This window comes from Microcoleus sp. PH2017_08_TRC_O_A (assembly GCF_020738665.1).
In the GTDB taxonomy this organism is placed as follows: domain Bacteria; phylum Cyanobacteriota; class Cyanobacteriia; order Cyanobacteriales; family Microcoleaceae; genus Microcoleus.
The window spans coordinates 1-57671 of the sequence record NZ_JAEQCE010000050.1; the positions used below are offsets into that span (position 1 = coordinate 1).

Consider the following 57671-nt stretch of genomic DNA (forward strand, 5'->3'; position numbering starts at 1 on the left):
GTGGCACCACTCCGATTCCATCCCGAACTCGGTTGTTAAACGCTGCGGTGGCGAAGATATTTGGCGGGTCACTGCCTGAGAAAATAGCTCGATGCCTGGTTTATTTTACATAACTCCAGATCCTTTCTGAATACCAGATTGGGGCTTGTGTTTTTTTGTAGTGTTAAGGGGCCGTGCGCATTCGGAAAGAGAGAGAATGAAGGTCACTATCACAGACAAAAACCAATTATCCGGACATAATATCAGAGTTTATTTGAGCAATTTCTCTGGCGAGCGATCGCACTGTTGGGAATCCCTTCCTCCTCCAAAAAGAGTGAATGGTTTGGGTATTGATATTCAACTGTCGCGCGATCTCGCTTAGTTTTTCTGGCGACTGGTGCAAAAACATTTTTTTAGCAATAATTTGACAGTTGCAGTCGGGACGATTTTTAGGATAACACTTTCGCAGTTTAGCTTCGGGATCTCGATTAATGTATTGCGCGATCTTTCGTGCTAAACTTTTGTTTTCCTCAGCTTCAAGCGGTTCGATATAAGCGTCAATACTGCCCAAACATGGGTGGTAAAATTGGCTGCGTTCTCTAACATCTAGGGAAACCATATTTTTGGGTTTTGCAGCGTATAAATCTCTAATTCGATACCGGAGATTACCGTTAATCCAAGTCACGAAACTGTCTCGAATCGGAGAACTGCGGGGATGAAAATTGTGAAGGTTATTGTCTAACCATTCCCAAGTTTTATTTACCGCTTCTAAATAATAGGGATGAGAACTTTTTGACAATTTTGGCAAGCGTTGCACTTTCAGCAACAATCGCTCCATTGATTTTCGACGCTGCAAACTATCGCGAGGTTGCGAGCAAATAGTTAAAATGAGTTGACATAGTTGTTCATCTTGGGGAGTGCGATCGGAATATTGTTCTAGTGCTGCTGTCAATTTACTTATGCGCTCCATCACAGTCCTCCTAGTAAACGAACCTCTATTTAAGGTTGTCAAAAATCAGGGCTAAGTTGCCAAGGATTTAAGATGATTTCATACAAGCGATCGCTTGTATGAAATCTTGGGCGATCGCTCTTTTACCTTCGATATTAATGGTGAGAAGAAATCAAGAAACTCAACATCAGACAAATTTGAAATCAACTCTTCCCGTTCGGGCAGTTAAGCTCAAGTCTGTTACCCCCTGAACAATACCAATCCTATCTGCGTTTTTCAAGGAAATTATGGTATCAGAACCCTGACGGATTAACTGATAGTCGTTAGCGCTTCCTTTGAGTTGGATGTAGTCATCTCGAGTTGAATAATCTGTAATAATTGCATTACCGTCACCTTGATAGAAAACTCCTTGTCGTGCATTGCCAAGTACAAAAGTATCTGCACCAGCTCCACCCGTTAAAGTGTCAAATTCGCGACTGACATAACTGGCATAGCCGTCAAGGTAATCATTTCCATTGCCGCCAATGAGGGAATCATTGCCCGCTTCGCCGTACAGGCTATCATTGCCACCCAAACCGATTAAAGTATCGTTGCCGGCTCCTCCACTAATGCGATCGTCCCCTTCTGTGCCCCTTTTTGTGTTTACAGGAACACCGCCACCATTTTTCGACTCCGAGTAGGCTTGAAGTGGACTCATTGTATTGGTTAGAACAAAATTCCGACTTCCTTTTGTTTGATAGGGAATTCCACCAATAATACTGGAATCAAAAGGTGCAGTTTGAACCTCTATGTGGAGATGAGTGTTCCGACCTTGGTTTTTGACTGTACCGACGATCGGATCTCCAATATTCACAGAATCTCCAGGTCTCTTGCTGGTTTGGATGTGACCATATATCCAGCGCTTTCCATCATTACCTTCTACAGTCACAAATTGCCCAGTTGCACCATAAGATACAACATTAATGATTTTTCCCGGAACTACCGCTGAGACATTTATGTTCGCACCAACTGCATAATCAATCCCAGCGTGGGAGACATTATTACCATTGTAGGGATTGCCATTAGCACCGCTGTATTCGTAGGCATAACCAGCACTCATTGGGGCGGAGAATCCAACCAGTTTTTGAGACAATTCCCTAGAGAGTTGTTTCACTTCTGGTGAGGCTTCTTTGATATTGGTAAGCTTACCACCTGTACTGGAATTATCGTCAAATTGCCAGCCATCTCCACTTTGTAAATCCCACTGTTGGTCGGTTGTCGGTAAAGGCACAATCGTTACTCCTGTTTTCATCGATTGACTTGACATTTACTATGTTGTTTCAAAACCAATAATTTTTCAGTCTGGTAAAGTGGGTTGTTTCACAGCTCAATTTTGTCGATAAAAGTCGCTTTTGGCTGAGTTGGTCGGCAAGAGTTGGAAAAAGTAGGGCGATCGGAAAATGGGTTATACTGAAGTATGATTTTTGCATAACTCCCAAATATGAACGTTGACACTGCGTTAGAACTTGCAGAGGCGTCTTTTCATGCTCGGACGGGGAGATCCCCAACCGATCTGCAAAAAAACATATTTCGTAAGGTATTAGAAGATAAGACTTACGAGCAAATTTCCAGTGAATGTAACTGCAACCTGAGTTATGCTAAGGAGTTAGGTTCCGAATTCTGGCAACTGCTGTCATCTGCACTGGGGAAAGAGGTTAGGAAAAAAAGCTTTAAGAATATACTTGCAGAAGACGATCGCTCCTCACCAACTCTTCCGCTGCCCGAAAAATTGCCAGAATCAGCGATCGCCCGTTCTCGACAAGATTGGGGGGAAGCCCCTGATGTCTCTGTTTTCTACGGACGTACAGAAGAATTGACCGCACTGAAGCAGTGGATTGTAACAGACCGCTGTCGGCTGGTGGCACTGTTGGGCATGGGGGGAATTGGCAAAACGTCTCTGTCTGTCAAACTGGCACAAAAAATTCAAAATGATTTTGATTTTATTATCTGGCGAAGTCTCGATCGCACTCCACCCATACATACCGTCCTCAAAGACATCATCCGATTTATCTGTAGCCAAGAGGAAACAAATTTACCAGAAACACCCTCTGATGCCATCTCGCGAGCGATCGAGTGTTTAAACGCGCACCGATGTTTGGTAATAATTGATGGAGTCGAGACAATTATGGAAACAGGTTTGTTGGCTGGCAGATATCGAGACGGATATCAGGATTACGGTAGATTTTTCAAAAAAGTAGGTGAATTGAACCATAAAAGCTGCTTGGTATTGACAACTTCAGAAAAATCTATCGACATTTCATTATTAGAAAATCGAACTCGCCTTGTTCGCTCTCATAAAGTGAGTGGCTTGAAAAATGAACCCGCACAGCAAATTCTTCTCGAACGAGGGTTAGTAAAAGAAAAAGAATGGAATGATTTTATTGAAAGGTACGAAGGAAATCCTTTAGCACTATGGATGATTTCAGCAACAATTATCACTTTATTTGCTGGTAAAACTTCTGATTTTCTCAGAACAGGTACGATTTTTATAGGAGGTCAAATAGAGGTAGTTTTATCCCAGATGTTTGAACGTGTAACTGATTTAGAAATAAAAGTAATGTGTCAATTAGCTATACTTAACAAATCTGTTGACTTTAATCAATTGCGATCGGAGATTTCGTCAGATATATCTAGCTCAACATTAATGAATGCTTTGGAGTCATTAAGTTGGCGATCGCTGATCGAAACCGAAATCGGTCAAGACTTGTTTAGGCTACAGCCTGTAATTAGGAAATATGTTATTAATCATTATTGTATGTAACAAATAACAATTTTTAGGTCGTACTCTGAAATCCTTGATTTTCCCGAAAGCCTATAGTGTGCTTTGTTAGCGTTCCCCTCGTTCTCGATCGCCCTGAAACCCTGATTCTACGGTTGGCGATCGAAAACTGTCCGAAGAGTTGAAATAAAGCATATTTTATTTGCCATGCTTCAGCCTGGATTGATACTTCAAAATCGCTATCGTATTGTGCAAGAGTTAGATTTGGATACTCGCGGAGGATTTGGCAAAATCTTTGATATTGTTGAGGATCAAGGGATGCCAAAAATTCTCAAAGTTCTGCATTTTGAGAATTGTTCAAACTTGCAGGAAAAACAAATAGCAGTATCCCTGTTTGAGCGAGAGGCTCATGTCTTAATACGACTAGATCATCCAGGAATTCCTAAAGTAGAACCCGACGGATATTTTCTCTATCAAGAAGGAGGAAACACGCTTTACTGTCTAGTGATGGATAAAATTTACGGTCATAATTTGCAGCAGTGGCTAAAGCAGATAGATTATCAACCCATCAGCCAACAACAAGCAATTAATTGGTTAAAGCAACTGGTAAATATTCTAGCTTACTTGCATCAGCAGCATTATTTTCACCGAGATATTAAGCCAGCAAATATCATATTAAAACCTGACGGTCAACTGGTGTTAATCGACTTTGGAGCAGTGCGGATAATCACAAACACTTACCTTTCAAAAATTGCGGACGAGAATGAGGGGGAAGTTACAAAGATATATACCAAAGGCTACGCTCCGTTCGAGCAAATAAAAGGCAAAGCGCTGCCTCAATCCGATTTCTATGCCTTGGGACGCACTTTTGTCTTTCTTTTAACCGGAAAAAATCCAACTGACCTTGAAGACGAGCTATATCAAGAGGTGATTTGGCGAGATCAAGCACCACAAATTTCGGGATTGCTGGCAGATTTAATTGATGAGCTGATGGCTTTCTATCCGAAGAATAGACCGAAAAATCCCGAAGCAATTTTACAGGCTATAGCTAAGATTGAATGCCCTAGTGAAGAAGGGTTGTCGGCAGTTCCTCCGACTGAGTTACAGGGAATTAGCCCGCTGAATACTGAAAGAAAGTGGCTGAAGTCATTTGCTAAAACTAAGAAAGCATTAGTCGGAATTGGAATAACAGCATTTGCCTGCGTCAGTGTATTAATTTTACCTAAATTTGTTCCTTTACAAGGTCAACCTCCTGCACCTTTAAAAAATCTTTCTCTAATCAACACCTTGAAAGGAGGTTCGGAAGTATTTGATGCAGTCACCTCAGTTGCTTTTAGCCCTGACGGACAGACCCTTGTCAGAGGTAGTTACGATGAACCGATCGAACTTTACAATTGGCGTACAGGGAAAGTCATTAAAAAACTATCTAGAGCTTCATCAAAGCTTTGGTCGGTTGCAATCAGTCCGGATGGAAAATTGCTAGCTACGGGGCCGCTACTGGAGGAGGATGCGAAAAATGAGAAGGACACAACAATTAAGTTGTGGAATCTAGATACTGGGATGCTTTTGGGCGCTCTCAAAGGTCATTCTAGCGATGTTAGATCGATTGCTTTTAGCCCGGATGGTCTGACCATCGCTAGCAGCAGCCATGACAAAACAATCAAACTGTGGCGTGTTAACACAGGAGAGCTGCTTTATACTTTTTACGGACACACTAACAACGTTACTTCGGTCGCTTTTAATCCTGATGGCAAAACCCTTGCTAGCGGCAGTGACGATCTGACTATTAAGTTGTGGAGTCTGAATAGTAGGAAATTAATTCGCACTCTTAAAGGACATTCAGCGCAAGTTTTGTCTGTCGCTTTTAGTCCTGACGGTCAAACCCTTGTTAGCAGTAGTGGCTGGAACGAAGTTAGCCGTATTGCTGAAAATAGTATTAAACTGTGGAATCCGAAAACAGGGGAATTGCAGCGCACTCTTACTGGACATCTAAGTTGGGTTTGGTGTCTGGCTATCAGCCCGGATGGGAAAACTCTGGCAAGCGGCAGTTATGATAGCTCCATTAGACTTTGGAACCTGCATACTGGCGAATTATTGCAAACTCTCACCGGACATTCAAATTCGGTTTATTCTGTTGCTTTTAGCCCCGATGGGCAGACTCTTGCCAGTGGCAGTCCAGATAGTTCTGTTAGGATTTGGAGTATTCCCCGTTAATAAAGCTTAGGAATGAGAATTAAATAACTTACAATTTTTATTGTTCTTGTGGGATGGGCCAGAAGAGCCCGTCCAGAAAAGACGGGTTCTTCTGGCCCATCCCACAAATATGTGTAAGTTATTAAATTTTCGTTCCTTAGTAGCAGCAAGCAAGTTTGTTGGTGAATCGATCTACCAATTAAGTTCTACAAACAGAGGATTGGACTGAAAAAAGACTATTCTTTTATGCCCAATCCTCAACTATCTAAAAACAGCAGTCACTCGATAGCTGCTAATTATCCTATCTACGACCACCGCGAGTAGGACGGCTACAGCTACTACAACCTCTGCTAGTGCAACCACAGGCAATTAGCTGCTGCGATCGCTCTTGTGCCTGCGACTGTGACAACTCTCTGTTTGTTTGGGCGCTTGCTGCTGCTAAAGAAGGTGCGACATCTACGGCAATTATCGCTCCTGAGAGAACCAGCAAACCAAAACTCAAAAATCCAAAACGCATTGATTAACTCCCTTTTTCACTTGATTAACTTAACCTATTCATATGATGTCAGGGAAGCCCAAATTTTTCAGTATAGAAAAGTCGGCACTTTTGTAGCCCCCTTGAGTTGGAAAAAGTCGGGTTTAGCAGGCTGGGGGTTGGAAAGAAGTCTGTGGAAGAAGACGGGGCAGAAGAAGGCATCGCTTACTAACTGTTCGTAGCATGGGTTTTTTAAAGTGAAATTATGCTTGGCTTCGATCATTCATAAGACGGTACTTTGACAGATTTTTCGGTTCTCTTGTAACGCGATCGCCCGCCATACGATCCAAAGCGGGGAGAATGACCACAACAAAATTCACTTTTTTCTTTGTGGAACAAGCATCTTGCCTGTTTTTATGTGAGAATTTTCCAACCAGCAACAGCAAGCTCAACGCTAGCCGGCGCCAGACGATCGACCTAAAACAAGTGTCCCGCTTCCAAGTACAATCATCAGTTGTGATAGATTGGGTTTCTGGCAGGCTAATGTGAGAAATCGGCTCTAACCCACCTGTGGTTGTGGAACAGGCGTCCGACCTGTGGTTGGCGGAGTCAATCTCAAATCTCAAATCTCAAACCTAAAATCGACATGACTTTGACAAATGATTGAAGTAGAACACTTAAGCAAAACTTACGGTTCGACCGCAGCGATCGCGGACGTGTCTTTTTCGGTCGAAGCAGGAGAAATACTCGGGTTTTTGGGGCCCAACGGCGCCGGCAAAACCACAACCATGCGGATTTTGTCGGGATATTTGCCGGCATCCAGCGGTACCGCCCGGATCGCTGGCCTCGACGTTCACGAAAATTCGATGGCTGTCAGACAGCGGATCGGCTATCTTCCGGAAAACCCGCCGCTTTATCCAGAAATGAGCGTGGAAGGGTTTCTATTTTTTGTGGCGCGGATCAAGCAAGTCCCTGCAGGCGATCGCGCCCGACGTGTCACATCCGCGATCGAACGCTGCGGCCTGGTTGATAAACGCAAAGTTTTAATCCGCAAACTTTCTAAAGGATTTCGGCAACGAGTTGGTATTGCACAGGCGATCGTCCACGATCCCCCCGTCATTATCCTGGACGAACCAACCGTCGGCCTCGACCCGCGACAAATCATCGAAGTCCGCAACTTAATCAAAAGTCTTGCAGGCGAACACACTATTATCCTTTCTACCCACATTCTGCCGGAAGTCAGCATGACTTGCAGCCGCGTCACCATCATCAATCGCGGTCAAATCGTCGCCGCTGGTACTCCCGAACGTTTGATGGGAGAGTTGGCCACCGGGGAAGGTTACGAAGTCGAAGTCGAAGGTGAGGCGGATTTGCTCAACAGTCTGCTGTTGCCTTCTTTGGAAAATGTGCGGGGAGTTCGATCGATCGAATTGATTCCCAGCCAGCAATTTTTAGCCAGTCGCTACCGCCTGCGGGCAGAATGCGAATCGGAGGTGGAACCAGGACGAGAAATCGCCGCAGCTATTATCGCCTCAGGATTCGGACTCTGCGAAATGCGCCGCAATCGCGCTACTTTGGAAGATGTGTTTTTACGGCTGACAGCGGCCCAAAAGAAACCGGAAGAAAGTCTGGTTCACAGCGAACCCGAGGTCGATCGCAATCTACAAGCAGCGACAGAAATTCAAGACTCGATCGCCGACTCTCATCAATCGGAATCAGCACCGATTGTGGAAAATCTAGTTTCAGATAGGCAAGAATCTGTCTATGATGCTCATCCAGTATCCGACGAACCAGTTTTAGAAACACTAGAATCTCTCTATGATGCTCATCCAGTATCGGACGAACCAGTTTTAGAAACACTAGAGTCAGATAGGCAAGAGTCGCTCTATGATGCTGAATCAGTATCAGAACCAGTTGTAGAAACTGTAGAGTCGATCGCACATTCTGATTCAGGATCAGAACCAGTTGTAGAAACAGTGGAGTCGATCGCACATTCTGATTCAGGATCAGAACCAGTTGTAGAAACAGTGGAGTCGATCGCACATTCTGATTCAGGATCAGAACCAGTTGTAGAAACTGTAGAGTCGATCGCACATTCTGAATCAGTATCAGAACCAGTTGTAGAAGGAGTCGATCGCACATTCTCAACCAGAACCGATTGTAGACAATCGGGAAGTGGCCCAAATCCCAGAGTCGATCGCACCTTCTCATTCAGGATCAGAACCAGTTGTAGAAACAGTGGAGTCGATCGCACATTCTCAACCAGAACCGATTGTAGACAATCGGGAAGTGGCCCAAATCCCAGAGTCGATCGAGCTTGCTGAGCCAGCATCAGAACCAGAAGCGGAAACAGTAGAGTCGCTTTATGATTCTCACTCAGCATCCGAAACACTTGCAGAAACATCAGAGACAATCAATGATATAGAACCAGAAATGCAACCTGTTGCAGAATTTCTGCAAATTGTCGAAAGACAAGAGTCGAGCGAGCTTTCTCAACCAAAATCCGAACCTGTTGCAGAAATCGTAGAGTTGAGCGAACCTGTTGCAGAACCTGTTGCAGAAATCGTAGAGTCGATCGAACCAAAATCCGAACCTGTGGCCCAAATCGTAGAGTCGATCGAGCTTTCTCAACTGGAACCTGTTGCAGAAATCGTAGAGTCGATCGAACCTGTTGCAGAACCTGTTGCAGAAATCGTAGAGTTGAGCGAACCAAAATCCGAACCTGTGGCCCAAATCGTAGAATCGAGGGAGCTTCCTCAACCAAAATCCGAACCTGTTGCAGAACCTGTTGCAGAAATCGTAGAGTTGAGCGAACCTGTTGCAGAACCTGTTGCAGAAATCGTAGAGTCGATCGAACCTAAAGCCGAACCTGTTGCAGAAATCCTAGAGTCGAGCCAACCTGTTCGCGAACCTGTGACCCAAATTGCAGAGTCGATCGAGCTTCCTCAACCAAAATCCGAACCTGTTGCAGAACCTGTTGCAGAAATCCTGGAGTCGAGCGAACCTAAAGCCGAACCTGTTGTCAAAAATCGGCAAGTTAAAAAAAGGGCACAACCGAGTAGCGATTCTCAAGGAGAACAACCACCTGTCAACAGAAAGCGAAAAATAGAAAGAAAGCAACAAGAGAGCAACGACAGCGAAACACGACCCGGAGGCGACTCAGAATGAAGCAATTACCAATACCCAATTACCAGAAATAATTGGTTGAAAGCCGGAACACGAGTGACGGAGGAATTAAAATCAGACTATTCATTACTCCAATCCTCATCCTTCTAGGTAGAAGTAGCTTTCAAACTGTCAACTGTCAACTGTCAACTGTCAACTGTTGAACCATTCCCAATTCCTAAATGTTAGTAATGATTAGTAATATCATCGCCATTTACCGCAAGGAACTGCAAAGCTATTTTGCATCACCATTTGCCTATGCTATCGCAGCAGTCTTTTGGCTGATCACCGGCTACTTTTTAATCGCCATTCTCCTCGCCCCCGACGGCCTAATTCCTCAAATCACCCAGCGAGATAGAATGGGAATTACCGAACCTGCGATCGACATAGCCTATGAATTCCTGCAACTTTTTCTGCGAATCATGGGTTCCCTTTCACTGTTCGTATTACCAGCACTCTCCATGGGACTTTACGCAGAAGAACGCAAGCGCGGCACCTTAGAACTTTTAGCCACATCGCCCTTAACCAACTGGGTCGTTGCTACCGGCAAACTCCTCGGCGTTTTAACATTTTATACCACAATGTTGCTGCCACTGCTCTTCTGCGAGGCGATCGCCCTAAGTTCCTCAACCCCACCCGTACCCCCCGGCGTCGTGCTGCTAGGACACGGCGGCCTAATCTTACTAGCAGCCGGAATATTGTCCCTCGGAATGTTTATTTCATCCCTTACAGACAGCACGATTTTATCCGCCATCCTCACCTTCGCTCTAGTCTTATTTCTGTGGGTAATCGATGCAGCCGCCGTCGGTATCGGCGGGCCCTTCGGAGCAGCATTAGGACAGCTTTCACTCCTAACACATTACACTAATCTTGTCAAGGGAGTTTTTGATACTAGCAGTATAATTATCTTTGCCAGTTACATCATTCTAGGAGTATTTCTCACAGCACAGTCGATCGACGCTTTGCGATATCAGCGTTCTTAAAAACAACGGGCATGGGGCATGGGGCATGGGGCATGGGGCATGGGGCATGGGGCATGGGGCATCGGGCATCGGGCATTAATCTGCCTACTGACTTATTCCTTCTTCTTCCCTCTTCCTTCTTCCTTCTTCCCTCTTCCCTCTTCCTTCTTCTCTCTTCCTTCTTCCTTCAACATTCGGTTATATTTTCAGGGTAAATGATTCTACCAAATAAATCAAACAATGAGATTTATCAATCCCAAAATCGACTTTGCGTTCAAAAAGATCTTCGGTTCCAGCGACAGCAAATACATCCTCATTAATTTTTTAAACGCCATCCTTTATGAAGCACAGCCTGTCATTAAAGACTTAGAAATAATCGACTCCCAACCGGGAAATAAAACTTTTGGAGTCCCAGACACACACCTAGATGTCAAAGCCACAATTAACGGTGGCAGAATCGCCCTGATTGAAATCCAACTGCTCAACGTGCCTTCCTTCGAGAAAAGAGTGTTGTACAATGCTGCCAAAGCCTACAGCGGGCAATTAACAGGAGAAGAACGCTATGAAAGACTAAAAACAGTAACTTCCTTGAAAATTGCCGACTTTGAAATGTTTGAAAATCAGCCTGAATTTATGACTAGGTTTGTTTTCAAAGAAAAAGAGCAAAAATTTGATTGTCCAGATACTGAAATAGAATTAGTATTTGTGGAGCTGCCAAAATTCAGTAAAGAATTAGCACAATTAGAAACAGGAGCCGACCAATGGATTTACTTTCTCCAAAATACCAGTATTCTGGAGACAGTCCCCGAAACACTGAGTGCTGTTCCCGAAATTCAGAAAGCTTTTAAAATTGCCAAGAAGGACAATTTTAGTCAAGAAGAATTAAAAGAGTTGCAGAACCAAGAACAGTGGATCCAAGACCAGCAGATTGCGATAGAAGTAGCAAGAGAACAACTGACAAAAACTGCTCAACTCTCATTAATATTGCGTCAACTTGTGCGACGCTTAGGCACAATCCAACCGGAACTAGAAAACTCTATCCGTCAATTAGGATTACAGGAATTAGAAGAATTAGGAGATGCCGTCCTGGATTTCAATAGTCTCTCAGATTTAACAGCCTGGTTGGAGCAGACTAATTCAATATAGAATAACATTCTTGAACCGGAATTTGCTCACACAAACAATATTTAGCTTATGAAAATTACCAAAACAAATTGGAAATACGTTTTTTGGCTGGGCCCTCTCCTCACCGCAGCGGGGGTAACAGCAGCACTTGTATCCGCAGCGTGGGAACCCCTGACAGTCGGTTTAGTTATTGCCGGAATAGTGACGATCGCACTTTGGCTGCTATCCTTGACTTACGAACAAGGCTTTTGGGGGCGACGTTCCACTCAAGCGAGTACCAACGCCCTGATTGCTACCCTCGCTGTCTTTGTGATTCTGGGAGTAATTAACTTCATAGCCTTTCGCTATCCCCTCCGCATCGACTTAACCGAAAGCCAACAATTTACCCTCGCCCCCCAGACTCAACAAATCCTGCGAAACCTGCAACAAACAGTCAAGGTTTGGGTATTTGACCCCATCCAAAATCCGCAAATTAAAGAATTGCTGCAAAGTTACAAACGCGAGGGAGGCGAAAAGTTTCAATACGAGTTTGTTGACCCCCAGGCCCAACCGGGAAAAATCCGGGAGTTTAGTATTACCAGCATCGGAGAAATTTACTTGCAATCCGGTGAAAAAAAACAAGTGCTGCAAAAAGGTGGTACTGCTTTTGGTAGTGACCCGAATCAAGGTCTTTCGGAGATAAAACTTACAAATGGCTTAGAAGAAATTCTCAGCACTCGTACTCCTACAGTTTACTTTTTGCAAGGCAAAGGAGCTCGCCCGCTGAAAGAAGGTCAAGGCGGAATTCAGCAAGCTGAAAAAGCTCTGAAAGATAAATACTATAACTCTCAAACGCTGAATTTGAGCGAACGCAAAGAAGTTCCAGAAGATGCAGATGCTTTAATTGTTCCTGGACAGGATAAACCTTTTTCGGATGTAGAAATTAAAGCACTAAAAGCTTATCTCGATCGCGGTGGCAGTTTATTCTTAATGGTAGACCCGGCAATTAATACGGGATTAGACAAATTTTTGCAAGAATGGGGTGTAAAACTAGACTCCCGTTTGGCCATCGATGCTTCGGGTAGTGGTCAAAGATTCGGCCTGGGCGCGACGGTTCCCACAGTCAGGCGTTACGGGGAACATCCGATTACTCAAAGTTTCGGTAGCGGTATTTCATTTTATCCGTTTGCACGCGCTTTGGAAACTTCGCCTGTAGTAGGGATAGAGGAAAAACCGCTGATTTGGACGAGTCAGGAAAGTTGGGCGGAAAGCGATTTGACGACTAAAAAATTGGAGTTCGATCCGAAGACCGATCGACAAGGCCCGTTATTATTAGGTGTGGCTTTGGTGCGATCGGGTTCTGAGAGCACTCCGTTAAACCCCTCAGCCTCACCAACACCAGTCACGCCTTCACCCCAACCATCGGCGACAACTTCGCCATCGGCGACAACTTCACCATCTCCTACAACTTCGCCATCGCCAACAACATCGCCATCGCCGAAAACATCGCCATCGCCGAAAACATCGCCATCTCCGACCACTTCCCCGACAACATCGCCTTCACCCCAAGCATCGCCGACAACTTCGCCGACAACTTCGCCATCTCCGACCACTTCCCCGACAACATCGCCTTCACCCCAAGCATCGCCGACAACTTCGCCGACAACTTCGTCATCACCCCAAGCATCGCCGACACCATCGCCGAAAACTTCCCCATTACCAACAACTTCTCCATCACCAACAACTTCGCCATCTCCAACAACCTCGCCGACAGCTTCCCCAATCAGCTACTCGGTGATTGTCTCCCAGGAAGCTACCCCTCCAGCAGTACCGACAATTTCGCCAATACCGGCAGCATCTTCCACAGCATCGCCGGAGAGTTCCTCAACACCAACACCCACAACATCTCCCACAGCATCTCCTGAAAGTTCGCCCACGCCAACACCAACAACATCTTCCACACCAACACCAACAACATCTCCCACAGCATCTCCCAGTCCAAGCACAACTCCTTCTGTGCCTTCTACTCCTACAAAAACATCGCGCATGGTAGTAATTGGTACATCTCAATTTGTGACTAACGGTTGGTTTGACCAACAACTCAATAGCGACGTGTTTCTCAATTCAGTGAGTTGGTTGAGCAAACCAGACCAGCAAAGCTTTTCTATCAGCCCGAAAAAAGCTACCAACCGCCGCATTAACATGAATGATGTCCAAGTAGGATTGTTGGTTTTAGCTTGGCTGATTTGGCCTTTACTGGGACTGGGCGTTGGTGGCGCTATTTGGTGGAAAAGAAGATAATTATGAAGCAAGTTCGGCAACGAGCAATGTACGGGATTTAACGGATGTAACGGATTTATTTGCCTGTTTCTTGTTTTTCAACCCATTCCCAATTTCCAATTCCTAATCCATAATTCCCGTAGGGTGCGTCAGGGGGGAATTATTAGTCTGAAATCAAAATATTTAACCCTGACGCACCCTACAATAACTACTTTGCTTCTTGCTTGTTTTTCCACCAATTGCTAATTCCCGTAGGTGCGTCAGAGGAAAAATTATTAGTCGGTGTCAAAATATTCAAGCCTGACGCACCCTACAATCTGATACTAATTCCCGTAGGTGCGTCAGAGGAAAAATTATTAGTCGGTGTCAAAATATTCAAGCCTGACGCACCCTACAATCTAATGACTAATGACTGCTGACTAATGACTAATGACTGCTGACCATGCCGAATTCCTCATTATTATGAAATTGCAGAAAAATACATTTATATTGATAGCTGTTGCGTTGACCATGGCGGGGTTGGTTTCTTTGTACGAGACGCAAGTGTCCCCAAAACAGGAGGCGGCTAAGGACGAAAAACATAAAATTTTTACTTTCAAGTCCGATCGCGTACAATTCTTTACAGTCAAAACTCCGGAAAAAATATTGACTTTTGAACGAGTTTATGCTCGTAAAGGAGGTAAGTCTAGCTGGGAAATGAAATTGCCGGTGCAAGCACACGCGAGTCAGGCATCGGTGGATTTTTTGCTAGATAGGCTGGGAACAGGAAAGAGCGATCGCACAATAGATATTACTGCCGCTCAACTGCCAGAATTCGGTCTCGACCAACCGCAAGCCACAGTCACAGTCAAGCTGGACAACCAGGAAACTCACCGCCTAGTTTTAGGCAAAACAGACTTTAGCGGCCGCTTCTTGTACGCCCAAGCCAACCCGGCGGAAGCCCCACCTCAAAATGGGGCAGAAACTTTGCCCGTGCTGCTAGTACCGTTTGACTTTAAAAATGCCGTCCAACGACCTTTGTCTGAATGGAAAAAAGCAGAAGCGCCCAAACCAGAGAAACCGCAAACACCCTCTCCCACGCCATCTCCCACGCCAAATCCTGAAAATCAATAGATGATCGGTGGATTGAATTTGGTGCGGGACACAGCAGATTTGGTCTTGCCCAGCAACACTCTGAGATAGAATCTAAAGAACAAATTCTAAAACCTCTCAATTCCAACATTCCTCGCCTAAAATACAGAAAAGTCTAAAGTTAAACTGTATTAAAATAGCGTGCATTACCCCAGGAACGGGCGAATATGTTTCAGACAGCACTCAACCAAGGTACGACAGCAAAGGATACAGCGCTTGACGTTGAACTCCGCAAGGTCTTTAAGGTATTTAATGGCGAAACCGCAGTCCGCGGAGTTGACCTCAGCATTCGTCAAGGAGAATTTTTTAGCATTCTCGGGCCCTCCGGCTGCGGTAAGACTACCACGCTGCGCTTAATCGCTGGGTTCGAGACTCCCTCGGCGGGCGAATTGATGATTCGCGGCCAGTCGATGACCAATACTCCAGCTTACCGCCGTCCGGTAAATACTGTGTTTCAAAGCTACGCCCTGTTCGGACACATGAATGTCTGGGACAATATCGCTTTTGGATTGCGGATTAAAAAGCTGGGGAAATCGGAAGTAGAAGAACGGGTACGGGAAGCTTTGCAATTGGTGAAAATGGAATCTTTCGCCAACAGGTTTCCGGGTCAAATGTCGGGCGGCCAGCAGCAGCGGGTGGCTTTGGCGAGAGCTCTGGTAAATCGACCGGCGGTTCTGCTGCTGGACGAACCGCTGGGAGCTCTGGATTTGAAGTTGCGGAAGCAGATGCAGTTGGAATTGTCGAATTTGCATCAAGAGTTGGGTTTGACTTTTGTGATGGTGACTCACGACCAAGAAGAGGCGATGAGTCTTTCTAACCGGATTGCGGTGATGCACGAGGGCAGGATTGAGCAAATTGGTTCGCCTGAAGAAATTTATGAGTGCCCGCAGACGGCTTTTGTGGCGGATTTTATTGGGGATACGAATTTGTTTTCTGGTACGGTGGAGGCGATCGACCGATCGACTATTACAGTTCGCACATCAGCCAATCTGAAAATAGTCGTTCAGCAGTCGGATATGTGGAATGGTGTCATCGGTGACTCTGTGGTGGTTAGCGTCCGGCCTGAAAAAGTATATTTGAATCTCTACCAGCCGGAATTGTCGGTTAACTGTTTTGAAGGGCGGCTCAAAAATATCATGTACATGGGCACTCACGTTCATTACGTGGTTGAATTGGCGTCGGGCGATAAAATTACGGTGCGCCAACCCAATACGGGCGGTTCTTTCCCAGACCCGCAGACGCCGATTTATGCTTACTGGGGAACTACTGATTGTCTCGCTTTGGGCGATCGATCCTAACGATGGAGAGGGGGAGAAAGGGAGAAAGGGAGAAAGGGAGAGGGGAGAGGGGTTGACGCACAGTATCAATTTTTCTAACAATCATTCACATACACTACTAGATGGGTGATATTTGGTGAATGGCATACATACCACTTAGAAAGGCTGTCGAATTTCTAGGTCTGCATCCAAACACGTTAAGGAAGTACGCAGATGAAGGGCAGATTAAATCAATCAAAAATGGAGCAGGGCAACGCCTTTACGACGTTGACTCATACCAAAAAGATGGAAGCATCTGCTCAATCATCTGCTACTGCCGAGTCAGTAGTACCAAACAAAAAGACGATCTTGCTAGACAAGTCGAATTCATGCGACAGCGATACCCCGACTCGGAAATCATCCAAGACATCGGCTCTGGACTCAATTTCAAAAGAAAAGGACTGCAAGCCTTACTGGTCAGATTTATGCGCCCAGATCAGCTCACGATTGTTGTTGCCTGTAGAGACAGATTGTGTAGATTCGGATTTGAACTATTCGAGTTCATGGCAAAACAAAACGGTGGAGAAATCGTGGTTCTCTCAAATCCTGTTCACGCGAGCGAATCCGAACTTACAGCCGATCTTCTTGCCATCCTTCACGTGTTTAGTTGCCGAATGCACGGTCTTAGAAGCTACAGCCAGAAAATCAAAGAAGATCCGACTATTCCTAAGCCCTGAACAAAAGGCAATGCTCAAACAATGGTTTGGAGTTAGTCGTTTTGTCTACAACGCAACTATCAAATACTTGCAGCAACCAGGCACTAAAGCCAATTGGATGTCAATTAAAACGGAAATACTCAATGGGCTGCCTGATTGGGCAAAACCTGTACCGTTTCAAATTAAATCTATTGCCATTAAAGATGCTTGTGGTGCCGTCAAAAAAGCCAAAGTAGATTTCAAGAAAACTGGCAAGATTTGTAGCTGCAAGTTTCGCAGTCGAAAAGATACAAAACAGTCTGTTTATATTCCGAAGTCTGCTATTGGGACGAAAGGAATTTATCCGACAAAATTGGGTCAGTCAAAGCTGAAAGAGGCATTACCCAAAGGCTTCAGTGATGGACGATTGACCCTTGCCTATGGCGAGTATTACATTGTTGTATCTGAAGAAGTGCAACCACGTCAGACCGATAACCAAGGTCGCGTGGTTGCCTTAGACCCCGGTGTTAGAACGTTCATGACTTTCTTTTCTGAGTCATCTTATGGATGGGTTGGGAATGATTCTAATCTTTTGATCCAAAAGTTGTGTTTCAGGTTAGACAAGTTGATCTCAAGGATGAGTAAAACGAATAGCCCGCAACGCAAAAGATTCAAGAAAGCAGCGGACAGATTAAAGTCTAAGATTCAACATCTTGTCAAAGAGTTGCATCACAAGACTGCTAAGTTTTTAGTTGATAATTTTGACGTGATATTAATTCCATCCTTTGAGTCGTCTCAGATGGTGAGCAAGTCACGTCGCAAGATTCGCTCTAAAACTGTTCGTCAAATGCTGACTCTGAGTCATTACCAGTTTAAAAAACATCTAGAGTGGAAAGCTTGGGAGCAAGGCAAAGTTGCTTTAACTTCTATCAACGAAGCTTACACTTCAAAGACTGTTTCATGGACTGGAGAAGTCAAAAAGATTGGTGGTAGCAGAATGATCAAAGATTCTGATGGAAATCAGATGAACCGAGATCTAAATGGTGCTCGTGGGATCTTCCTTCGGGCATTGGTTGATACGCCTTGGTTGAAAAGCTGTTTAGCGATTTAACTTATGTGTTTGTTAGTAAACGTTAGCAAAAAAGTATCGGAAGAATTCCCAATTACCAATTCCCAATTCCCAATTCCCAATTCCCAATCCTCAATTCCCCAATCTAAAATCTAAAATCTAAAATCTAAAATCAAACTGTGCCTCCGACTAATCTACCAATTTCCAGGTTTTGCAGGGCTAATTCTACACGCCGTCAGTTCCTAAAAAATTCGGCGGCGACAATTTCCGGGTTAGCCCTTTCCAGTTGCGGCTGGCGGCTTGCAGACGTACAATCCGATAAAGCTTTGCTCGATCGCTTTGCTGAAAAAACCGGCATTCGCGTAGTCGCCGACGTGTTAGACTCCACGGAAACAATGCTGGCGAGACTTAAAGTCGGTGTTCCCCAGGTCTACAGCATCATTTACCCGTCAGACTACATGGTGATGCAGATGAAAAAACTCGGGATGCTAACTCAATTAGACCGATCGATCGTTGGCGGACTAGATCGGCTCAAAAAGCGGTTCCAAAACCCCGTTTACGACCCCGGAAACCGCTACAGCGTGCCTTTTAGTTGGGGGACAACTGGATTGATTTACAACAGCGAACAGTTCAAAGAACCTCCCGAAGATTGGAGTTATTTGTGGAAACGCAAACAGGAATTGGCAAGGCGAATGACTCTGCTAAACGACGTTAGAGAAGTAATGGGCGCGACGCTGCGGATGCTGGGTTATTCTCTCAATTCTACAAGCCAACAACAAGTTAAAAAAGCCTATGAAAAATTAGAAGAACTCAAATCGGCGATCGCTTCTTTTACCACAGATGCTTGGCGATCGCAAATGCTGACAGGAGAGTTGAAAGTAGCAATGTGCTACTCTTCTGATGCCAATGAAGTAATTGCAAACAACCCTAAATTTCGGTATATTGTGCCGAAAAGCGGATCTGCCCTGTGGACTGACACCTTAGTAATTCCTAATGGAGCACCCAATCCAGACGCAGCTTACAAATGGATTAATTTCATACTGCAAGCTGATGTTGCGGCTTCCCTAGTCCAACGATTAGGTTTTGCAACTCCTTTAGAAGATGCTTTTTATTTGCTGACTCCAAAAGTTCGCAAAAACAAAATTCTTTTTCCTGCTGAGGCTACTTTAGAAAACTGCGAAGGCGTGGCACCCCTAGGAAAATTTGCAGATGTTTACGATCGTTACTGGACAAAACTAACCAGTATCTAATAGCATCAGTATTAATCTGCGTTTATCTGCGTTTGCTCGAACATCTAAAATCAGCTAATTCCTAAATCCCAAATCTAAAATCCCAATTAGAACTGTGCCTCCGACAAATCTACCAATTTCCAGGATTTTCCCGGCTAATTCTACACGCCGTCAGTTCCTAAAAAATTCGGCGGCGACAATTTCCGGGTTAGCCCTTTCCAGTTGCGGCTGGCGGCTTGCAGACGTACAATCCGCTTTGCTGAAAAAACCGGCATTCGCGTAGTCGCCGACGTGTTTAGCTCCAACGAAGAGATGCTGGCTAGAGTTCAAGCCGGTGGCGGCCGCGCCTACAGCATCATTTACCCGTCTGACTACATGGTGGTTCAGATGACGGAACTGGGGCTGTTGACTCCATTAGACCACTCAATTTTGGGCGGACTCGATCGACTAAAAAAACAGTTCCAAAACCCTGTATACGACCCAGGAAACCGCTACAGCGTTCCTTTGAGCTGGGGAACCACAGGCTTGATTTACAACAGCGAACAACTCAAAGAAGCTCCTGAAGATTGGAGCTATTTGTGGGAACACAAAAAAGAGTTAGCAAGGCGAATGACGCTAGCGAGCGATGTTCGAGAAGTCATGGGCGCTGCGTTGCGAATGCTGGGCTATTCTCTGAATTCTACGAACCAAGATCAAGTTAAACAAGCTTACGCAAAGCTGGTGGAGCTCAAACCTGCGATCGCATCTTTTACGACAGACGCTTGGCGGCCGCAAATGCTGACAGGGGATTTGAAGCTAGCCATGTGCTATTCTTCTGATGCCAATGAAGTCATTTCAGATAACGACAAATTGAAGTATGTCGTACCAAAAAGTGGTTCTTCTTTGTGGACTGACACTTTAGTAATTCCCAAAGGTGCTCCCAATCCCGATGCAGCTTATAAGTGGATTAACTTTATGTTGCAAGCGGATGTCGCTGCTTCTTTAGTCGAACGGCTCAGTTTTTCAACTCCTTCGGAAGATGCTTTTAGTTTGCTGACGCCGGAAGTTCGCGAAAACGAGCTTCTTTTCCCTTCGGAAGCTGTTTTGAAAAATTGCGAAGGTGTGGCTCCAGTAGGGAAATTTATGGAAGTGTACGATCGCTATTGGACTAAATTAACCGCTGGTTAACCCTAACCTGTAGGAGCAAATTTGACCAACAATCTCTGACTCTCGCCCCCACAGTCGATCGCCCGCATCAATTTTTCCGACAATAAGTCGATCTGGTACATTTAGATTTACCGTTGGGTGGGGGCGGGTTTATACGAATTCGGGCTTTGAAATTAAAGATTTTGGTGAACCCGCCCCTACCGCTCAAAAATCCAAACTATTATTTATGGCTGTTTCTACCAAAGCTCCCCCTCCGATTCCTCCCACTGCTCCAGTCAAGCCTGAAAGCGTCCCCCCATGGTCAAAGTGGACAGGCCCGCTGGCATTGCTCGGCCCTTCTGGCTTGTTCCTGGTTTTATTATTAGTAATACCAACTCTGGTGATTTTTCAACTTAGCTTGGTGCCGAATATTAAGCCGGGAGATTTGGTAAATCCTTCGGGAATCGGCAACTACCTGCGGGTGTTTGAGCCGCTGAATTTGCAGGTGATGGGTCGATCGCTCTTTTTTGCCACCGGAACGACTATTCTGTGTTTACTGCTGGGATTTCCCGTCGCTTACTGGATCGCGCTCAATGTCTCGCCCAAGTGGCGGAATTTAACGTTATTGGGCTTTGTGTTGCCGCTGTGGACTTCTTCGCTGTTGCGATCGTATGCTTGGATTACAATTCTGCGTCCTACGGGCGTTCTCAACTCGCTCCTGGGACTTTTGGGCATCCCTCCTCTAGAATTGTTAAATCAAAGTTCCGCCGTTCTAATCGGCATGGCTTACAGCTATTTGCCCTATATCGTAACCATTCTCTACGCTTCCTTGGAAAAGCTCGATCGCAGATTGCTAGAAGCATCTCAGGATTTGGGCGCGAATCCACTAGAAACTTTCTGGAAAGTGACAGTACCCCAGACAATGCCGGGGATTGCAGCGGGTTCTTTGCTAGTATTTATTAGCTGTTTGGGCGATTTTGTCGATCCGGAGTTGCTTGGTGGAGCTTCGAGCATGACGGCAGCTCGTTTAATTTACAATCAGTTTTTGGGGGCGACTCAAAATTGGGGGCTAGGTTCGGCTCTGAGTATGGTATTAATTTTTGCAGTGAGTATCGGAATTGCTCTTTTACTCAAATATGGCGATCGTAATGCAGTTTAGTCAGTTGACAGTTGACAGTTGACAGTTGACAGTTGACAGTTGACAGTTGACAGTTGACAGTTGACAGCAGTCATTAGTTATTAGTCATTAATTAGTCGCTACAAATTCTCTTCAAATCGATGCCCTGTTTGGCCGATGCCCTGTTTGGCCGATGCCCGATGCCCAATTCCCCGATTACCAATTACCAATTACCAATTCCCGATTAACGAGATATGGAAAATACCGCCGACAATCCACAGGAGGAAATACAACCCGATATGTACTTAAAACCTAAATTTAAGATTTCTTGGCAGGCAATATTTACCGTTTCGATGTTTTTTTATATGTACCTGCCCATTCTGGTACTCACATTTTACAGCTTTAACAAATCCCGTTTTAGCGCCGGCTGGGAAGGATTTACTTTAGATTGGTACGTTAAATTATTTAGCGATACGCGGATTTTAATTGCCCTGAGAAACAGTTTAACAGTTGCTGTTTGTGCAGTTGCCATCTCCGCTGTACTCGGCACTTTAATGGCCGTTGGTTTAGCCCGCTACCGCTTTCCCGGCAAAAATTTATATCAGGGAGTTTCCTACTTGCCGATTATTATTCCAGATATTGCGAGCGCTGTTGCTACTCTGGTATTTTTAGCGGCGCTAGCTATTCCTCTAAGTTTGTGGACAATTGTCGCCGCCCACGTTGTGTTTTGTCTGGCTTACATCGCTCTAGCTGTTTCTACTAGATTGGCAGATTTAAACCCTTATTTAGAAGAAGCTGCCTTGGATTTGGGTGCAACGCCTGTTGAAGCTTTTATTCAGGTTTTGCTACCTCAATTAATACCTGGAATTGTTTCTGGTTGTCTGCTATCTTTTGTGCTCAGCATGGACGATTTTTTGATTGCGAGTTTCACCGCCGGTAGCGGGACTACAACTCTACCGATGGAAATTTTTAGCCGGATTCGGACTGGTGTGAAGCCTGATATTAATGCTCTGAGCGTGCTGTTGATAGTCGGTTCGGGAGGATTGGCGTTTTTAGCGGAATATTTGCGCGGCAAGGGCGACCAAAAACAGGCTCATTAGTCAGTTGACAGTTGACAGTTGACAGTTGACAGTTGACAGTTGACAGTCGTAGTCGTAGGGTGTGTCGCCACAGAAAATTTCTAACTCAATATCGACAATCGAGCGAGCGACGCACCTTATAGCATTTACAAAATATTTGCGTTAATCCGCGTTAAGGATCGGTTTCCTTAGAAGTTTTCAAAGTGCACCACGCCGATTGACGATCGCAAGCAACGACGTTACTAAGGAATGAAAATTAAATAATTTACACATATTTGTGGGATGGGCGGGACGCCCATCCCACAAGAACAATAAAAATTGTAAGTTATTTAATTCTCATTCCTAAGGGGGGTGCTAACTAACCGTCAGGTGTTTAGCGTGGAAAATTCTTAATCTGCGTATAGTCAAATTCACACCTGACGCACCCTACAATAACTAACCTTCCGCTCGGGAAGGTGGTAATTTCACCTTACTAGCCAAACCTAATGCTTCCAAGACTTGAATTGTTACCCAAGTAAAGTCAAATTCCCACCACTGCATACCGTGACGGGCAGAGTATTGATAAGCGTGGTGGTTGTTGTGCCAGCCTTCGCCGTAAGTCAAAACTGCAACCCACCAACAGTTAGTAGAACTATCTTCGGTTTCGTAAGTGCGGTAGCCAAATTTGTGAGTTGCACTGTTCACAAACCAAGTGCAGTGATATACCAAAACTAAGCGGGCAAAGATTACCCAAACTACAAATGACCAGCCTGCTACGAAGTAAAGCAACACGCCAAAGACGATTTGCATCGGGAGAAAGTAGTTTTGCAAAAATCGGTAAAATGGATCGCTGGCAATGTCTTTTGTACAGCGGGGAATTTCAGCGTGAGCCGGGCCTTTATATAGCATCCAGCCGAGGTGACTCCACCAAAAACCCTTTTGGGCATTGTGAGGGTCGATCGCATTTTGGTCAGAGTGGGTGTGGTGCAAACGGTGCAGCCCAACCCAATCAATTATTCCTCCTTGACAGGCCAGGGCTCCGCAAAATGCTAGAAAGTATTCTACGAATTTTGGTGCCTGAAAACTGCGGTGGGTGAGCATACGATGCCATCCGAGAGTTATTCCCAAACCGCCGGTGATCCAGTGCATGAATACTGTTAAACCAACTGCTGTCCAGTTGAAGTTACTGGGTAGCAGTGCGAACAAAGCGCCGATATGCAGTCCTGCTAAACTAATAACGTGCTTCCAATTGTATTGGAGTTTTTCTTGCGTTGCTATTGTCATTCTTTTTTTGATTAGTGATGAGATGCTGACCGGGATTCACGCATAATAGTTTGGATTGAGCAGTAAACTTTTTTGGTGCACACTTGCCCAAACGAATCAAAAATGAATGAATTATAGATTTAGGATGAAACTTGAAAAATTTACGGTTTAATTTTGAAAATAAAACTTTTGGCTGCCAAACAAAAATTTTTCTTCCCAAATCTATTATAACTGATTATGGTTTTGGTTGGGTCGATCGCACAAGATGATTCAATCTCAGTTCAACCCAACCTTTAGCGATCGCAAAAACAGGATTAGGCATTGGTCACGAGCCATTAGTCCAGAACTGATGACCGACAACCAATGACTAAATTGCCGATCGCCCTATTTTTCTGCTAACTTCACTTTGGTAGCTAAACCCAGCGATTCCAGCAGTTGAATTGTCATCCAAGTGATGTCGATTTCCCACCATTGGAGACCGTGACGAGCAGAGTATTGGAAGGCGTGGTGGTTGTTGTGCCAACCTTCGCCGTAGGTGAGGACAGCAACCCACCAGCAGTTAGTAGAGCCATCGCCCGACTCATAGGTGCGGTAGCCGAATTTGTGGGTAGCGCTGTTAACCAGCCAAGTGCAGTGGAACACCACCACAATCCGCATAAACACTCCCCAAACCACGAAAGACCAGCCACCTAATAAATAAAGCAACACACCGAAGACAACTTGGATGGGGATAAAATATGCTTGGAGAAACTTGTATACTGGGTCGTCGCCAATGTCTTTTGTAAAGCGGGGGATTTGAACTCTCATCGGCAAATCTGAGATCATCCAACCCATGTGGCTCCACCAGAAGCCTTGATTAGAATCGTGGGGATCTTCTTCCGTGTCGGAATGGATGTGGTGTAACCGGTGCATTCCTACCCAGTCGATCGGGCCGCCTTCACAGGACAGAGTACCGCAAATAACTAGAAAATACTCTAGCCATTTCGGTGTTTGAAAACTACGGTGGGTAACGAGGCGGTGAAATCCGAGAGTAATTCCTAAACCACCTGTTACCCAGTGCAGGAATACTGCTAGGCCGACAGCAGACCAGCTAAAATTACCCGGCAGCAAAGCAAATAGAGCGCCGGTGTGCAGAAAGGCCATAAAGCCTACAACAGGCCAATCAGGAGAAGTTTTTTTGGAAGTTGCAATCGTCATGAAGATATTATGTTTACAAACTAGGGGCCGCATTTACGCGATAATCAGCAGCGCGCACGCAAATGGTGAGCGAGGTATAGATGAATAGCGTTTCACGGCTACAGGAAGCAGAACAGGCACTCTTTCAGATTTTTTCTGGTATTGACGCGACAGTCAAGCAAAATCTTCAACGAGTCTTAAAAGCTTTTCGCAGCCACCGGGTTGGAGTCCACCATTTTGCAGGTGTTACGGGTTACGGCCACGATGATTTAGGGCGGGAGACTTTGGACGGGGTGTTTGCCGAAGTGGTAGGGGCCGAGGCGGCAGCGGTGCGGGTACAGTTTGTTTCGGGTACTCACGCGATCGCCTGTGCTCTGTTTGGCATCCTACGTCCTGGTGACGAAATGTTGGCAGTTGCTGGTTCTCCCTACGATACTTTAGAAGAAGTGATCGGCTTGCGGGGGCAAGGTCAAGGTTCACTTATTGAGTTCGGCATTAGCTACCGTGAGTTGCCTCTAACTCGCGAAGGAACTGTGGATTGGCGGGCACTGAGCTCTGCTATTTCAACAAAAACTCGCCTGGTTTTGATCCAGCGCTCTTGCGGTTATTCTTGGCGATCGAGTCTGTCTATTTCTGAGATTAAAAAAATCGTCGATCTAGTCAAACATCAGAATCGTAACACAATTTGCTTTGTTGATAATTGTTACGGCGAGTTTGTTGATGATTGCGAACCTACTGCTGTGGGTGCAGATCTGATGGCGGGTTCTTTAATCAAAAATCCGGGGGGTACGATCGTCCCTGCGGGCGGTTACGTGGCCGGGAGGGCCGATCTGGTGGAGGCGGCAACTTGTCGCTTGACAGCGCCGGGAATCGGCAGCAGCGGGGGCGCGACTTTTGATTTGAACCGCTTGCTGTTTCAGGGTTTGTTCATGGCCCCGGGGTTTGTGGGCGAGGCGATGAAGGGTAATCATTTGACGGCTTATGTTTTTTATAAGTTGGGTTATCGGGTGAATCCGATTCCTTTGGCGAGGCGCAGGGATGTAATTCAGGCGATCGAATTCGGTTCTGCTGATAAGTTAATTGCTTTCTGTCGGGCGGTGCAGCAAAATTCCCCGGTGGGTTCGTATTTAGATCCCGTGCCGGCGCCGATGCCGGGATACGAGAGTCAGTTGGTGATGGCTGGTGGTACTTTTATTGATGGCAGTACCTCGGAATTTTCCGCAGACGGGCCTCTGCGAGAACCATATGTGGCTTTTTGTCAAGGGGGTACTCATTGGACTCATGTGTCGATCGCCCTTGAGGCTGCGATCGAGGCCGTGGGCCCGGCCAAGTAGCGAATATCTTACAAAAATAATTAGGACGGGCAAGATGCCCATCCCACAATAAAAGAAAATATTGTGGGATGGGCATCTTGCCCGTCCCAAAATTTGATAAAAAGAACTTTTGTAAGAGATTTGTTGACATCTGATTAAGGTCGATCGGCTAAATTTGTGACTAAACGTCCGTCTTCCATGTAGATAATGCGATCGGCAATATCGAGAATCCGATTGTCGTGCGTCACTAGCAAAATCGTACAACCTTGTTCCTTTGCTAGTGTCTGCATGATCTCCACCACATCTCGCCCGGATTGTTTGTCCAAAGCCGCCGTAGGTTCATCAGCTAAGACTATTTTAGGCCGACTGACTAACGCCCGGGCGATCGCCACCCTTTGTTTTTGTCCTCCCGACAGATTTTCTGGGTAATAATTAGCCCGTTCTCCCAAACCAACAGCTTCCAACATGGATATTGACAAAGCATCCATATTCTGATTTAGCATTTCCTTATGTAATTCCAAAGACATCCGCACATTTTGCTTAGCCGTCAAAAACGTCATCAAGTTATGCGCTTGAAAAATATAACCAATTTGCTTTCTCAACTTAGTTAACTGATTCTTACTAGCGCCGCGTATTTCTTCCCCCAGAATATTGAGACTCCCTTCTTGAGCCGAACGCAGGCCGCCTAACATCGTCAGTAAAGTTGTTTTACCCGAACCAGAAGGCCCCGTCATAATTACGATTTCCCCAGAGTTGATATCGAGATTAATATCAAATAAAGCTTGTTTTTTCAGGGAACCTTTACCGAAGTAATGGTTGAGGTTTTTGACTGATATTACAGCTTGATTTGTTATGGTTTCGTCGAAGTTGGCGGGAGAGTTTAGGGTTTGCATGGTGATTTTTTGTGTTTTTTCTATAAGTCACGGGCGAGACGCCCGTGCCACAATTAATGGAGGTATTTTGTTTGGTTCTAAGCTGGTACACATTTAATTTTGGCAATCCTGTTTCTTCCATCTCTTGTGGGGTGGGCTTCTAGCCCGCCCAAAAATTAAATTAAAATGCCACAACAGCTTAGAAAATATCTGCCGGATCTGCCGATCGCAATTTCCGCAAAGCCAGCGCCCCAGAACCAGTACACATCACAATCGTCAAACCCAACACAGTAGTCGCTCGATTTGTTGTCATTGCAATTGGCAGCAATGTAGCAGACTGCGCTAGGGAATACAGTCCGTTAGCCAAAACAATTCCCGGCATAAAACCCAAAATAGCTAATAACAAAGCTTCCTGAACTAAAACTCCGACTAAATAGCGATCGCTATATCCCATAGCTTTTAAAGTCGCGTACTCAGCCAAGTGATCGGAAACATCTGAATACAAAATTTGGTAAACAATAATCAAACCAACAATGAATCCGATAATCGTACCAAATCCAAAAATAAAACCAATCGGAGTAGCATTTCCCCAATAAGCCTTTTCAATTTCCGCAAATTCTGCTAAAGTCAGAACTTTCACATCATCCGGCAAAATAGCTTTCAACATTGATTGAACTTTGAGGATGTCAGCCCCCGGTTGCAACTGAATTAAACCCACATCAATTTCATCTGGTTTGCGTTCTGGAAATAAATTCATGAAAGTAGAATCGCTAGCAATGACATTGCCATCAGCCACGAAAGAAGTACCGAGAGTAAATACTCCTCCTACTTGAATATTTCGTTTGTTAAGTTCAGTTTCGAGGGTAGATTGTGTATTAAAAATATTGGCAATTTCCCCATACTCAGGTCTAGAAGCTTGGTCAAATAACACATTATTGAACTTTTGAAGTTGAGCCAAATTCTGATTGACATCTGGCAAAATAAATGTTGTGTTGCCAGGATCTATGCCAAAAATTAAAATTCCTCGCGTAGTGCGGTTTGTGGGATTTCGCCACTGTCCCATCCCAATATATAAAGAAGTGACAGACTTGACTCCCGCGACTCCTTGTGCTTGATAAAGTCGCTCTCTTTTGAACTGTTTTACCGCAGCAAAAGTTTCAAATTGAGGATTGATTAACACTAAATCTGTCTGTAAACTTTCGTGCGGCTTAACAGCAGAATCGAAGAGTGCATCTTGAAAGCCGAGTTGCACAAAAATCAGAATATCTGCAAAGGCAATTCCGGCGATAGCAACAGCGAGGCGGGTTTTTTCTCTGGTTACTTGCAACCAAGCAAGGGGTGTTTTGCGAAACATAATATTTGGGGAATTGGGAATTGGGAATTGGGAATTGGGAATTGGGAATTGGGATAATCCGGTGGGCAGAAACCGGGTTTTTTACGAAGATATTGCATCGTAGCCTTTAATTTCGGTAAAAACCCGGTTTCTTTGTCGGCGAGTGCGGTAATTGGGCTCATCCGGTGGGCAGAAACCGGGTTTTTTGCGAAGATATTGCATCGCAGCCTTTAATATCGGTAAAAAATCCGGTTTCTTTGTCGGCGATTGCCTAAGTCTGATCGGCATTACTCAGCGCTTGAATATCGGATTGCATAATTAAGTTAATATGGCGCGAAATCTTGTCAACTTCCCAATCCCACCAGCGCATTTGTAATAATTGCGCCACCTCAGCATCGCTGAAACGCTGCTTAATTAAACCAGCGGGATTTCCGCCGACAACGGTGTAAGCGGGAACATCTTTTACTACAACAGATTTAGCAGCAATAATTGCACCGTCGCCGATTTTAACTCCCGGCATAATCACCGATTCGTAACCTATCCAAACATCATTACCAATAATTGTATCGCCTTTAGTTGGTAGTTCGATTAATAGATTCATCGCTGTTTCCCAGCCGTTCCCAAAGACTGGAAATGGATAGGTAGAAATGCCATCGAGTTTGTGATTTGCACCGTTCATGATGAATTTGACGTTGGTGGCGATCGCACAAAATTTACCAATAATTAATTTATCACTCCCGTAATTGTAAAGTACGTTTCTATCGAAATTTTCCGGGTCGATCGGATCGTCGTAGTAAGAGTAATCGCCGACAATAATATTGGGCGATTTAATAAAGTTTTTGATAAAGCAAACCCGGCGCTGGTCTACCATCGGATACGGTCGGTTTGGATCTGGCCCCAATTCTCCCATGTTTCTCAATCTCCCTAATTTTGAATTGCTACTTGTACCTGCAAATTTGTCAATCCCGCAACTTTTTTGCTAGCTTCAGGATTCAGGTGAATTTTCACTTCCACAACTCGGCTGTCTAAGTTTTCTCCTGGCTGGTTGCTAAACACGTTTTGCTTGCTGACTTTTAAGCCAATTTCTTTAACAGTCCCCGGCAATTCTCCTGAAAATGCTTGGCTGGTAACACCTGCTTTTTGCCCAACCTTGATTTTGCTGATGTCGGTTTGGTAAACTTCGGCAACGACTACCATTTGCTGAGTTTCTCCTACGTCTGCAATGCCGTTATCGCTGATTTTCTCTCCTGCACGGGTGTGAATTTTGAGGATTTTTCCGGGTTGTGGAGTGCGGATGTAAGCTTGATTTAATTCGGCTTGGGTGCGCTTGACTTGGGCGATGGCGCTGTTGATTTCGGTTTGGGCTGCTTGGATATCTACCGGGCGCACTTCGCCTATTTTGTCGAGAGTTGCTTGGGCTTCTTTTAGTTCTTCGCTGCCACTATTTTTGATGCGCTTAAGTGTTGCTTCTGCTTCTGCTAACTGCTGGATTGCTGTACTGTTAATTCTGGCAAGATTTGCTTCTGCTTCGTTGAGTTGCTGGATTCCTGTACTGTTAATTCGGGTGAGATTTGCTTCGCCTTCTTTAAGCTGCTGCTTGGCCGTACTGTTGATGCGGCTGAGATTTGCTTCGGCTTCTTTAAGTTCCTGGCGACTTGTTTCTAATGACAGTCGTTTGCTGTCCATGACGGAGTTAGAAATTGCGCCTTCGGTAACAAGTTCTTTGTGCCGCAGGTATTCGGTTTGGGCATTATTTGACTCGGCTTTTAATTTGTTAATTGCTGCTGTTTGTGCTGTTTTTTCTCCTTGCCATTGTGCAGTTATGCGACTAATTGTGGCTGTTTGTACTTTTCTTTCTCCTTGCCATTGTGCGGTTATTCTGCTGATGGTTGCTTGCTGTGCGGTTTTTTCTCCTTTCCATTGCGCTTGAATGCGATCGACTGTTGCTTGTTGTGCCGCCTGGTTTCCTTGCAATTGGGCTTCTAGCTTGCCAATTGTCGCAGATTGTGCTGCAAGTTCTCCCGACTTTGCCCCGGCTTTTACCTTTGCTAAACTGGCTTCAGCAACTTTGACTTTTTCTTTGGCTTCCTCTAAAGCAGATTTTAGCCGATCGCCTGCATCCAAAATTGCGATCGACTGCCCTGCTTGGACGCGATCGCCCTCTTTGACTAAAAGCTTCGCCACGCGATCGCCATCCAACGCCTGCGACACCCCCAAGCGAATCACTTCCCCCAGCGGTTCCAGTCTTCCCAAAGCCGTGATTTTCCTGGGCGGCGGTGTTTCTACGGGTAAAGGTTCAGCATTTTTAGCTAAAGATCCAAACTGAGAAATACCGTAAAAAGTTGTACCGATGCTAATAGCAGCGCCAGCAACTACCAATCCGATTACCAATGGATTTTTAGGCTTGATGAAAAATTGAAAATTCATATTCCTCCTAAATTTGCGGTTGTTTTTTTTCTAAATAAGCGAGTAATATATTTTTTAATACATTCGCTTGTTCTGTAAAAGATATCCTTTCGCCTTGATAAAATCTTCTTGCCACCAAACCGTCAATATAACAAATGACAAATTTAGCGAGCGCTGGATCGGAGATACCCAGGTAGCAAATAAGTGCCTCTTCATAACGCTTTCCTGCTAGCTGGAGTGCTTGATTGCTATCAATCTCTTTGCGAGTTTTTTGGTGGCAAAACTCGAAGGTAATTAACAGATTCTTCAGCATATAATCTTCAATTCCGCTGAGATAATTCATCAGTTGTTCAACTTTTTCTCCGAGAGTTGGTGGATTTCCTAACTCAGCCAGTGCTTCTTCTTTTGTATCTTCATAGCTCAAATATACAATTAACTGCTCGAACAAACTTTCTTTACTCGGGAAATAGTGGTAAAGGGTTCCTGTAGAAACTCCAATTCCTGAGGCAATTTCTCGCATTGTGACGGAGGAATAGCCTTTTTCGGCAAAAAGCTCAAAACTTTTGTTCAGTAATTCTTTGCGGTACAATTCGCGGTCAACTATCTTTGGCATGGATCGATCTTCAGATTTTTGATTCTAGATCCTAGGTTATCGGAGATTTAAGGGCGATCGACCAAATATTCCTATATCGAACATCCGATATAGTATAAACGAATACACAAAAAGCTTTTGACGGCTGATATTGGAAAATATAAGTATATCGAACAGTTGTTATAATTAATGTTGCACAGACTACCAGAGCTTGTCAAGGGGTGCAGTAAAATTATCTTTGGAGTCAATTTGTCGCGGCGATTTGAGCCAGAAATCCAAAACACCCCGCCATCAATCTGCGTCCGTCAGTCGATTTTAGATTTGAGATTTTAGAATTGGAAATGACAGATCGCTATCATGGTTTTGAGCCGATCTAGAGTAGCATTCTTTTTTTTAACTCTTAAATCTCATGAAAGTACGAACCTACGAAATCGGCGACACTGAAAAAATTGTCAAACTGTTCTATGACACAGTGCACGAAGTAAATATCCGCGATTACACAACAGCCCAAGTAGATGCTTGGGCGCCAGCAGATACCGACATTCAAAAGTGGATGCAAAGTTTAAGCAGTAAATTTACCTTCGTAGCAGAAGAGGGCGATACAATCGCAGGTTTTGGAGAATTAGAAATCAACGGCCATATCGATCGCTTTTACTGTCACAAAAACTTTCAAAGACAAGGAGTTGGGACGCTAATTTTAACACAAATCGAGTTAAAAGCCAAAGAGTTAGGACTTAGAAAGTTATTTACCGAAGCCAGCATTACAGCTAGACCTTTTTTTGAAACCCACGGATTTATGACGATCAAAAAGCAAGAAGTAGAACGGAGAGGACAAAAATTCATCAACTTTGCAATGGAAAAAGATATATAAAAAACCACCTTTTGTGTAAAATTAGATCGCAGAGTTGTGTGGAGGAGTTGCGATGGTTACGGAAGCGACAAATGTGCTGGGAACAAAATTAGAAACTTGCTGCACATCGCCCATGACAGGCTATTATCGGGACGGAAAATGCAATACGGGTGGCGGAGATTTAGGGGCTCACACCGTTTGTGCAAAAGTGACAGAAGAGTTTTTGAAGTACACCAAAAGAATGGGAAACGATTTGAGTACCCCGGTTCCCGATTTTAAATTTCCGGGATTGAAGCCAGGGGATTGTTGGTGTTTGTGTGCTTCGCGCTGGAAGGAAGCAATGGATGCTGGATGTGCGCCACTTGTGGTTTTGTCGGCGACTCATGTCTTAACTTTGGAATACGTTTCTTTGAACGAGTTGAAGGAACACGCTGCTGATTTGTAGGAATGTGCTAGCCGATTACTTCGCCACTAACAACGATGGCGATCGCTTCTGGATTACCGATGACGACGGCGGGCCCGTGGGTGTCGCCTACTGCGAGCTCGAACCAATGACCGATCGCACGTGGAACTTGCAATTAATCGCCATCTTACCCGATCGCCAGGGACAAGGACGCGGTGCGACATTGCTGCGCTACATGGAACAAACCTTGATGGCGCGGAGCGGGCGCGTGTTGCTGGTGGAAACGTCGGGACTCCCGGAGTTCGATCGCGTGCGATCGTTCTACCGCAAGTGCGGTTACGACGAAGAAGCGCGGATTCGCGACTTCTACAAAGCAGGCCATGACAAAATAGTTTACTGCAAGGAGCTGACGGCTCAGGCGTAGACTCGTAGGGTGCGTCAGTAGGATTATTTGTTGAATCATCCAGCAGCTTCTAGCTGACGCACCCTACAAGTTTACATATCTATTTAAAATCAACTCAGGAGGCAATAGTCAAATGGATCGACTAGAGCATTACCATCAGTGCATTCAAAAGCTGCTAATTGAAGACAGCAAGATAGCACCAATTAACGGAGAAATTGAAGTAGAAACAATTTTTGACAAAGAAAAAGATCGCTATCTTGTCATCGATTTAGGATGGGACACACACCGCCGCGTGTATAACTGTGTGTTTCATTTGGATATTAAAAATGGCAAAATCTGGATTCAGCGAAATCAAACAGACAGGCAGATTGCTGACGAATTGGTAGAAATGGGAATACCCAAAGAGGATATTGTGCTAGGAATTCAGCCAACTTACGCGCGCGAATATACAGGCTTTGGAGTTGCATAATTTCAATCGCCCAAGGAGTAGTGCGCGTCAGTTAGCTACCACAAAAAAACTGGTTTGTAGTGAGGACTTTAGTCCGCATCCATCCGAGGACTAAAGTCCTCACTACAAACATTTTTTATTAATAGTAATTAACAGGGCATAATATCATGCACCCTACCAGCTTAAACCTCTGGCAACTTATACTGCCCGACAATCCGCTTAGCATATTCCGGCACGTGAGCCTCCAATTTTTCGGGATAATTCCGCTTCACATACAGATAATTGCGAGTGAAATGAGAATCAATTGAAAACCGAGCATATTCCAAACCCTTCGGCCCAATTCTCTCAATAAACACTCCCATCAACTTCGCCGCCCACATCGGCAAAGTCACACCTTTCTCGTAAGCTGGAATACTTTGTTGAACAGCCTCTTTTCTGTTTCCCTGAGACATCACCGGCTGAGTGTTTAGCTGATCCATTACCAAGTCTAACATTTCTTGTCCGGTATCATTTCGTACCACAATCCACTGCCAGCCAAAAGGTGCGCCCATGTAGCCCACCACTAAATCTGCTAAGGAATTAACGTAATCAAAACAGCTCAAACAAGAAGGAGCAAACACATCTTTCAATTCTTTTGTATTCAATCCGAAAAATGGCACTTTTTCCGTAGAACCATCTTCGTGTTTGAAGTGAACGTTAAAGTCTTGCATAAACTCGTAAGATACCACCGTTTCAGGAGAACGGCTAGTCGTGTCTAGGAATTTCTGTAAGCCCGCGCGGCTAACATTATCTACACAGGGAGTTCCGAGAACGTAGAGCTTTTCTAAACCGAGTTGTTTCTCGACTGTACGCAATGCTTGAATTTGACAGCCGACGCCAATTACTAACAGCCGTTTCATCCCCGACTTCTCGATTTGTTCCAACACTGAAAGGTTGGGAGATAGAGTTGGCTTGTTGACTTTTGCAGCGAGAATTTCTTCGCGATTTCTCGCAATTATAGGCATCGGTTGAAAGCGGTCTTCTTTGGTATTTTGAACGCAGACAACACCTTCAACAATGCCTTTTTCCAGCATTTCGATCGCAATTGAGCTGACAATTCCCGTCCACTGAGCGCCTTCTATTGGTTCTTTTTTCTTAGCCGCCATCATATTTTGACTGACGCCGAAGTACCAATCGTCGGGATTGTCGAGATTGCGCGATCGCCCGTGAATCTCCTCTTCCAGTTCTGCGATATGCTGAGTTAAGAAAGCGCAAGCTTCCTTGACATAATGGATATAATATGTATCGCACAAACCGCACTCGCTGCAAAGTTCTTTAGCGGGGCGGCGGCTGCCCGGTTTCAGGGCTTTAGATTTCTGGTGTTTAGTGGAATCTATGGCGGTCATCTAAATTGCAAATTTTATGGAGAAAGGGCTTTTGTTAGGATATCACACCCATTCCGGTGATGAAGTATTCGCGCTAATTAAACGTAAAATGGTGTTGGTATTCATAAACCCCGAATAAAGACGAGCACGGGGGTACGCCCCCTACTAAAACCGGATTTCTCTATGTTATATTTTTGGGGATGAATATCCTTACTCCTTTAGTCCTCGCAGGCGGACTTTGGCTGTTTAGGAGCGAATTGTATTCGCCCGCAATCATTAGTATTTATCCGGATATAACAGGGTATTGCAGGAATAAACTGCAAAATAAAGGTATAAAAAAATGGTAAGATTGTTTGTGACAACAGCCGTTGCTGGCATCATGCTCAATATCGCAATTTCGAGCTTCGGATTTGCTGCTTTAATTCGCCCTGTTGTGGGTATGAATCAAACTGTTGTGGCTCTAGAAAGTATGTTGAACGCCACACAAAAGCCGGCGGCGATCGACTATTCGCGCTTGGGGATTGGCCCAGTTCGTTTGGGGATGTCTGTAGAAGAGGCTAAACGCAAGTTGGGCAAACCGCAGCGGGATGAAACTAAACCGGGTAGCAAGGCTATGGGTGGCAAGATTCGCACGCTAACCTACTCGAAATTGACGGTAGCAGCCTGGAATGGCAAAGTTTATTTAATTTCTACTACGAATCCCAAGTACGTAACAACGAGTAGTATTAAGGTAGGAGATAAAAGTCAAAAAGTCCTTAAAACTTACGGTTACAGCTCGCAATCCGTGCAGGGTGGAGTGAGTCGGTTGACTTACAGCAACGACCAAAAGGCTTCTAATTTGGTTTTGGAACTGAAGGGCGATCGCGTGCAAAAGATTATTGTCGGCACGCAGCTCAACTAAAATACTACACAACCTTCCAAAAATCAACGTCTAGAAGTTCGATCGTTCGGACGAAGAGTCCTTCTTGCTTCAGAGGATTTTCAGGTTTGCTCAAAACAAGTATTTAGGATCGCGTGCAGTCTAGGTACGTAGTTGCGCTTCAGCGCTCTTTATATCTATGAAAGAGCGCTGAAGCGCAACAACGTACCTATAGATTAATTCCACACATAAAAAAATAAGGTGCGAATTTCGCACCCTACCAGTTAGAAAATAAGGCGCGCAGCGCGCACCCTACTAATTAGCTGTTCTGGGGAACGGGAGCAGGAACGCTCGAACCGACTGAATTAGTCGGCGCGCCAGTCTTAGCCCGCTTCTTGATCAAGATTGGCTTGACGCTGTTTTCTCCACCAATAGGGGGATCTTCTTGTTGAGCGTAATCCGCGCCCATCCAAGCCGGACGGCTTTGATCGAAGGCCATTTGCAAAGCTGCTGCGGCGATCGCATGGGAGTCGTATTCCTCGGACAACTGAGACACCAGAGGCAAGAAAGATGCCATTCGTTCGCCAGCCAAAGCTTCGCGAACTTTACCCTGCATCTTTTCCAACTGACGAGCTTCAATTTGTGCCCGTGTCGGAATGTTTCGTACAGTCAAGCTCGATCGCACGTGGCGTTCAATCAAGCGCAATTTGCGGCGATCCACTGGTTGAATCAGCGTGATCGCAGTTCCTTCGCGGCCGGCCCGGCCCGTGCGTCCGATCCGGTGAACGTAGCTTTCTACGCTATCGGGCAAATCGTAGTTAATAACGTGAGTCAAGTGATCCACATCCAAACCCCGCGCAGCAATATCAGTCGCCACTACCCAGCGGACTTGACATTGGCGGAACCGATGCAGCAAACGTTCCCGCTGTGCCTGATTCAAATTACCGTGATATTCGTCAACGCTGTGGCCTGCTGCTTGCAGTTGGCTAGTAAGTTCCGCCGCCGACTGCCGAGTCCGCACAAAAATCAGCGCCGATTCCGGGTCTTCCATTTCTAGGATTGGCTGCAAAGCTCTTGCCTTAGACCAGCCGCGGGGAACCATATACACGCCTTGGCTGATGCGTTTCGGCGTTGCTTTTGGTTGTTCTACGGTGACGTTGACTGGGTTCCGCAAATGCCGCGCTACCAATTTCCGAATAGAAGCTTCCATCGTCGCCGAGAAAAATGCCGTTTGACGGTCTTTTGGTGCAGCATCCAAGATTCTTTCCACATCTTGGATAAAGCCCATGCTCAGCATTTCGTCAGCTTCATCCAAAACCAGCCACTGTACCTTGTCGAGTTTCAGGCTGCCGCGGCTGAGCATATCCAATATGCGTCCGGGTGTACCGACAACAATGTGAACGCCGCGCTTCAAACGCTGCATTTGGCGATCGATCGATTGACCGCCGTACACGGTCAGAACTTGCAGAGAGCGACCGACTTTTACCGGGCCGTCGCTGCTGATACCGCTCAAATCGCGGATGGCTTCAGTTACCTGCATGGCCAATTCACGAGTCGGTGTGAGCACCAATGCTTGCACCGCAGTTAGATCTAAATCAATCCGCTCCAAGATGGGCAACGAGAATGCTGCCGTTTTGCCCGTTCCAGTTTGAGCTTGACCCACAACGTCGCGGCCTGCTAGCAGGTGCGGAATTGCTTGTACTTGGATGGGAGTAGGTTCTGTAAAGCCGAGTGTTTCCAGATGGAGAACGAGTTCTTCGGAAAGACCCAAACCTTCAAACAATAAATTCATTAATTCTCCTAATAACGAGTCTTAGCCTTCTAAGTTGCCCAACTCGGATGCGGATTTCTGCTCTAGGGCAGGAACTCATTGTGAGTTCTGTATGGTGCTGCGCCTGCGCGCACCTTTTCAAATAGCAATCGAGTATAGGGCAGCTCCGTCGATGGTGACTAATTTACCGATTCGACAGCCGTCTTTGATTTTCTGACATCACCGATACCAACCGCCAGCGGTGGGGTTATCGGCTTCCAACATTCTTTAAACAGTACATTGGACTTCCTTTGAGGTACTTGCAAGCTTTCTCTCTAGGGCATTTTATAGTGAGGATGATGACCAGCCCCACTTTACTACATATATAGTAGTTACAGTTTTGTTGGTTCAGGCGCTATCCCGCAATCCGTCGCCTGCGGGATTCAACAGGGTATGTAGCGACCGTCAGTCGATTTTAGATTTTAGATTTTAGATTTTAGATTTACTCCACAGATGAATCTGGCAGCTTGAACTAGCGTCTAAAATTTTAATCTCTCTACTCCTGGCGTCGGCGGCTTCTATCCGTTTTTGGACTACCGTTACCGCCTATCCATCTCAACACTCTTTCGGGATACCGTTGTGGTGTAGGGCGGACGGCGAAGCAATCTCAAATTCTCCCCGCTGGTTTCTGACTTTATATTAGCATAACTCTTTACATTCAGAAACAAAACAGTGAACTACCCGACGCTGACCTGCGGTAGAGCACGGGCTTCCCAATTCATTGGCAACAGCCGCCAGAACTCCGTAATTCTATTGGTCTTACATTGCCTCGCCCGGGCAGGAGTCCTTCCAAGACCCATACTTTTTCTGGCAACACGTACCTATGAGCTTGGTTTTCGCTTACGGCATTGGTGGTCAAGATGTACCAATTTTATCAGAAGAATTGCTCGTTTCCTCATCCACCCCGTCGCTGTTCCACAGCACGGCTTGGAATTCGACTCGCGGGAGTGGAATCGTCAACTCACTGGCACTCATCCCGACGCGAGGCTACGCTCCTAGCGGGGGGCTGATACTGCTTTAGCTAACGAGACAGTTCGAGCGATTTCTACTTGACCATGAAGGTCGTAGAAATCTGCGTCTGTAATTTTCACAGGTACGATCGATCCCAGCCGTGCTTCTCCTGTCACATAGACGAGTCCGTCTACTTCTGGGGAGAACCGGGCGGATCTACCAATCAACTCACCTGTCTCTGGTTGTTCTTGTTCTATCAGGACATCAACTACCTGACCGACAGATTCTTGATTCTTTTTTAATGATATAGGTTGTTGTGCCGCCATAACTGCATTTCGCCAAATTTCCATTTTTTCTGCTGGGAGTTGATTTGGCAAGCTGTAGGCTGGGGTGCCTTCTTCGGCGGAAAATGTGAATACTCCGACGTGATCGAATTCGTGGCGCTTGACAAATTCCAGCAAGTGTGCTGCGTGTTCGTCTGTTTCGCCAGGGAAGCCGACTATAAAAGTTGTCCGCATCACGGCACCAGGAATTGATGCTTTCAGGCGATCGACTATGGCATCATTGATCCCAGCTTGGAAAGGCCGATTCATCGCCCGCAGAATTTCCGGGTGCGAGTGTTGTAGAGGTAAATCCAAGTATGGCAAAACGTTGTGAGTTTCGCAGATTGCCGCCACAACTTGCGGAGTCAAACCTGTAGGATAGGCGTAGTGCATCCGAATCCAAGGTACATCTACTTCGCCCAAAGCGCGGAGTAATTCGGCTAGTTTGGGTTCGCCATAAATATCTTTGCCGTAGTTGGTGGTAATTTGAGAAATTAGGATAATTTCCTTTACCCCTTCGGAGGCTAATTGCTTAGCTTCAGCGACAATAGATTCTATGGTGCGCGATCGCTGATTTCCGCGCAAGTGCGGGATAATGCAAAAAGCGCAACGGTAGTCACAGCCTTCGGCTATTCGCAGATAAGCGACACCTTCCGATGTTGTGCGATAGCGAGGAGTAGTTTCGTCAGCGATGTAAGTAGGTTCACTAGAGACGAGGGAAACTCGATCGCCCTTTTCGACCCTTTGCATCACATCGACTATTTTATGATAATCACCAGTGCCGACAATTGCGACGGCTTCGGGCAATTCATCCAGCAATTGCTGCTGAAAATGCTGTGCCATGCAGCCAGTGATGACTACTTTTTTATTAGCTTCGGCTAATTCTACCAGGGTGCGGACTGATTCTTCTCGCGCAGCTTGGATAAAACTGCAAGTATTGACGACGACGTAATCGGCTAATTCTTCATTAGAATCGACTTCATAGCCTGCTTGAGCCAGCAAGCCAATCATGTGTTCGGTATCAATGCGATTTTTTTCGCAACCGAGGTGAGTAAATGCGATCGTTGGCTTCGTTGCCATGCAGTAATATTTGCTGTTGCGATAGTTTTGAGAACTTTTTATGGTATCACACAATTTGACAATTTGCAAGCTATGGGTGGATGGGTGCGATCGGGAATTAAAATTATTCGGCGGTTGAAACCGCTTCTACACAAACGAAGTCCGCCTTCGCGGACTAAGAAATAAAGGCTGTCAACTGTCAACTAAAGTGGTATCCCAGAGCGATCGTTCTTCAAGTTCTTCTTGCCAAGCTTCGGGGTTATTGCGTAGAGTAATATAAGCTTGGTTTGCTGCTTCTAAAAATTGTTGTCTTCGGTATTGTTCGATCGCTTGTTCGAGAACTGCTTGGATTGATTTTCCAGAGCTTGCAGAGAGTTCTGCGAGAATTTTATAAAATGTATTGGCGATCGTAACTGTAGAAGTTTGATTCATGTTAGTTTTTTACTTACCCCAAAGTTACCCAACTATTATAGCTCGTATTCAAGTATCCGTTCGTCTTGCGGGAAATCTTGCGGGAAGATTGCACCTCGGTTTTGTAGTTCATACTTTGCATCTTCAGATAGTCCGGCATTGTTACCAAATCGAGAACTTTCTACTTTGGCAGTGCTCAGATTGGCATTGCTCAAGTCGGCATTGCTCAAATCGGCATTGCTCAAATCGGCATCACTCAAGTTGGCACTGCTCAAGTTAGCATCGCTCAAATTGGCGGTACTCAGGTTGGTCGCTGTCAAATTAGCATTGTGCAAATTGGCATTGCTTAAATTGGCATTGCTTAAGTCAGCATTAATCAAATCGGCACCGCTCAAGTCCGCATCGCTTAAGTCGGCAAAACTCAAGTCGGCATCCATTAGCAAAGCATTTCTCAAGTCAGCACCACTTAAGTCAGCGCGACAAAGTTTTACGTTTGTTAGTTTAGCATTGCTTAAGTTCGCAAAACTCAGATCGGTACGACTCAAATCGGTATTATCTAAGTCAGCGCCACTGAGATTGAATCGGCTCAATTTGCAGCCAACTGCTTTAACACTACTTAAATCAGCTCCTGCTAAATCTTTATCTGGATTTAGACCAGCCTGTTTCATCAATTCCGATAAATTATCTGTATCTGCTTCAAGGATTTGTTTGATGTCATTTGCAAGCAATTCAGACTCACTAGAGTTAGGAAGTTGCGATTGTCGTCCCTCAAATTTAGTCGGCTCAGACTCACTGGTATTAGGAATTTGCGATTGCTTTGTTCCACTCGCAATGACAGGATGATGTTTGAGTTGCGATTGCTTCGTTTCACTCGCAATGACAGAATTCTGTATTAGCTGAGTCTGCCTCGCATAAAATTTAGTCAGTCGCTTCTCTTCGCTCCAAGCAACAAACGCAATTCCCCCAACTACACTTAACCCTACTGTCAAAGCTGGCGGACTTCCTCCTGTCAGCAACAGTATCCCCAACAAACCAACACCAACTTGAGCCGTTTGCTTGACTAAAGAATTTAATCCAGCTTCAGCTTCTTCATAAAGACTAATTTGTTTGCGGTTGACTAAAGTCATATCAAATATCTCCTAGGGATTATTTTTCAAATCTTTTAAATCTGCCCAAAATCTACCAATAATTCGACCTGCGAGAACTATCCACAACAAAAAATCAGAAGCTACAATAATGAAACAAGCATAACGAGATACACCCCAAGGGCTTTCTTTTAGACAAATATCGAAACCTGAAAAATCTTTACCGATAATAATTTCACCGATTAAACCGGGAAGTTTTAAAAGAATACCGATCGCGATCGCATCCTGAATTGACCCAAAAACTGTTCTCCCAAGTTGACCCATTAACCCATATAACACCTGATCGACAACCTCTAAAACATTCATCACTAACTTTTGCGTGAATGTACCCAATTTCGTACTTACTGGAGGAGATGGCACTACAGGAGTTGGACTCGATTGGGATGGTGTCGGAGTCGGAGTCAGCGGATTCGGCGGCGTAGTCATTACGGCACGGTATAAATTTTTATAAATATCGATCGCACTTTTTCAGATTATATCACACCAGAAAGTCTAGGAATAACAGCTTTGGTTAGTTCGGCAAACCAGCAAGAAAAATCTTCTCTGCCGTTAATTTCAACTCTGGGAATGCCAGCGATTCAACTATGTCATTTCCCCGAAATTGGCTGATTTGATATTCCCCGTCAACCAACTGATAAACCGAGATAGTAGGTTGTTTCGGATTACCAATAAAGCGTCTGCCGCCCAAAGCAGCATAATCCACAACCCAATATTCCGGGATACCCAATCTTTCATAATCAGCTACTTTAACCAGGTAATCATCTTGCCAGTTCGTACTGACAACCTCTACAGCCAATCGCACCGAAGATCCCATCGTGATGACGGATTCTTTTTTCCAGCGTGGTTCGTTTGCAAGTGCGGTTCTGTCTAGGACTATTACGTCTGGTTGATAACCTGCTTCGTCACGGACGGGTTTAATTAGGCAATCACCAGGGATAAAGTAAGGCAATTGCAGCCGTCTGATTTCAAAATTGATTTCACTGGAAAGAAAACCCGTAACTTCCGAATGGTCGCCGGTTCCTAAAGGCATTTCAACAATTACTCCGTTGTGTAGTTCGTACTTATGGACAGAGTTCTCTGGATACCAGGCAACGAACTCATCAAACGTGATTGTTTTGGATATGGTTTGGATCATGTTGCGGTTTCCTCTGTCTGGTGATTAGTATGCGGAAAGCTAGAAGATTACACAATGTACAAAGTACAATTTTTGATATTCTTTTAATATCCGATCGCCCCCCAGTCGTTCTAGCTCGGCTCGGTTGGAGGCAGACCGGCTCGAAAAATCACCTCGGTAGTCAACCTCAACTCTGGGAAAGCCAGCGATTCAACTATGTCATCGCCCTTAAACTGTTTTACCTGATACTCGCCGTCAACCAACTGGCAAACCGATAGTGTGGGTTGTTTGGGAGTACCGATGAACTTGCGGCCGCCCAAACCGAGGTAGTCCACAATCCAGTATTCGGGGATGCCCATTTCTTCGTAGTCGGCGAATTTGAGATGGTAATCGTCCCGCCAGTTGGTACTGACGACCTCTACAGCCAGTCGCACCGAAGACCCCATCGTGATGATGGATTCCCTATCCCAGCGCGGTTCTTTTGTGAGAGCTGCTTCGTCTAGGACAACTGCGTCTGGCAGGTAGCCCGCCTCGTTGCGGACGGGTTTGAGCAGGTAGTGGGCGGGGATAAAGCAAGGCAATTTCAGTCGCCTGATTTCTGCGATGATTTCGTCCCTGGTTAAAGCTATAACGCGGCAATGGCGGCCAGTTCCTAAAGGCATTTCAACAATTACTCCATTATGTAGTTCGTACTTATGGACAGAGTTCTCTGGATACCAAGCAACGAACTCATCAAACGTGATTGTTTTCGATATGGTTTGGATCATGTTGTGGTTTCCTCTGTCTGGTGATTAGTATGCGGAAAGCTCAAATATTACACAAGGATTTACGACAACGTTGTTCGTAATCCTTGACATAGGAAGTGAAGTTTGGTATAGTCTCGCGTCCATAATATCAAAATACCGATCGCGTCGATCGACCTCAAGAAATTAGGAGACGGCAGTGCCGTGTCCCTACCCACAATAATACTGTAGGGACACGGCATTGCCGTCTCCTCTATATCATTCCTTAGTTATTTGGGATTTTACATAAAGCATTTTGCAACATACTTTCAAAAAAAGTATCCAGAGAAGTTCCCGATGCTTTCGTCATCGCAGAAAGTACACTTTTCTGAGCAAAAGAACAGTAAAGCCCCGCTTCCAAAAACCAAGGTTTTCCCTGCGGATCTATCCGAAAATCAAATAGACTATAATCGCGACAACCCAAAGCTATATGAGATTTTCTGGCCATATCCCAAACTCTCTCAGTTGCCGAATCGCTGATGTCAACTATCCACGATTTGGTACTATCTTTAGCGGCATAACCCAAGCTGCCATCGTCATTTTGTTTCAGCTTATCGGCATAACTCCGAATCGGCATTGTATCGGCATCTAGAGCATATTCTTCTAGCGGTAAACAGACTAACTCGCCTGCTTTGACGATGATTCCACAGCGAACTTCTCTACCCAATTCAATGAATTTTTCTACTAGCACTTCATCTGAATGAGTCAATGCTTTCTGCAAAGCTGCATCATAGTCAGCAGCATTTTTCACGAAAGCCACTCCAATGGAATTATCACTATTCACTGGCTTAAGTACGATCGGGAAATCAATCAAAGTTCGATCGCCCGCACGGACAACTTCTCCCAACGGTACACTTACCCCAGCGGCTGCTACCACTGCCTTTGTCCTTGCTTTGTCAGCCACCAGCGCCATCAACTCTGCGGGATTACCCACATAAGGAATATTCAGGAGATCGAACAAGCTGCGGTATTGAGTCATGCCTGGGATGCAAAACATCTGGGGGATCATTACATCAATTTGGAGGTCGGTCAGCACCTGCACAGCGCCCGCTAAAGACATGGGATGAGCGGCCTCGATCGCACTTTTATCGAGAGATGTCGGAAAACGCCAGGTGCGATCGGGAGAAACATAGGCAATATGAAATTCATACAGTGCTGAATTAGCCGTATTCTCCAAACAATCTTGAGCATAAAGGCGCGACAAATCACAGTAAAAATCACTGACTGCCGATCCAACTAAATGCAAAACTCGTAATACTGACATACTCAATCTCCTCCTATTTCCACAAGTTTGCCAATATTAAAATCAATCCGAATCCACTCTTTCGGCTTCTGCAAATTGCCCCATAATAACAATGGGATTTGCCAATGATGCACCATCAAAAATGGTAATGGATCGTTCCAATCGAAGATGGCATCTTTACCTTGGGCGATAATTTGTAACCGCTCAGAAACTAGCTTTGGCGACGACAAATTAGTCACCAATCGCCAAATTTCGTGGTAAATCCAGTAAGTCGGGCGGCTAGATGCCAAGGGCTGCACAGTTTGTGGTAAAGAGTCGCGATCTAAATAAGCCTTCGCGACATCGGGATGGTTATAAAACATCGTGATGGCTGAATGGGTGCGGGGATTACATTCGATCGCATAAATCTGTCCATCATCCGCCGCCTGAATGAAATCAAAGGAAACTTGTCCAGTCAAATTGAGGCTTTTGGCAAACTGACGAATCCAATTTTCGATGTCTGGGCGATCGACATTTTCATAGTTTACCTGAAATGCTGATGATTCACAGCAACAGTGCAACTGAATATGACCATCACGGATTGTACTGTGAGTGCAGAACTCTTGTCCCGGAATATACTCTTGCATAATCCAAGGTTTACTCTCGGAAATTGGTAAAGAGTTGACAAAAGTGGCAGTTTCGGCTGGGGTTTCGCAGGGTAATTTAGTGAGATCTAATCTGCGAATAGAATCGTAGGGAATACTTTTGATAATGTATTTGCGCTGTGCACCAGTGAAGTCAAAATCAATTACTTGCTGGGGATTTGTAATTAGGTAAGACTTCGGAACTCGCAGCCCCAAGGCTTCCGCAGCGGCGGCAAATGTATATTTATCATCCAATCTTTGCAGCATTTCGACATCTACGTGCATTACCGTACAGTGGGGAGAAAGTACGCTTTGGACTTCGGCATCGTAGTAACTGGCGACTGGACTACAAACGGGCACGTAAACATTAACTCCCTCTTGTTGGACGATTTTTAAGAGTGCTTGCGGGTATTCCTCTGTCTGGGGATTTGGTACTGTATAAAAGCGATCGACTGCCCAAGAGTAACGATGACCTGTCAGCCAGTATTTCTCAGTTTCAACCAAAATTACCCGATGACCGGCCTTGTGGAACGATCGCGCTAGCTGTAATGCCTTAGTCATCTTACCGCCACTGATCAAAATCGTTTGCGGAGTGGCTGTAGGCGATCGCGACTGGAACGGTTTAGTAAGTATGGCTCTGAGTAAGGCTATTATCGTCAAAGTTAGATTTAGGGGCATTACTAATAGCAACAAAGTCAGAGTTGCTATTGTTTTAAGTGCTGTTTGGAAGCGCCGATTCCCCGCATTTATTTTCTGTTCAGATGGCATCGCTGCAACTGAAATTGTTTCGAGCATAATTTTATAGTAAGTAGGCACTCTAATTAAACGTAATATCAAATCCGCCCTTCATCGGAATTATTCATATCCCTCTTCTCTTCATCGGCGTAAATCCGCGTGAATCCATTGTCATCTGCGGTTGCAAAATTATCTTTTTTTTGACCGCAGATACGGGTAGATAAACGCAGATAAACGCAGATGAGTGATATCGATTTTGGTGACAGACTCTGCACTCGCGATCGGAATTATTCATATCCCTCTTCTCTTCATCGGCGTGAATCCGCGTGAATCCATTGTCATCTGCGGTTGCAAAATTATCTTTTTTTTGACCGCAGATACAGGTAAATAAACGCAGATAAACGCAGATGAATTATATCAAATCCCTAAATCCCCCACCCTGCCCTGATTAAGGGAGGCTAGGGGGAGATCCGGGACAAGAAAACACGCTCTAAACGCGCCGAATCAAGGTAATCCCATCTCTCAATGGCACTAACACCTGCTCTACGCGCGGATCGTCAACCAGAGCCTGGTTGAATTTAGCGATCGCAATTCCGTTAGCAGTAGCAGTATCCGACAAATAGGGCTGTCCCTGCATCAGAGTATTATCGGCACAAATCAAGCCATTGGGCGCCAACAAACCAGTCGTCAGAAGTAAGTCGAGATAATCTGTGTATCCACCTTTATCAGCATCGATAAACACTAAATCGAACACTTCTCCAGCAGCAGCCAATTGTTTCATGGTTTCTAAAGCCGGTGCCACCTTCACTGATATTTTGTGGCCAGCAGTCGATTCGTCGAAACACTTCTGGGCAAATTCAGCGACGTAAGCATCGACTTCGCAGGCTACCACTTCTCCATCAACCGGCAGGGCTTCAGCCATCGCTAGTGCTGAGTAGCCAGTAAACATCCCGATTTCCAGCACGCGCTGTGCCTTCGTCAGATGGACGAGAAATTTGAGCATTTGCCCTTCCACATGGCCGGAGAGCATCTCTTGTTCCAAGTGGCGCACTGTCTCGCCGTCGGAGAATCGCTTACTCCAATCTTCTGATTGGGTGCGCTTGACTAAGGTGGCTAATGCCGGAGATTCGGCTGTGGTACAAAGGTTCAGGTAAGGATCGAGACCATTTGCCAACTCATAGGCTTGTTGTAATTCTGCCTTGAAAGCTGAATCGATCGCATCTTGAGACTCTACCTGCTGGACTAGACTTTCGAGTTTAGCCGCTAGAATCCCAACTGGGGTAACAGGTCTCATCTTTATACCCCTGCTGTGGAACGAGTTCCAACTTTGTTCAGTACCACATACATATTCTCGCCATCGCCATTGCGTGGGTAGCCATGACAGATTTTTTGATGCACCGCTAGGGCTTCATCTAACTCAGTCCGAGTCAAATCATTCATGAAAAAGCAGTCACCAATGGGGCATGGAGCCGCCGCACGTTGGAGACCGTCACGGGTACGGGCGATGGATGTTGTTGCTTTCCAGAGCAATTCTGATGTAAGATGAGGGCTATCAATTGCTAGTCCGAGGCGACTCATTAATCCTAGGATGCGATCGCGCGAGGCGATCGAAATGTAGCCCCGTTGTTGAGCAATAGTCGCCGAAAAAGCCATATCGATGGCGACACTATGGCCGTGGAACATCGGAATTTCCGGTGTTAGTTCCAGCGTCGGACTCCAAGTGTGACCATAGGCAATCACTCGATCCAAATCTAGCTCGTGCAGGTTTGGTACTTCTAAGGCTAGCATTGATTGAATCGCATTGTAGGTTAAGCGATGCGCCACTTCTCGCAGTTCTGATGTGCCATCTAGATACCCAAAGTGGCTGTGCAGCAATGCTTCGCCGTAGTTTTCCAACAATTCAAAGATTTCTTTGTTGCCAACAACCGCGATCTTAATTAACTCTGCCATGCCGTTGCGTATTTGGTCGATCGGCAGAGTTTTCAGGAAGGAGAAATCTAAAATTACTTTCTGCGAAGCATGGTAAGCACCGAGGCGGTTTTTTAGTTTACCGTGATTCACAGCTACCTTGATCGCCACACTCGCATCAATCAGCCCAATTAGGGTTGTTGGTACGCGAATGTAGTTAGTCCGACGACGATAGGAGGAGCAGGCAAAACCTGTTACGTCAGTAGTCAATCCACCACCAACCACCAATACAGGTTCTTTCCGCACCAGTCCGAAATCAACAAAGGCATCTATGATGCTTTCAAAGGTGGTTAAGGTTTTATCTGGTTCCTTGATACTCACTGGAAAGACGGTTAAATCTATCTCGTGATACTGGAAGTAAGCGTGCATCTGCTTGCCGTACAAACCATACACTGTCTGGTCTACAACCATTAGACAGCGACCAAATTGCCGATAGCTATCCGCAATTTCTGGATTTTCGAGTTTGAAAGCGCCATCTACATAGAGTAGACTGAAATCAATTTTTTCGTACCCTTCAATGTGAAAAGCGCGATCGGTAGCTGTAAACGTAGCTTGAATGTCACCCATAAATTTTTTTCACTTTCATGTTGGTAAGTAACTGTAAGTATCCGGGCGAACCTCAAAATTATCAATCCCTTTGTTGGTAAGCTTCCTAGGTATTAACTGGACAAATTAATTATTTAATATTACGTTAACAATTGACCTGAAAGTTCACTTTCAAACCTGTTTGTTAAGAATACGTTAAATACTGTTTGTACAGCATTTGTACTGAAAGCCATCCTAGGATCGAGTTGAGACGGCCTCAATGCTTACACAAAACTTAACATAACGAATTTCTCATATTTGTGCAACCAAATTTAGATAAATCTCATAAAACTGTTGAGGAATATTAGATAATGGGCGATTTTTAGTTAAAAACTTTACAGATAAATCAGTATTTGAGGAAGTTTATGTATCCTAGGATACTCAGTAAGCCAAAAGGGCGATCGCGATTGACAATAAATGTATAAAATTATACTGAAAATTCAGGGAGTGTTTTAAAGTCAATTCAGCTTAGGCTGGAAACACCAAAGACAAATCCAGAGACAAATCGGGAAACCCCGGAATTACGACAGCCTCATTTTGCAGAACGACTTTTTGCGATCGATAATTGAAATCACCTTGTCTTTTTTGATAAGGTTCGCTGTGCATTTCGAGTTGACGATCGACTAAATTAAATATCCAATAATTAGCAATTCCAGATTCGGCATAGAGAGATAGCTTTGTTTCGCGATCGTACTTTAAAGTAGAATCAGAAACCTCAATTACTAACAAGATATCCGCAGGCTCCGGGTGAGAAGCTAAATAACGATCGGAACGATTGCGGGCGATAACCACATCAGGTTCTGGTTCGCTATCTGTAGTAGATAAAATTATCGGCTCTTGACCGCGCACGATCGCCTTTTTTATCGCCAGCGTGCACAACTCTCCTAATAGTAGCGAATTACAAACAGAATGAAACGTAGTTTTAGCAGCTTTGATGATAATTTCTCCGCGAATCAATTCTACTTGCTCATCGGGAGCGAAAAATCCCAGTTTTCCCAAACGGTGATATTCTGCGATCGAGAATCTTTTCGCGGTGACACTATTCGTAGCTTTCCTTACCTACTTTATTTCTTAGTCTCGCGTTGCGCGGACTTTGTTTTTGTAGACGCGATTTCAATCGCCGAGTTATCTGAGAAGATATATTAAGCCCGATCGCCCGGGAGCACTTGAACAGCAGCAGCCTCCGGTAATCGATCGTAAGAACTTCCACCCAAACTATTAACTTGACGCATCAAAGTGCCCATTTCCAGAGCACTCATCCCATAATTCCAGCCCAAATTGCTCTTAATTCCCGCCCTTTCCAAAGCTTGCTGCATCGTGTCAGTCGTCACCACGCCAAAAATCACCGGGACACCACTTTGAAAAGCAGCAGCAGCAATTCCTTTAGAAACCTCACCAGCTACAAAATCGAAATGCGGAGTTTGACCGCGAATTACCGCACCCAGACAGATTACCGCATCGTAGCGGCCAGAAAGAGCAGCTTTGCGGGCCACCAAAGGAATTTCAAAACATCCGGGAACCCAATAAAAATCAACTTGATTTCCATGAGGATTGATATCAACGCCGTGGCGTTTCAAACAATCTTGACATCCTTCCAAAAGTTTGTTGACAATCAAATCGTTAAAACGACCGATGACAATCGCAAATCGCAAAGATTCTGTTTGAGTAAAATTTCCCTCGAAAACTGCCATAGTGCTCTAATTTTAGATTTTAGGTTTTAGATTTTAGATTTTTGTTTGCCAGAAGGTAAAGTTTAGAAAGCAGAAACATCTGATTTTAATCTCAAGTGCACAAACATACAGGATCGCGCGGATTGGAAATTTTTTAGTGGGTACCGAATACCGAATACCTTCAAAATTCTGGTTAATGCCTTCAGCCTTCTATCTTTTACCTTCTTTATTCGAGAGCGATGGGCGAGCTTAAACTACCAAAAAGTTCAATACAGCCACTGCAATAACCAGCAAGAACCACAGACCTGAACCTACAAAAATCAAGGATTTAGACTGATTCCAGTTTTGGGGAGAGGCATAAGCAACAGGCACGCCAACTACCATCACAAAAGACAGCAGTACGAGAGCCAGTAAAACCAATTGAAACAGAATTGATAACATTTTTTCTCCTTTCGATATAGCCGTGCGTTGACGAGAAATAGTTTGTAATAATCTGGATAAAAATTCCAGATTATAGTTTTTGACCCATTTAAAAACGGGTTCACTTCCCCGACTTACGTCGTGGAGATTTCAAAATCTTAGACCAAAGTTGCATCTCCCAGATCGATCTGTGGAGTAAATCTAAAATCTACAATCTACAATCGACTGACTGTATCCCGATAGTAATCCAGAAATTGTCGGTTGATTGATACGAAAGAGACTTTGCAAATTCGGGCGTTGCGCGAACAGGCGCCAGCGGCTCTTGAGATTTACATCAATTTTATCATTGTTCGCTACTTGACAGAACACTGGGTTCAAGACAGGCTGAAGGCTGAGTTAAGCAGTCGAGGTCGCATTAAACCTCGGAAACCGGGTTTATTAGGTGATTTCTGGTTCCTCGTCGCAATTTTTTTACCTAAACCCGGTTTCTAGCCCCATGCGTAAGTTTTGCTATAGTGCGATCGCCCGGTATCAAAGCCCCAGAAATTGCTAGTGTGGGAGTGAGAGATACGAGATTTTCCGGCTATGGACTTAGTTTTGTGCCACACAACAGCAGATTTTGACAGCTTGGGAGCAGCGGTGGGACTTTGCGTGCTGCGCCCCGGTAGCAGAATTGTGCTGACTGGGGGTTGTCACCCGACAGTGCGGGATTTTTTGGCGCTACACCGCGACGAGTACCCGCTGATCGAACGTCGATCGGTCAATCCGCAACAAATTCGATCGATTACTATAGTAGATGCCTCGGGGCGCGATCGTTTAGGAAAAGCCGCCGAATGGCTGGATTTGCCACACCTCAACGAAATAGCGGTTTTTGACCACCATCTCCAAGCCGATTTAGACATCCCCGCTACGGTTACACAGATTGAAGCTGTCGGCGCAACCACCACATTAATTGTCGAAAAACTCCGCGAAAAACTCAAAAATTCAGCAGAAAACGGCGATACAGTATCCCGGCTTTTACCTTCAGAAGCCACAGTCATGGCCCTCGGTATCCACGTCGATACCGGTTCCCTCACCTTCGACGGCGCAACCGCGCGAGATGCAATGGCTTTGGCGTGGTTGATGGAACAAGGAGCAAGTTTGCGGGTAATCTCTGAATATGTAGAACCCGGTTTGTCTCCGCAATTGCAGGATTTGCTCAGAGAAGCATTGGAGAATTTGCGATCGCAAACCTTGCACGGTTATACAGTAGCTTGGGTATTACTTTCTACTGAAGCCTACGTGCCCGGACTTTCGGCGCTAGCTTCTCGCTTGTTGGATTTAACTGAAAGCGATGCTCTACTTTTAGGCAATGTCTATAAATTTAGCGAAAACGACAACCGCAACATCGCCCAATCGCCAGTTTCCAACCGCTTAGCTATTATCGGTCGATCGCGTATCGAAGGCACAAACCTCAGCGAATTGTTCAAACCTTTCGGCGGCGGAGGCCACGCCCGCGCCGCATCCCTCGCCACCCGAGATGTTGACGCCCTGCTGACTTTAAATCAATTAGCCGACGAACTCAAAGCTCAAATCCCGCACCCTCCCACCGCCCGCGAATTAATGTCATCCCCAGTGAGGAGCATTCGCCCGGAAATCTCCGTGGGAGAGGCTCACCGTATCCTCCTACGTTACGGACATTCTGGACTTTCAGTGGTCGATACGGGCGATCTACTGGCAGGCATTATCTCGCGCCGCGACATTGATATCGCCCTCCACCACGGTTTCAGTCACGCTCCGGTTAAGGGTTACATGACTCCGCAGCTAAAAACGATCGCCCCGGATACCTTGCTGCCAGAAATTGAAGCTTTAATGGTGACATACGATATCGGGCGTTTGCCAGTATTGGAAAACGGCCAACTCGTGGGAATTGTGACTCGCACTGACGTGTTGCGGGAATTGCACCAGCAAAAAGCCCGCGATAGGGGCAGTAATTCTCAATTGTCCGATTATCCTGTATCTGAGTCGGTTGAGCAGTTGTTGCGATCGGGCATTAGTAGCGAATTATGGCAATTATTGTCGATCGCTGCCAACATTGCACGAGAGCGCGGCTGGCAACTTTATATTGTCGGTGGAGCAGTCCGCGATTTATTATTAGCTTTGAATGACACCAAGGGCGGGCAAGATGCCCACCCCACAACATTAAACTCTTGTGGAACAGGCATCTTGCCTGTTACCCTAACTGATATTGATTTGGTAGTTGATGGCAACTGCGGTACCGACGATTCCGGTGCCGGTGTCGAATTAGCCTCAGCGCTCCAGAAATTATACCCAGACTCGCGTTTAGACGTTCACGGTCAATTTCAAACCGCCGCGCTGCTGTGGCACAAAGACTCTGCTTTCGGTTCGCTGTGGCTGGATATTGCTACGGCTCGTACTGAATTTTATCCTTATCCGGCTGCAAATCCTGAAGTTGAAGCGAGTTCGATCCGCCAAGATTTGTACCGCAGGGATTTTACTATTAATGCGCTGGCTGTGCGGTTGGGAGTTCCCCGCAGCGGCGAATTGTTGGATTTTTTTGGCGGTTTGCTAGATTTGGAATCGCGGCAAATTCGAGTTTTGCACGCTAACAGTTTTATCGAAGATCCGACGCGGATTTATCGGGCGGTGCGGTTTGCGGTACGGCTGGGATTTTCCATTGAATCGCAGACTGAAGGATACATCCGCCACGCTTTGGAAAGCGGAATTTATTACCGAATTCAGGGGGAAAACGGCAGAGCTCCGGCTTTGGAAACTCGCCTCAAAAGTGAATTGAAGTACATTTTGCAAGCTCCTTATTGGCAGGTTGCTTTGCAGATGTTGGGAGATTTGCAAGCTTTGCGCTGTATTCATCCTACTTTAGATTTGGATCGTCCGTTGTGGCGGCGACTGCGTTTGCTCGATCGATGTTTGAATGGAAGGAAGAAATCCGAGGGAAGTCGGAAGAAGGAAGAGGGAAGTCGGAAGAAGGAAGAAGGAAGAGGAAAGAAGGAAGAAGGAAGAAGGAAGAAGGAACAAACTATTCCCAATGCCCAATTCCTAATGCCCGATGCCCAATTCCCAATTCCCAATTCCCAATTCCCAATGCCCAATTCCCAATTCCCAATTATCAATATTCCAGATTGGCTGATGCGGCTGGAAGTTTTGATCGCTTATTTAGCACCGGAATATCGGGTTAAAGTGGCTACAAATCTTCAGTTACCTGCTGACAGTATTAAGCGGCTGGAAGTTTTGGAAGCTGGAAATCAGGAATTAGCAAAGGGTTTACTGAAGTGTAATTTACCCAGTCAATTAGTGTTTCTGTTGAGGAATTATGAGTTGCCGCTGTTAATTGCGATCGCCCTGCAAAGCCCCCGCAGCGCCCGCCGCCAGATTTGGCAATATATCACCCGGTTGGCGAATGTTGAGCCGCCTTTAAACGGCAATGACTTGAAGGCTTTGGGTTACAAGCCCGGGCCTGGGTTTAAGGTAATGTTGGATGATTTGTTGGCGGCTGCGTTGGATGGCGATTTGGGCGATCGGGCTAGCGCGATCTCTTTCTTAGCACAACGTTACCCTCAATCTTAGTCTGCTATAGCGGCTCTAGCTCTCATATGAGGTACGTTGTTGGGCTTCAGCCCTCTTAGTTCAAGGGTTATATAAGCTGTCAGTCATACCTCATCTTTGTGAGAAAGGCTATATATGTCAGCAGCACGTTATTTTTTGTAAATATATCGGCTAATAATTGCTGAATTTTACCGTCATCTTGTATCCGTTAATCGGGTACACTGACTCGTTGCCGCACAGCCATCTTATATCCGTTAAATCTCGCGCCAGCGAATTCGTTGCCGAACTTTTTTCTTCCTTATTCACAAGCCGATCGTCGCACATTATTAGATTTTTTGAGAATTTACGTGAAAAAACAGCGTCCTCCTGGTTTAATCGCAATTGTCGTTTACAAAACTTTTGTAGCAGCCCTCTTGACAGTAACTTCCGTCGCTTTACTTTTAGCGCTGAAGAATCATCAAGCCTTGGAAGATTTTTCGGAATCGTACTTCTTGGAAAGTAAATTAAAAATAATTGAGCTTCTACTAGATAAAGTTCTAAGTGTAAAGCCTAAAACATTACTATTTAGCGGACTTGCAGCAGGACTTTATGCCGCTTTAACTGCTCTTGAAGCAGTTGGTTTGTGGTACGAAAAAGGGTGGGCGACTATTTTGGTTTTAGCGCTGGTAGGTATCAGTATCCCGCCCGAAATATATGAGTTATTTCATGGTTTTACCGTACTTAAGCTGGTGGTTTTTATCGCAAATATAGCGGTGTTTTGGTATTTGCTGCACCATTTGCCGAAGCACGGTAATTCAGTTGACAGTTGACAGTTGACAATTGACAGCAACTTCTACCTGGAAGCCCGAGGATTGGGGTAATGAATCGTCTGATTTTAATTTATACGCCAAACCCATAGGCTTTAAACAAATTTTTTATTGTAAGGAAGATTAAAGTTCAATACGCTGGAGTCCTAATACCATTTTTTTAAATTTATAACAGACTTTAGAAAATACGGAAAGTCTATAAATTACAATCTCTTGTCGTCGTATAGCCTTTCTCAAAAAGGTGAGGTATGACTGACAGGTTATATAACCACTGAAACCAAGAGGGCTCTCTTCCCAACAACGTCCGCGAATATGAGAGCATAAGGTACACTGCTATTAAAAATTAGTCAAAAAAATAGACTTTTCTATTTTCAAGTAGCGACGCACCTGTGCCATTGCGCTTTCACCAAACAACCATGTTTGTAATATGAATTTTCAAAACTCTGGCAACATTATTCGTAAGGTGCGGATACATCAACAATCCCTAAAATTAATTCACTTTTCGAGCGGCAACGAATCTTACCTACAGAGTCGATCGCACAAGCCGAACACTTGTTTTGTAGCACTACTTTTGATAAATGGTATAAGTAAGACTCCCTTCTATAGACTTTCTCAGCTTTCTGGAGGTACAAGTTGAGATGTTCCCTTTTTAGATTTGAGATTGGGGATTGAGGGATTGATTGGTCAATACTTCATCTTTTTGAAAAGATATATCATAACAGTGACCACAAGTCAAATAAAAACCTAAATCTTTACATAAGCCTGCGATTGGTAAAGATTTGATAAAGGCAAGAGGGGTTATACCCCCCATGGGCTATAGTCATAGTCATATAGATGCACCCTGATGGCTTTCCCGTTCCACAAGAGCGGGATTTTTATTGGCAAAAAATTGTGTTAAGTTTTGAGACGACGGCTACAGATAAAATAACCGCCAGAGGCAAAGATGACCTGGCAGAGCAAAACCGACGCCCTAGGGCGCCGATCGTCGATCGAACATCAGGCCTAAAGAAAGCTAAACAACCCAAAGGCGGTAGCATAGTTTGGGAACCGGCATCAACTAAAGATGAACTTAGCGCCAGCAACAGTCCTGCAAAAGGGCAAATACACAATTAACGCGACTTTAGGCAGAGGAGGGTTCGGCATCACTTACCGAGCTACCCACACCCAATTAAACCAAACCGTCGTACTCAAAACCCTCAACGAAAGTCTGCGCCAACACCCAGCCTCTGCCCAGTTTCAGCAGCAGTTTATTGCCGAAGCCCAGCGCCTGTCTCGATGCCAGCATTCAAACATCGTCAGGGTAATTGACTTTTTTGAAGAAGCCGGACAGTCTTTTATCGCGATGGACTACATTCCGGGCCAAACTCTCGCCCAAATAGTCGAAACCAGTCAGCCGCTACCAGAAGCCCAGGCCCTGCACTACATTCGGCAAATAGCCTCAGCGGTAAGTACAGTTCACCACAGCGGATTGCTACACGGAGACATCAATCCAGAAAATATGATCCGGCGAGCCGATTCTCATCTAGTAATGTTGATAGACTTCGGTGTTGCTCGCGACTTTATCGCCGACACGAAACAAACTCACACTAACTTGCTTTCCCCAGGATACGCGCCGCTCGAACAATACCTCTATGACGGTAAATGTACGCCTGCCACAGATGTTTACGCGATCGCAGCCACCCTTTACTACTTGCTCTCCGGCGTACCACCCGTAGCAGCACCCCTGCGCGATCGCATTCCCCTGGCTTCTTTGCGGCAATTTCAGCCCAACCTCAGCCCCGGCATTGAGCGAGCAATCCTTCAGGGACTCGAAACCGACCCCCAGAAACGCCCCCAGACAGTGGAAAATTGGCTTACTATGCTGCAAGAAACAGAGCGATTACCCGCACAGAGAACAGACAAGCAAAGTTTGCGATTGCCAGCACCTCCCCCCCTGCCGTTGACCTTGCTGGCGTTTGTCGTCACGGCTGCAATTGCTGGCTGGATGGGTTTTGACTTGGCCTGGCGCTACCACAGCATCAGTGCCAGCAACAACAGATCCACAACTCAATCCTTCCCATCTTTGGAAGATTTGCTCAAATCCCGTGATTTGTCAGGGCCGATGTTCGGGCAGCCGTCTGTCGAAAGCAGCCCTCTGGTTCCACTCCAACTCAACAAGCGCCCCAAACCCACGTCAGACAGCAGCATACCAGAACCGATCGACAACTCAACAGCTAGCGCCCAACCTTCTGCCTCCCCAAGCCCGGAGACTCCCGCCCCAGATCCTGAACCTTCAGCATCCCCAACTCCCGATCCCGAAGCGCAGATCTCTGAGTACCCCATTCCAGAACCTAAAACTGAAACCCAGCCAGCACCCGAAGCAGCATCCGCACCTGTACCAGAAGTTCCGCCCCTGCCACCCGAATCCCGCAGATCCTCCCCTCCCGTACCCGCACCCGCCCCGTCTGCTGCCAATAGTTCTGAAACATTCCCACAGCAAGAATCCGCACCGACAGTACCGTCACCGGCCCTAGGATCGATCGAACCGCCAATACCAAGCCAAAACGGCAGCAATTCCGGTACTTCGATCGCACCTTACTCGCCGCCCCCCGTGCCAGAACCGACAGTGCCTTATCCTGAACCTGCGACAAATTAG

50 protein-coding genes, 1 rRNA gene and 2 pseudogenes are annotated in these 57671 nt (G+C 45.4%); 28 read left to right on the top strand and 25 right to left on the bottom strand.

The features are described from left to right. Positions 1–100, top strand: a 5S ribosomal RNA gene (gene rrf, locus JGK22_RS18245); the annotation flags it as partial. Positions 101–226: 126 nt separating this feature from the next. On the opposite strand, the gene JGK22_RS18250 is transcribed toward rrf, so the two are convergent. Then, positions 227–949: a hypothetical protein gene (locus JGK22_RS18250; RefSeq protein ID WP_293191745.1), complete on the bottom strand. Its 723-nt coding sequence runs from the start codon at positions 947–949 to the stop codon at positions 227–229. Between the two features lie 166 nt (positions 950–1115). Then, positions 1116–2219 carry a peptidoglycan DD-metalloendopeptidase family protein gene (locus JGK22_RS18255; protein ID WP_293184973.1) on the bottom strand — a complete coding sequence of 368 codons (1104 nt, stop codon included), beginning with the start codon at positions 2217–2219 and terminating at the stop codon, positions 1116–1118. 189 nt (positions 2220–2408) lie between these two features. Between JGK22_RS18255 and JGK22_RS18260 the strand changes: the two genes are divergently transcribed. After that, positions 2409–3728: an NB-ARC domain-containing protein gene (locus JGK22_RS18260; RefSeq protein WP_293184972.1), complete on the top strand. Its 1320-nt coding sequence runs from the start codon at positions 2409–2411 to the stop codon at positions 3726–3728. A 165-nt stretch (positions 3729–3893) separates the two neighbouring features. Then, positions 3894–5900: a serine/threonine-protein kinase gene (locus tag JGK22_RS18265; protein WP_293184970.1), complete on the top strand. Its 2007-nt coding sequence runs from the start codon at positions 3894–3896 to the stop codon at positions 5898–5900. Positions 5901–6180: 280 nt separating this feature from the next. Here JGK22_RS18265 and JGK22_RS18270 read toward each other — a convergent pair whose 3' ends face one another. Further along, the gene (locus JGK22_RS18270) at positions 6181–6396 is read right to left on the bottom strand and encodes a hypothetical protein (protein WP_293184968.1); all 216 of its coding nucleotides are present in this window, start codon (positions 6394–6396) and stop codon (positions 6181–6183) included. A 617-nt stretch (positions 6397–7013) separates the two neighbouring features. On the opposite strand from JGK22_RS18270, the pseudogene JGK22_RS18275 reads away from it, so the two are divergent. From JGK22_RS18275 to JGK22_RS18335, 13 genes and pseudogenes are all read left to right on the top strand, one after another. After that, a pseudogene (locus tag JGK22_RS18275) lies at positions 7014–7964 on the top strand (ABC transporter ATP-binding protein); the annotation flags it as partial. Between the two features lie 679 nt (positions 7965–8643). After that, the gene (locus JGK22_RS18280) at positions 8644–9522 is read left to right on the top strand and encodes a hypothetical protein (protein ID WP_293277514.1); all 879 of its coding nucleotides are present in this window, start codon (positions 8644–8646) and stop codon (positions 9520–9522) included. A gap of 179 nt (positions 9523–9701) precedes the next feature. Continuing rightward, a complete protein-coding gene (locus JGK22_RS18285; protein WP_293184963.1) occupies positions 9702–10502 on the top strand; it encodes an ABC transporter permease in 801 nt (266 codons plus the stop codon). 219 nt (positions 10503–10721) lie between these two features. Then, the gene (locus JGK22_RS18290) at positions 10722–11627 is read left to right on the top strand and encodes an Rpn family recombination-promoting nuclease/putative transposase (protein ID WP_293184962.1); all 906 of its coding nucleotides are present in this window, start codon (positions 10722–10724) and stop codon (positions 11625–11627) included. Between the two features lie 48 nt (positions 11628–11675). Beyond that, complete coding sequence (locus JGK22_RS18295) at positions 11676–13886, top strand: Gldg family protein (RefSeq protein ID WP_293313359.1); 2211 nt, start codon at positions 11676–11678, stop codon at positions 13884–13886. A 408-nt stretch (positions 13887–14294) separates the two neighbouring features. Then, positions 14295–14978, top strand: a complete 684-nt coding sequence (locus JGK22_RS18300) for a DUF4340 domain-containing protein (RefSeq protein ID WP_293184959.1) — start codon at positions 14295–14297, stop codon at positions 14976–14978. 185 nt (positions 14979–15163) lie between these two features. Beyond that, a complete protein-coding gene (locus JGK22_RS18305; protein WP_293184958.1) occupies positions 15164–16294 on the top strand; it encodes an ABC transporter ATP-binding protein in 1131 nt (376 codons plus the stop codon). A 119-nt stretch (positions 16295–16413) separates the two neighbouring features. Next, on the top strand, positions 16414–16989 hold the full coding sequence (locus JGK22_RS18310; protein ID WP_293184957.1) for an IS607 family transposase: 576 nt from the start codon (positions 16414–16416) through the stop codon (positions 16987–16989). Positions 16990–16999: 10 nt separating this feature from the next. Next, on the top strand, positions 17000–18058 hold the full coding sequence (locus JGK22_RS18315) for a transposase (protein ID WP_293184956.1): 1059 nt from the start codon (positions 17000–17002) through the stop codon (positions 18056–18058). A gap of 137 nt (positions 18059–18195) precedes the next feature. Beyond that, positions 18196–19266 carry a spermidine/putrescine ABC transporter substrate-binding protein gene (locus tag JGK22_RS18320; protein WP_293313361.1) on the top strand — a complete coding sequence of 357 codons (1071 nt, stop codon included), beginning with the start codon at positions 18196–18198 and terminating at the stop codon, positions 19264–19266. A gap of 94 nt (positions 19267–19360) precedes the next feature. Next, positions 19361–20412: pseudogene (locus tag JGK22_RS18325) on the top strand (spermidine/putrescine ABC transporter substrate-binding protein). A gap of 205 nt (positions 20413–20617) precedes the next feature. Next, on the top strand, positions 20618–21529 hold the full coding sequence (locus JGK22_RS18330; RefSeq protein ID WP_293184952.1) for an ABC transporter permease: 912 nt from the start codon (positions 20618–20620) through the stop codon (positions 21527–21529). Positions 21530–21741: 212 nt separating this feature from the next. After that, complete coding sequence (locus JGK22_RS18335) at positions 21742–22587, top strand: ABC transporter permease (RefSeq protein ID WP_293212284.1); 846 nt, start codon at positions 21742–21744, stop codon at positions 22585–22587. A 414-nt stretch (positions 22588–23001) separates the two neighbouring features. Here the strand turns inward: JGK22_RS18335 and JGK22_RS18340 are convergent, their stop codons facing one another. Both JGK22_RS18340 and JGK22_RS18345 read right to left on the bottom strand, forming a co-directional pair. Beyond that, the gene (locus JGK22_RS18340) at positions 23002–23829 is read right to left on the bottom strand and encodes a fatty acid desaturase (protein ID WP_293184950.1); all 828 of its coding nucleotides are present in this window, start codon (positions 23827–23829) and stop codon (positions 23002–23004) included. 363 nt (positions 23830–24192) lie between these two features. Next, on the bottom strand, positions 24193–25005 hold the full coding sequence (locus tag JGK22_RS18345; protein WP_293184949.1) for an acyl-CoA desaturase: 813 nt from the start codon (positions 25003–25005) through the stop codon (positions 24193–24195). An 80-nt stretch (positions 25006–25085) separates the two neighbouring features. Between JGK22_RS18345 and JGK22_RS18350 the strand changes: the two genes are divergently transcribed. Further along, a complete protein-coding gene (locus JGK22_RS18350) occupies positions 25086–26318 on the top strand; it encodes a methionine gamma-lyase family protein (protein ID WP_293184948.1) in 1233 nt (410 codons plus the stop codon). A gap of 134 nt (positions 26319–26452) precedes the next feature. On the opposite strand, the gene JGK22_RS18355 is transcribed toward JGK22_RS18350, so the two are convergent. The 5 genes from JGK22_RS18355 to JGK22_RS18375 all read right to left on the bottom strand — a co-directional run bounded on the left by JGK22_RS18355 (position 26453) and on the right by JGK22_RS18375 (position 31521). Continuing rightward, complete coding sequence (locus JGK22_RS18355; RefSeq protein WP_293184946.1) at positions 26453–27190, bottom strand: DevA family ABC transporter ATP-binding protein; 738 nt, start codon at positions 27188–27190, stop codon at positions 26453–26455. Between the two features lie 178 nt (positions 27191–27368). After that, positions 27369–28523, bottom strand: coding sequence for an ABC transporter permease DevC (gene devC / locus JGK22_RS18360; protein ID WP_293184944.1), 1155 nt, complete (start codon positions 28521–28523; stop codon positions 27369–27371). A 250-nt stretch (positions 28524–28773) separates the two neighbouring features. Next, positions 28774–29412 carry a Vat family streptogramin A O-acetyltransferase gene (locus JGK22_RS18365; protein ID WP_293184942.1) on the bottom strand — a complete coding sequence of 213 codons (639 nt, stop codon included), beginning with the start codon at positions 29410–29412 and terminating at the stop codon, positions 28774–28776. 14 nt (positions 29413–29426) lie between these two features. Further along, the gene (locus JGK22_RS18370) at positions 29427–30929 is read right to left on the bottom strand and encodes an efflux RND transporter periplasmic adaptor subunit (RefSeq protein ID WP_293184940.1); all 1503 of its coding nucleotides are present in this window, start codon (positions 30927–30929) and stop codon (positions 29427–29429) included. 7 nt (positions 30930–30936) lie between these two features. Next, positions 30937–31521: a TetR/AcrR family transcriptional regulator gene (locus JGK22_RS18375; RefSeq protein WP_293146660.1), complete on the bottom strand. Its 585-nt coding sequence runs from the start codon at positions 31519–31521 to the stop codon at positions 30937–30939. A gap of 388 nt (positions 31522–31909) precedes the next feature. Here JGK22_RS18375 and JGK22_RS18380 point away from each other — a divergent pair, with 388 nt between their 5' ends. The 4 genes from JGK22_RS18380 to JGK22_RS18395 all read left to right on the top strand — a co-directional run bounded on the left by JGK22_RS18380 (position 31910) and on the right by JGK22_RS18395 (position 33625). Then, entirely contained in the window at positions 31910–32371 is a 462-nt protein-coding gene (locus tag JGK22_RS18380; RefSeq protein WP_293220262.1) for a GNAT family N-acetyltransferase, read from the top strand. Positions 32372–32423: 52 nt separating this feature from the next. Then, positions 32424–32795, top strand: a complete 372-nt coding sequence (locus tag JGK22_RS18385; protein WP_293184938.1) for a DUF2237 domain-containing protein — start codon at positions 32424–32426, stop codon at positions 32793–32795. 4 nt (positions 32796–32799) lie between these two features. After that, positions 32800–33177 carry a GNAT family N-acetyltransferase gene (locus tag JGK22_RS18390; RefSeq protein WP_293184936.1) on the top strand — a complete coding sequence of 126 codons (378 nt, stop codon included), beginning with the start codon at positions 32800–32802 and terminating at the stop codon, positions 33175–33177. A gap of 112 nt (positions 33178–33289) precedes the next feature. Further along, positions 33290–33625 carry a XisI protein gene (locus JGK22_RS18395; protein ID WP_293313363.1) on the top strand — a complete coding sequence of 112 codons (336 nt, stop codon included), beginning with the start codon at positions 33290–33292 and terminating at the stop codon, positions 33623–33625. A gap of 161 nt (positions 33626–33786) precedes the next feature. Here the strand turns inward: JGK22_RS18395 and JGK22_RS18400 are convergent, their stop codons facing one another. Continuing rightward, positions 33787–34989, bottom strand: a complete 1203-nt coding sequence (locus JGK22_RS18400) for a Coenzyme F420 hydrogenase/dehydrogenase, beta subunit C-terminal domain (protein WP_293198235.1) — start codon at positions 34987–34989, stop codon at positions 33787–33789. 319 nt (positions 34990–35308) lie between these two features. On the opposite strand from JGK22_RS18400, the gene JGK22_RS18405 reads away from it, so the two are divergent. Continuing rightward, positions 35309–35869, top strand: coding sequence for a hypothetical protein (locus JGK22_RS18405; protein ID WP_293191722.1), 561 nt, complete (start codon positions 35309–35311; stop codon positions 35867–35869). Between the two features lie 277 nt (positions 35870–36146). On the opposite strand, the gene JGK22_RS18410 is transcribed toward JGK22_RS18405, so the two are convergent. Further along, positions 36147–37619, bottom strand: coding sequence for a DEAD/DEAH box helicase (locus JGK22_RS18410; RefSeq protein ID WP_293184930.1), 1473 nt, complete (start codon positions 37617–37619; stop codon positions 36147–36149). Between the two features lie 841 nt (positions 37620–38460). On the opposite strand from JGK22_RS18410, the gene JGK22_RS18415 reads away from it, so the two are divergent. After that, a complete protein-coding gene (locus JGK22_RS18415) occupies positions 38461–38658 on the top strand; it encodes a hypothetical protein (RefSeq protein WP_293184928.1) in 198 nt (65 codons plus the stop codon). Here JGK22_RS18415 and rimO read toward each other — a convergent pair. From rimO to psbZ, 13 genes are all read right to left on the bottom strand, one after another. Further along, the gene (gene rimO, locus JGK22_RS18420) at positions 38633–39991 is read right to left on the bottom strand and encodes a 30S ribosomal protein S12 methylthiotransferase RimO (protein ID WP_293184926.1); all 1359 of its coding nucleotides are present in this window, start codon (positions 39989–39991) and stop codon (positions 38633–38635) included. The two genes, JGK22_RS18415 and rimO, sit on opposite strands and share 26 nt — an antisense overlap. Positions 39992–40162: 171 nt before the next feature. Beyond that, on the bottom strand, positions 40163–40402 hold the full coding sequence (locus tag JGK22_RS18425) for a hypothetical protein (protein ID WP_293207732.1): 240 nt from the start codon (positions 40400–40402) through the stop codon (positions 40163–40165). A gap of 35 nt (positions 40403–40437) precedes the next feature. Next, positions 40438–41508 carry a pentapeptide repeat-containing protein gene (locus JGK22_RS18430; RefSeq protein WP_293184921.1) on the bottom strand — a complete coding sequence of 357 codons (1071 nt, stop codon included), beginning with the start codon at positions 41506–41508 and terminating at the stop codon, positions 40438–40440. A gap of 12 nt (positions 41509–41520) precedes the next feature. Next, positions 41521–41952 carry a hypothetical protein gene (locus JGK22_RS18435; RefSeq protein WP_293184920.1) on the bottom strand — a complete coding sequence of 144 codons (432 nt, stop codon included), beginning with the start codon at positions 41950–41952 and terminating at the stop codon, positions 41521–41523. A gap of 85 nt (positions 41953–42037) precedes the next feature. After that, a complete protein-coding gene (locus JGK22_RS18440) occupies positions 42038–42661 on the bottom strand; it encodes a Uma2 family endonuclease (RefSeq protein ID WP_293184919.1) in 624 nt (207 codons plus the stop codon). 110 nt (positions 42662–42771) lie between these two features. Further along, a complete protein-coding gene (locus JGK22_RS18445) occupies positions 42772–43407 on the bottom strand; it encodes a Uma2 family endonuclease (RefSeq protein WP_293230197.1) in 636 nt (211 codons plus the stop codon). Between the two features lie 241 nt (positions 43408–43648). Continuing rightward, complete coding sequence (locus JGK22_RS18450) at positions 43649–44686, bottom strand: ATP-grasp domain-containing protein (RefSeq protein ID WP_293313365.1); 1038 nt, start codon at positions 44684–44686, stop codon at positions 43649–43651. A 2-nt stretch (positions 44687–44688) separates the two neighbouring features. Further along, on the bottom strand, positions 44689–46083 hold the full coding sequence (locus JGK22_RS18455) for an ATP-grasp domain-containing protein (protein WP_293277528.1): 1395 nt from the start codon (positions 46081–46083) through the stop codon (positions 44689–44691). 430 nt (positions 46084–46513) lie between these two features. Beyond that, positions 46514–47317, bottom strand: a complete 804-nt coding sequence (locus tag JGK22_RS18460) for a class I SAM-dependent methyltransferase (RefSeq protein ID WP_293277530.1) — start codon at positions 47315–47317, stop codon at positions 46514–46516. A gap of 2 nt (positions 47318–47319) precedes the next feature. Continuing rightward, positions 47320–48558 (bottom strand): sedoheptulose 7-phosphate cyclase, encoded by a 1239-nt coding sequence (locus JGK22_RS18465; RefSeq protein ID WP_293207740.1) that lies wholly within the window; start codon positions 48556–48558, stop codon positions 47320–47322. A gap of 486 nt (positions 48559–49044) precedes the next feature. Then, positions 49045–49593, bottom strand: coding sequence for a Uma2 family endonuclease (locus JGK22_RS18470; RefSeq protein WP_293184977.1), 549 nt, complete (start codon positions 49591–49593; stop codon positions 49045–49047). 125 nt (positions 49594–49718) lie between these two features. Next, the gene (ribH, locus tag JGK22_RS18475) at positions 49719–50267 is read right to left on the bottom strand and encodes a 6,7-dimethyl-8-ribityllumazine synthase (RefSeq protein WP_293184911.1); all 549 of its coding nucleotides are present in this window, start codon (positions 50265–50267) and stop codon (positions 49719–49721) included. Positions 50268–50495: 228 nt separating this feature from the next. Further along, positions 50496–50687 carry a photosystem II reaction center protein PsbZ gene (gene psbZ, locus JGK22_RS18480; protein WP_293184909.1) on the bottom strand — a complete coding sequence of 64 codons (192 nt, stop codon included), beginning with the start codon at positions 50685–50687 and terminating at the stop codon, positions 50496–50498. 240 nt (positions 50688–50927) lie between these two features. Between psbZ and JGK22_RS18485 the strand changes: the two genes are divergently transcribed. The 5 genes from JGK22_RS18485 (at position 50928) to JGK22_RS18505 (ending at position 57671) form a co-directional block, all read left to right on the top strand. Next, positions 50928–51158 (top strand): hypothetical protein, encoded by a 231-nt coding sequence (locus tag JGK22_RS18485; protein WP_293184908.1) that lies wholly within the window; start codon positions 50928–50930, stop codon positions 51156–51158. 93 nt (positions 51159–51251) lie between these two features. Further along, the gene (locus JGK22_RS18490; protein ID WP_293313367.1) at positions 51252–54251 is read left to right on the top strand and encodes a CBS domain-containing protein; all 3000 of its coding nucleotides are present in this window, start codon (positions 51252–51254) and stop codon (positions 54249–54251) included. 257 nt (positions 54252–54508) lie between these two features. Beyond that, positions 54509–55039: a DUF2127 domain-containing protein gene (locus JGK22_RS18495; RefSeq protein ID WP_293184907.1), complete on the top strand. Its 531-nt coding sequence runs from the start codon at positions 54509–54511 to the stop codon at positions 55037–55039. A gap of 888 nt (positions 55040–55927) precedes the next feature. Then, positions 55928–56149 carry a hypothetical protein gene (locus tag JGK22_RS18500; RefSeq protein ID WP_293225761.1) on the top strand — a complete coding sequence of 74 codons (222 nt, stop codon included), beginning with the start codon at positions 55928–55930 and terminating at the stop codon, positions 56147–56149. After that, entirely contained in the window at positions 56100–57671 is a 1572-nt protein-coding gene (locus JGK22_RS18505) for a protein kinase (RefSeq protein ID WP_293184906.1), read from the top strand. The genes JGK22_RS18500 and JGK22_RS18505 overlap by 50 nt, the downstream gene beginning before the upstream one ends.

What these genes read in the sequence shown, in the direction of transcription:
- JGK22_RS18250 (WP_293191745.1), bottom strand. Translation starts at nt 949, where the DNA reads ATGGAGCGCATAAGTAAATTGACAGCAGCACTAGAACAATATTCCGAT.
- JGK22_RS18255 (WP_293184973.1), bottom strand. Translation starts at nt 2,219, where the DNA reads ATGAAAACAGGAGTAACGATTGTGCCTTTACCGACAACCGACCAACAG.
- JGK22_RS18260 (WP_293184972.1), top strand. Translation starts at nt 2,409, where the DNA reads ATGAACGTTGACACTGCGTTAGAACTTGCAGAGGCGTCTTTTCATGCT.
- JGK22_RS18265 (WP_293184970.1), top strand. Translation starts at nt 3,894, where the DNA reads ATGCTTCAGCCTGGATTGATACTTCAAAATCGCTATCGTATTGTGCAA.
- JGK22_RS18270 (WP_293184968.1), bottom strand. Translation starts at nt 6,396, where the DNA reads ATGCGTTTTGGATTTTTGAGTTTTGGTTTGCTGGTTCTCTCAGGAGCG.
- JGK22_RS18285 (WP_293184963.1), top strand. Translation starts at nt 9,702, where the DNA reads ATGTTAGTAATGATTAGTAATATCATCGCCATTTACCGCAAGGAACTG.
- JGK22_RS18290 (WP_293184962.1), top strand. Translation starts at nt 10,722, where the DNA reads ATGAGATTTATCAATCCCAAAATCGACTTTGCGTTCAAAAAGATCTTC.
- JGK22_RS18295 (WP_293313359.1), top strand. Translation starts at nt 11,676, where the DNA reads ATGAAAATTACCAAAACAAATTGGAAATACGTTTTTTGGCTGGGCCCT.
- JGK22_RS18300 (WP_293184959.1), top strand. Translation starts at nt 14,295, where the DNA reads ATGACTGCTGACCATGCCGAATTCCTCATTATTATGAAATTGCAGAAA.
- JGK22_RS18305 (WP_293184958.1), top strand. Translation starts at nt 15,164, where the DNA reads ATGTTTCAGACAGCACTCAACCAAGGTACGACAGCAAAGGATACAGCG.
- JGK22_RS18310 (WP_293184957.1), top strand. Translation starts at nt 16,414, where the DNA reads ATGGCATACATACCACTTAGAAAGGCTGTCGAATTTCTAGGTCTGCAT.
- JGK22_RS18315 (WP_293184956.1), top strand. Translation starts at nt 17,000, where the DNA reads ATGCTCAAACAATGGTTTGGAGTTAGTCGTTTTGTCTACAACGCAACT.
- JGK22_RS18330 (WP_293184952.1), top strand. Translation starts at nt 20,618, where the DNA reads ATGGCTGTTTCTACCAAAGCTCCCCCTCCGATTCCTCCCACTGCTCCA.
- JGK22_RS18335 (WP_293212284.1), top strand. Translation starts at nt 21,742, where the DNA reads ATGGAAAATACCGCCGACAATCCACAGGAGGAAATACAACCCGATATG.
- JGK22_RS18340 (WP_293184950.1), bottom strand. Translation starts at nt 23,829, where the DNA reads ATGACAATAGCAACGCAAGAAAAACTCCAATACAATTGGAAGCACGTT.
- JGK22_RS18345 (WP_293184949.1), bottom strand. Translation starts at nt 25,005, where the DNA reads ATGACGATTGCAACTTCCAAAAAAACTTCTCCTGATTGGCCTGTTGTA.
- JGK22_RS18350 (WP_293184948.1), top strand. Translation starts at nt 25,086, where the DNA reads ATGAATAGCGTTTCACGGCTACAGGAAGCAGAACAGGCACTCTTTCAG.
- JGK22_RS18355 (WP_293184946.1), bottom strand. Translation starts at nt 27,190, where the DNA reads ATGCAAACCCTAAACTCTCCCGCCAACTTCGACGAAACCATAACAAAT.
- devC (WP_293184944.1), bottom strand. Translation starts at nt 28,523, where the DNA reads ATGTTTCGCAAAACACCCCTTGCTTGGTTGCAAGTAACCAGAGAAAAA.
- JGK22_RS18365 (WP_293184942.1), bottom strand. Translation starts at nt 29,412, where the DNA reads ATGGGAGAATTGGGGCCAGATCCAAACCGACCGTATCCGATGGTAGAC.
- JGK22_RS18370 (WP_293184940.1), bottom strand. Translation starts at nt 30,929, where the DNA reads ATGAATTTTCAATTTTTCATCAAGCCTAAAAATCCATTGGTAATCGGA.
- JGK22_RS18375 (WP_293146660.1), bottom strand. Translation starts at nt 31,521, where the DNA reads ATGCCAAAGATAGTTGACCGCGAATTGTACCGCAAAGAATTACTGAAC.
- JGK22_RS18380 (WP_293220262.1), top strand. Translation starts at nt 31,910, where the DNA reads ATGAAAGTACGAACCTACGAAATCGGCGACACTGAAAAAATTGTCAAA.
- JGK22_RS18385 (WP_293184938.1), top strand. Translation starts at nt 32,424, where the DNA reads ATGGTTACGGAAGCGACAAATGTGCTGGGAACAAAATTAGAAACTTGC.
- JGK22_RS18395 (WP_293313363.1), top strand. Translation starts at nt 33,290, where the DNA reads ATGGATCGACTAGAGCATTACCATCAGTGCATTCAAAAGCTGCTAATT.
- JGK22_RS18400 (WP_293198235.1), bottom strand. Translation starts at nt 34,989, where the DNA reads ATGACCGCCATAGATTCCACTAAACACCAGAAATCTAAAGCCCTGAAA.
- JGK22_RS18405 (WP_293191722.1), top strand. Translation starts at nt 35,309, where the DNA reads ATGGTAAGATTGTTTGTGACAACAGCCGTTGCTGGCATCATGCTCAAT.
- JGK22_RS18410 (WP_293184930.1), bottom strand. Translation starts at nt 37,619, where the DNA reads ATGAATTTATTGTTTGAAGGTTTGGGTCTTTCCGAAGAACTCGTTCTC.
- JGK22_RS18415 (WP_293184928.1), top strand. Translation starts at nt 38,461, where the DNA reads ATGAGCTTGGTTTTCGCTTACGGCATTGGTGGTCAAGATGTACCAATT.
- rimO (WP_293184926.1), bottom strand. Translation starts at nt 39,991, where the DNA reads ATGGCAACGAAGCCAACGATCGCATTTACTCACCTCGGTTGCGAAAAA.
- JGK22_RS18425 (WP_293207732.1), bottom strand. Translation starts at nt 40,402, where the DNA reads ATGAATCAAACTTCTACAGTTACGATCGCCAATACATTTTATAAAATT.
- JGK22_RS18430 (WP_293184921.1), bottom strand. Translation starts at nt 41,508, where the DNA reads ATGACTTTAGTCAACCGCAAACAAATTAGTCTTTATGAAGAAGCTGAA.
- JGK22_RS18435 (WP_293184920.1), bottom strand. Translation starts at nt 41,952, where the DNA reads ATGACTACGCCGCCGAATCCGCTGACTCCGACTCCGACACCATCCCAA.
- JGK22_RS18440 (WP_293184919.1), bottom strand. Translation starts at nt 42,661, where the DNA reads ATGATCCAAACCATATCCAAAACAATCACGTTTGATGAGTTCGTTGCC.
- JGK22_RS18445 (WP_293230197.1), bottom strand. Translation starts at nt 43,407, where the DNA reads ATGATCCAAACCATATCGAAAACAATCACGTTTGATGAGTTCGTTGCT.
- JGK22_RS18450 (WP_293313365.1), bottom strand. Translation starts at nt 44,686, where the DNA reads ATGTCAGTATTACGAGTTTTGCATTTAGTTGGATCGGCAGTCAGTGAT.
- JGK22_RS18455 (WP_293277528.1), bottom strand. Translation starts at nt 46,083, where the DNA reads ATGCTCGAAACAATTTCAGTTGCAGCGATGCCATCTGAACAGAAAATA.
- JGK22_RS18460 (WP_293277530.1), bottom strand. Translation starts at nt 47,317, where the DNA reads ATGAGACCTGTTACCCCAGTTGGGATTCTAGCGGCTAAACTCGAAAGT.
- JGK22_RS18465 (WP_293207740.1), bottom strand. Translation starts at nt 48,558, where the DNA reads ATGGGTGACATTCAAGCTACGTTTACAGCTACCGATCGCGCTTTTCAC.
- ribH (WP_293184911.1), bottom strand. Translation starts at nt 50,267, where the DNA reads ATGGCAGTTTTCGAGGGAAATTTTACTCAAACAGAATCTTTGCGATTT.
- psbZ (WP_293184909.1), bottom strand. Translation starts at nt 50,687, where the DNA reads ATGTTATCAATTCTGTTTCAATTGGTTTTACTGGCTCTCGTACTGCTG.
- JGK22_RS18490 (WP_293313367.1), top strand. Translation starts at nt 51,252, where the DNA reads ATGGACTTAGTTTTGTGCCACACAACAGCAGATTTTGACAGCTTGGGA.
- JGK22_RS18505 (WP_293184906.1), top strand. Translation starts at nt 56,100, where the DNA reads ATGAACTTAGCGCCAGCAACAGTCCTGCAAAAGGGCAAATACACAATT.